Origin of the sequence: Tolypothrix sp. FACHB-123, from assembly GCF_014697075.1 — a bacterium.
In the GTDB taxonomy this organism is placed as follows: domain Bacteria; phylum Cyanobacteriota; class Cyanobacteriia; order Cyanobacteriales; family Nostocaceae; genus Aulosira.
The window spans coordinates 57,672-115,342 of record NZ_JACJRE010000006.1; the positions used below are offsets into that span (position 1 = coordinate 57,672).

43 protein-coding genes (2 of these 43 cut by a window edge) are annotated in these 57,671 nt (G+C 40.2%); 18 read left to right on the forward strand and 25 right to left on the reverse strand.

The features are described 5' to 3' along the window. The 3 genes from H6G41_RS06130 to H6G41_RS06140 form a co-directional block, all read right to left on the reverse strand. Positions 1 to 868, reverse strand: the 5' portion of a protein-coding gene (locus H6G41_RS06130; RefSeq protein ID WP_190744795.1) for an LptF/LptG family permease. Its footprint begins 248 nt before the window's first position; 868 of the gene's 1,116 nt are visible here — the first part of the coding sequence; its start codon is at positions 866 to 868; the stop codon falls past the left edge of the window. 208 nt (positions 869 to 1,076) lie between these two features. Further along, entirely contained in the window at positions 1,077 to 1,805 is a 729-nt protein-coding gene (gene lptB, locus H6G41_RS06135) for an LPS export ABC transporter ATP-binding protein (protein WP_190744596.1), read from the reverse strand. A gap of 28 nt (positions 1,806 to 1,833) precedes the next feature. Continuing rightward, a complete protein-coding gene (locus H6G41_RS06140; protein ID WP_190744598.1) occupies positions 1,834 to 2,331 on the reverse strand; it encodes an LptA/OstA family protein in 498 nt (165 codons plus the stop codon). A 1,011-nt stretch (positions 2,332 to 3,342) separates the two neighbouring features. On the opposite strand from H6G41_RS06140, the gene H6G41_RS06145 reads away from it, so the two are divergent. The 3 genes from H6G41_RS06145 to H6G41_RS06155 all read left to right on the forward strand — a co-directional run bounded on the left by H6G41_RS06145 (position 3,343) and on the right by H6G41_RS06155 (position 9,524). Beyond that, the gene (locus H6G41_RS06145; RefSeq protein ID WP_190744600.1) at positions 3,343 to 6,177 is read left to right on the forward strand and encodes a BPSL0067 family protein; all 2,835 of its coding nucleotides are present in this window, start codon (positions 3,343 to 3,345) and stop codon (positions 6,175 to 6,177) included. 372 nt (positions 6,178 to 6,549) lie between these two features. Beyond that, positions 6,550 to 8,244, forward strand: coding sequence for an adenylate/guanylate cyclase domain-containing protein (locus H6G41_RS06150; RefSeq protein WP_190744602.1), 1,695 nt, complete (start codon positions 6,550 to 6,552; stop codon positions 8,242 to 8,244). Positions 8,245 to 8,273: 29 nt separating this feature from the next. After that, entirely contained in the window at positions 8,274 to 9,524 is a 1,251-nt protein-coding gene (locus H6G41_RS06155) for a serine hydrolase (protein ID WP_190744604.1), read from the forward strand. Positions 9,525 to 9,527: 3 nt separating this feature from the next. On the opposite strand, the gene H6G41_RS06160 is transcribed toward H6G41_RS06155, so the two are convergent. The 4 genes from H6G41_RS06160 to H6G41_RS06175 form a co-directional block, all read right to left on the reverse strand. Continuing rightward, positions 9,528 to 10,445: a hypothetical protein gene (locus tag H6G41_RS06160; protein WP_190744606.1), complete on the reverse strand. Its 918-nt coding sequence runs from the start codon at positions 10,443 to 10,445 to the stop codon at positions 9,528 to 9,530. Positions 10,446 to 10,475: 30 nt separating this feature from the next. Next, the gene (locus H6G41_RS06165; protein WP_190744608.1) at positions 10,476 to 11,414 is read right to left on the reverse strand and encodes a nuclease A inhibitor family protein; all 939 of its coding nucleotides are present in this window, start codon (positions 11,412 to 11,414) and stop codon (positions 10,476 to 10,478) included. A 120-nt stretch (positions 11,415 to 11,534) separates the two neighbouring features. Then, entirely contained in the window at positions 11,535 to 12,866 is a 1,332-nt protein-coding gene (locus tag H6G41_RS06170; RefSeq protein ID WP_190744609.1) for a hypothetical protein, read from the reverse strand. 6 nt (positions 12,867 to 12,872) lie between these two features. After that, positions 12,873 to 15,539 carry a HEAT repeat domain-containing protein gene (locus H6G41_RS06175; RefSeq protein ID WP_206756940.1) on the reverse strand — a complete coding sequence of 889 codons (2,667 nt, stop codon included), beginning with the start codon at positions 15,537 to 15,539 and terminating at the stop codon, positions 12,873 to 12,875. Between the two features lie 241 nt (positions 15,540 to 15,780). Here H6G41_RS06175 and ptsP point away from each other — a divergent pair, with 241 nt between their 5' ends. Together ptsP and H6G41_RS06185 are read left to right on the forward strand one after the other, a co-directional pair. Beyond that, positions 15,781 to 18,261, forward strand: coding sequence for a phosphoenolpyruvate--protein phosphotransferase (gene ptsP / locus H6G41_RS06180; protein ID WP_190744612.1), 2,481 nt, complete (start codon positions 15,781 to 15,783; stop codon positions 18,259 to 18,261). A gap of 392 nt (positions 18,262 to 18,653) precedes the next feature. Further along, positions 18,654 to 20,579, forward strand: a complete 1,926-nt coding sequence (locus tag H6G41_RS06185) for a transglycosylase domain-containing protein (RefSeq protein WP_190744613.1) — start codon at positions 18,654 to 18,656, stop codon at positions 20,577 to 20,579. A 2-nt stretch (positions 20,580 to 20,581) separates the two neighbouring features. Here H6G41_RS06185 and H6G41_RS06190 read toward each other — a convergent pair whose 3' ends face one another. Together H6G41_RS06190 and H6G41_RS06195 are read right to left on the reverse strand one after the other, a co-directional pair. Continuing rightward, positions 20,582 to 20,725 (reverse strand): hypothetical protein, encoded by a 144-nt coding sequence (locus tag H6G41_RS06190; RefSeq protein WP_190744614.1) that lies wholly within the window; start codon positions 20,723 to 20,725, stop codon positions 20,582 to 20,584. 28 nt (positions 20,726 to 20,753) lie between these two features. Further along, positions 20,754 to 21,398, reverse strand: coding sequence for a DnaJ domain-containing protein (locus tag H6G41_RS06195; RefSeq protein WP_190744615.1), 645 nt, complete (start codon positions 21,396 to 21,398; stop codon positions 20,754 to 20,756). Positions 21,399 to 21,581: 183 nt separating this feature from the next. On the opposite strand from H6G41_RS06195, the gene H6G41_RS06200 reads away from it, so the two are divergent. Continuing rightward, complete coding sequence (locus tag H6G41_RS06200) at positions 21,582 to 22,658, forward strand: DUF3365 domain-containing protein (protein ID WP_242037818.1); 1,077 nt, start codon at positions 21,582 to 21,584, stop codon at positions 22,656 to 22,658. Between the two features lie 49 nt (positions 22,659 to 22,707). Further along, the gene (locus tag H6G41_RS06205) at positions 22,708 to 23,529 is read left to right on the forward strand and encodes a MinD/ParA family protein (protein ID WP_190744617.1); all 822 of its coding nucleotides are present in this window, start codon (positions 22,708 to 22,710) and stop codon (positions 23,527 to 23,529) included. Positions 23,530 to 23,688: 159 nt separating this feature from the next. Here H6G41_RS06205 and H6G41_RS06210 read toward each other — a convergent pair whose 3' ends face one another. From H6G41_RS06210 to H6G41_RS06225, 4 genes are all read right to left on the reverse strand, one after another. Next, positions 23,689 to 25,023 (reverse strand): NF038122 family metalloprotease, encoded by a 1,335-nt coding sequence (locus tag H6G41_RS06210; RefSeq protein WP_190744619.1) that lies wholly within the window; start codon positions 25,021 to 25,023, stop codon positions 23,689 to 23,691. A 341-nt stretch (positions 25,024 to 25,364) separates the two neighbouring features. Then, complete coding sequence (locus H6G41_RS06215; protein WP_190744620.1) at positions 25,365 to 26,837, reverse strand: NF038122 family metalloprotease; 1,473 nt, start codon at positions 26,835 to 26,837, stop codon at positions 25,365 to 25,367. Between the two features lie 403 nt (positions 26,838 to 27,240). Then, a complete protein-coding gene (locus H6G41_RS06220; protein ID WP_190744621.1) occupies positions 27,241 to 30,285 on the reverse strand; it encodes a filamentous hemagglutinin N-terminal domain-containing protein in 3,045 nt (1,014 codons plus the stop codon). A 186-nt stretch (positions 30,286 to 30,471) separates the two neighbouring features. Beyond that, entirely contained in the window at positions 30,472 to 31,368 is an 897-nt protein-coding gene (locus H6G41_RS06225) for a hypothetical protein (RefSeq protein ID WP_190744622.1), read from the reverse strand. Between the two features lie 436 nt (positions 31,369 to 31,804). On the opposite strand from H6G41_RS06225, the gene H6G41_RS06230 reads away from it, so the two are divergent. Further along, positions 31,805 to 33,553: a peroxidase family protein gene (locus H6G41_RS06230; protein WP_190744623.1), complete on the forward strand. Its 1,749-nt coding sequence runs from the start codon at positions 31,805 to 31,807 to the stop codon at positions 33,551 to 33,553. Between the two features lie 223 nt (positions 33,554 to 33,776). On the opposite strand, the gene H6G41_RS06235 is transcribed toward H6G41_RS06230, so the two are convergent. Continuing rightward, a complete protein-coding gene (locus tag H6G41_RS06235; RefSeq protein ID WP_190744624.1) occupies positions 33,777 to 34,835 on the reverse strand; it encodes an ABC transporter substrate-binding protein in 1,059 nt (352 codons plus the stop codon). Positions 34,836 to 34,868: 33 nt separating this feature from the next. Further along, entirely contained in the window at positions 34,869 to 35,339 is a 471-nt protein-coding gene (locus tag H6G41_RS06240; RefSeq protein ID WP_190744626.1) for a tetratricopeptide repeat protein, read from the reverse strand. Positions 35,340 to 35,614: 275 nt separating this feature from the next. On the opposite strand from H6G41_RS06240, the gene H6G41_RS06245 reads away from it, so the two are divergent. The 3 genes from H6G41_RS06245 (at position 35,615) to upp (ending at position 38,980) form a co-directional block, all read left to right on the forward strand. Further along, positions 35,615 to 36,874: a GTP cyclohydrolase II gene (locus H6G41_RS06245; RefSeq protein WP_190744628.1), complete on the forward strand. Its 1,260-nt coding sequence runs from the start codon at positions 35,615 to 35,617 to the stop codon at positions 36,872 to 36,874. A 58-nt stretch (positions 36,875 to 36,932) separates the two neighbouring features. Then, complete coding sequence (locus H6G41_RS06250; RefSeq protein ID WP_190744799.1) at positions 36,933 to 38,174, forward strand: URC4/urg3 family protein; 1,242 nt, start codon at positions 36,933 to 36,935, stop codon at positions 38,172 to 38,174. Positions 38,175 to 38,344: 170 nt separating this feature from the next. Beyond that, positions 38,345 to 38,980, forward strand: coding sequence for a uracil phosphoribosyltransferase (upp, locus tag H6G41_RS06255; RefSeq protein ID WP_190744630.1), 636 nt, complete (start codon positions 38,345 to 38,347; stop codon positions 38,978 to 38,980). Positions 38,981 to 39,022: 42 nt separating this feature from the next. Here the strand turns inward: upp and H6G41_RS06260 are convergent, their stop codons facing one another. From H6G41_RS06260 to H6G41_RS06280, 5 genes are all read right to left on the reverse strand, one after another. After that, on the reverse strand, positions 39,023 to 39,940 hold the full coding sequence (locus tag H6G41_RS06260; protein ID WP_190744632.1) for an ABC transporter permease: 918 nt from the start codon (positions 39,938 to 39,940) through the stop codon (positions 39,023 to 39,025). A gap of 83 nt (positions 39,941 to 40,023) precedes the next feature. Further along, entirely contained in the window at positions 40,024 to 41,064 is a 1,041-nt protein-coding gene (locus tag H6G41_RS06265; RefSeq protein WP_190744634.1) for an ABC transporter permease, read from the reverse strand. Positions 41,065 to 41,081: 17 nt separating this feature from the next. Beyond that, on the reverse strand, positions 41,082 to 41,288 hold the full coding sequence (locus H6G41_RS06270; protein ID WP_190744636.1) for a hypothetical protein: 207 nt from the start codon (positions 41,286 to 41,288) through the stop codon (positions 41,082 to 41,084). After that, complete coding sequence (locus H6G41_RS06275; RefSeq protein WP_190744638.1) at positions 41,281 to 42,798, reverse strand: ABC transporter ATP-binding protein; 1,518 nt, start codon at positions 42,796 to 42,798, stop codon at positions 41,281 to 41,283. Before H6G41_RS06275 ends, H6G41_RS06270 begins: the two co-directional genes overlap by 8 nt. Before the next feature lie 78 nt (positions 42,799 to 42,876). After that, entirely contained in the window at positions 42,877 to 43,944 is a 1,068-nt protein-coding gene (locus tag H6G41_RS06280) for a BMP family protein (protein ID WP_190744640.1), read from the reverse strand. Positions 43,945 to 44,110: 166 nt separating this feature from the next. On the opposite strand from H6G41_RS06280, the gene H6G41_RS06285 reads away from it, so the two are divergent. From H6G41_RS06285 to H6G41_RS06300, 4 genes are all read left to right on the forward strand, one after another. Then, positions 44,111 to 44,551, forward strand: a complete 441-nt coding sequence (locus tag H6G41_RS06285) for a DoxX family protein (RefSeq protein ID WP_190744642.1) — start codon at positions 44,111 to 44,113, stop codon at positions 44,549 to 44,551. A 14-nt stretch (positions 44,552 to 44,565) separates the two neighbouring features. Further along, complete coding sequence (locus H6G41_RS06290; RefSeq protein WP_190744644.1) at positions 44,566 to 45,060, forward strand: ureidoglycolate lyase; 495 nt, start codon at positions 44,566 to 44,568, stop codon at positions 45,058 to 45,060. 351 nt (positions 45,061 to 45,411) lie between these two features. Further along, positions 45,412 to 46,749: a triacylglycerol lipase gene (locus H6G41_RS06295; RefSeq protein WP_190744646.1), complete on the forward strand. Its 1,338-nt coding sequence runs from the start codon at positions 45,412 to 45,414 to the stop codon at positions 46,747 to 46,749. A 183-nt stretch (positions 46,750 to 46,932) separates the two neighbouring features. Further along, complete coding sequence (locus H6G41_RS06300; protein ID WP_190744648.1) at positions 46,933 to 47,322, forward strand: VOC family protein; 390 nt, start codon at positions 46,933 to 46,935, stop codon at positions 47,320 to 47,322. 205 nt (positions 47,323 to 47,527) lie between these two features. On the opposite strand, the gene H6G41_RS06305 is transcribed toward H6G41_RS06300, so the two are convergent. The 5 genes from H6G41_RS06305 to H6G41_RS06325 all read right to left on the reverse strand — a co-directional run bounded on the left by H6G41_RS06305 (position 47,528) and on the right by H6G41_RS06325 (position 54,551). Then, complete coding sequence (locus H6G41_RS06305) at positions 47,528 to 48,739, reverse strand: S8 family serine peptidase (protein WP_190744650.1); 1,212 nt, start codon at positions 48,737 to 48,739, stop codon at positions 47,528 to 47,530. 240 nt (positions 48,740 to 48,979) lie between these two features. Continuing rightward, the gene (locus H6G41_RS06310) at positions 48,980 to 51,562 is read right to left on the reverse strand and encodes a polynucleotide kinase-phosphatase (RefSeq protein WP_190744652.1); all 2,583 of its coding nucleotides are present in this window, start codon (positions 51,560 to 51,562) and stop codon (positions 48,980 to 48,982) included. A 171-nt stretch (positions 51,563 to 51,733) separates the two neighbouring features. Beyond that, on the reverse strand, positions 51,734 to 52,489 hold the full coding sequence (locus H6G41_RS06315; RefSeq protein WP_190744654.1) for a tRNA(His) guanylyltransferase Thg1 family protein: 756 nt from the start codon (positions 52,487 to 52,489) through the stop codon (positions 51,734 to 51,736). Beyond that, positions 52,479 to 52,928, reverse strand: coding sequence for an ATP-binding protein (locus tag H6G41_RS06320; RefSeq protein ID WP_190744656.1), 450 nt, complete (start codon positions 52,926 to 52,928; stop codon positions 52,479 to 52,481). The genes H6G41_RS06315 and H6G41_RS06320 overlap by 11 nt, the downstream gene beginning before the upstream one ends. A gap of 240 nt (positions 52,929 to 53,168) precedes the next feature. Beyond that, positions 53,169 to 54,551 (reverse strand): 3' terminal RNA ribose 2'-O-methyltransferase Hen1, encoded by a 1,383-nt coding sequence (locus tag H6G41_RS06325; RefSeq protein ID WP_190744658.1) that lies wholly within the window; start codon positions 54,549 to 54,551, stop codon positions 53,169 to 53,171. 393 nt (positions 54,552 to 54,944) lie between these two features. Between H6G41_RS06325 and H6G41_RS06330 the strand changes: the two genes are divergently transcribed. From H6G41_RS06330 to H6G41_RS06340, 3 genes are all read left to right on the forward strand, one after another. Next, positions 54,945 to 55,385, forward strand: a complete 441-nt coding sequence (locus H6G41_RS06330) for a hypothetical protein (protein WP_190744660.1) — start codon at positions 54,945 to 54,947, stop codon at positions 55,383 to 55,385. 244 nt (positions 55,386 to 55,629) lie between these two features. After that, a complete protein-coding gene (locus H6G41_RS06335; protein WP_190744662.1) occupies positions 55,630 to 56,421 on the forward strand; it encodes an endonuclease/exonuclease/phosphatase family protein in 792 nt (263 codons plus the stop codon). 609 nt (positions 56,422 to 57,030) lie between these two features. Further along, positions 57,031 to 57,671 carry the 5' portion of a DUF4336 domain-containing protein gene (locus H6G41_RS06340; RefSeq protein WP_190744664.1) on the forward strand. The gene runs 559 nt beyond the window's last position, so only the first 641 of its 1,200 coding nucleotides appear in the window; its start codon is at positions 57,031 to 57,033; its stop codon lies off the right edge, out of view.

The window sequence follows — 57,671 nt, forward strand, 5'->3', positions numbered from 1 at the left end:
CAATTTTTTGTTGAATTCTGACTTCGAGTTTGCGAATTTTTTGGCGATCGCCACCTAAGCGTTCTACAGCTAGTTGTTCTAAGGCTTCGGAAATGTTCATTTCGCCGTAGTCGCGGCTTTTTTCTGCCAAACTTAATGCTGTGCGCGGAAGGCGTAGTTGTTGTTTGTCAAATCGGAGAATGTTGCGATAAGAGCGATCGGGAGATACTAAATAGATAGTGCCGTTATAAAAATCCCAAACATTTTGTGATGCGTTCCATTCCCCTGATTCGGCAACAACAATTTGATTGAGATTTTCTTCGGAGCGATCGATAATTGTCAAACCTGTCATACGCTTACCATCGAATTGGTCAGCGTAAAACAAGCGTGTTAATATTCTATTCGTCGTTCCATCTTTACCCTTGACATCTCGATATTCGGGATAGAAAATATTCTGCTGTTTTAAAATTGGCTTGTCAGATTTTAGGGCGTTATTCAAAGTTGTATTTGCTTGATAGCTGGCTGCTGGTGCTATATGTTCGTTAAATACAAATGTCAGCCCGGTAACAACTAGACTTAACATCACAGCAGTCATCACCATGCGATAAACACTTACCCCACAGCCCCGCAGGGCGATAAGTTCACTTTCGCTAGAAAGACGACTATAAGTCATCAAAGTAGCTAACAAAGTGGACATAGGGAAGGCTAAAACAATAAACGTTGGCAGTTTTAAAATAAAAACTTGCAGAGCGATATCTATGGGTAGCCCAGATTCTACGATTTTTCTGACTAAGTCAAATACGGCATCAATTGTGACGCCAATTGATGAAAAAGCTCCCACCCCAAATAAAAATGGTGGTAGCAATTCGCTGGTGAGGTAGCGATCCATGATCGTAAAAGGCATCAGCGAATTGATGGTGTAATAAGATGTGAGCTTTTTGGAAATCATACGCCAATTGATTAATTAAATATTTAGAACCCAGACACAGCCAAAGATTTATAATAAATACAAAGCGCGAAAACCAAATCCCAGGCGCTGAAAAAAATGAACTCTCTGGATTAAAACTTAAGAATAAAGACTCAACAATCTCCTGGTTTTAGACTTGGAAATTATCGCCTAAATAATATTGGCGCACGAGCGGGTTATTATAAAGTTCATTAGCATTACCAAAAGCGAGAATTTGCCCCTCGCGCATGATATAGGCGCGATCGGTAATAGCCAAAGTTTCGCGGACATTGTGATCTGTTATTAAGATACCCATACCGCGATCGCGAAGTCGCGCTACAATCTGTTGAATCTCGGAAACCGCTATGGGATCGACTCCAGCAAATGGTTCATCCAAAAGCAAAAATTTTGGCCCTTCTCTACCAGCAGCTAAAGCCCTGGCTAATTCTGTGCGGCGACGTTCACCACCAGAAAGTTGAATTCCTTTACTGTTAGCTACTTTTTCCAAACGAAACTCTCGCAGTAAATTGTTGATCCGCCCTGACCATTCCCAGTGTGGTACATTGGTTTGCTCTAGTACTAAGAGTATGTTATCGCGTACCGAAAGCTGGCGAAAAACGCTTGCTTCCTGCGCCAGATAGCCAATACCTAACCTTGCCCGCTTGTGCATTGGCATTGAGGTAATATCGAGATTATCTAACCAAACTTTTCCCTGATTGGGTTTTTCTAACCCTGTAGCAATATAAAAGGTTGTTGTTTTACCTGCGCCATTCGGCCCTAATAAACCAACAACTTCTCCTTGGGCAACAGAAAGGTTAACACGATTGACAATCTGTCGCTTACCGTAGGATTTATGGATATTCTCCAAATTAATTTTCACTTTTTCAGATGCCCTTTCTCCGGAAAAACTAATTAGAACCTTTGAGATCTGGTGTCTTCGGCGCAGGTTTTGCAGATTGTCCGCCCATTTCGGAGTCCTGTACCATGTAAATAGACTCTACCTGACGGTTAGATTGGGGCAAAGCCACAAATCTTCCTTCATCTATCAGATAAGTCACTCTCTCAGCGCGGATACTATTGCCACCCTGTTGCAAAATATAGACATTGCCACTAAAGTCAATCCGGCGTTCCTTGCTAAAATATTGTGCTTGTGTTGCTGTGGCTTGTATTTGCCTTGCAGGATATAACATTTGCACGTTCCCGCGAGCTGTTACTACTTGGCTTTTAGCATCATATTCTTGAACATCAGAGCGAATTGTTAAAGGGCGATTTCCCTCAGATGTTTGTGCAGTCACGGTTTGCATTTGGGGAGGAATCACCATTGCACCCAAGAGTGTAGCGGGTAAAACTAAGTTTAAAGCCAAGCGACGGATTTGTGCTCTGGGCAATTGATAGGAGGGCATCATAACAATTTACAATTTAAAATTTCAGCTTGTATTTTAATTATCTCAACAACTTCATCCAAAGGTAAAAAATCCCATCGGGACTAATTTCAGATAAATGCTAACGCTATAGACGCTTAGCCCAAGCTTAAGGTTTCGTGTCAATTCACGCTTAGCACTAGATTTGGTGACAATAAAAGCAAGCTTTGTACTGAATAGGAAACTACCCTGCATAATTACATCCAGTCACATAGCCTTGTAATGTAATATTTTACTCTAAAATTATCTAAGTATTTATTATTTTTACTAAACACTAGTATAAATACGTAATATGTAGTGCGAGAATGCGATCGCCTCCCTTCCACCTATATCAGTCCACTATGCGATCGCCAATAACTAACAATCACCAATAATCACCAACAATCACCCTAATTTCCCACACATCATTGTTTTGTGCCGCTTTCTACTGTATCAAACTGAGATTAAATTTAGCCGCATCAGCAGAATTTACGTGATCGCGCGATAGTCACACTTCAACTTCATTTGTCATCATGTAGTGAATAAATATTCAAGTAACTTGAATTACATATTAAGCTTAGCCAACTCATGCTTTAATCCATCAGTACATTTGCGGGATGAAGGATGAAATTACTCAGTCATAGACTAAGTTCGGCAGATTTAATGGGTAATTTAGCTTACATAAATAATTGGTGATTTGATGATGATTTTACTTTGTAATTGGCTCCGCGATCCAGTGCTAAAAATTTCTCAGGTATAGTGCAATTAATTTTGAATTGAAAGCGACCAATAAGGTAATTGGCGTAGATATTTTATTTTTTTTGGATGTTTTGATTTATGTACCCATTGATGTGCATGAATCAAAACAACTGAAACTTGGCGTGCATACCGCATTTATCAATATAATTGGCTGATTTTTTAAATTTTTCGGTTTTTTTATCCCGAACGTCTTACACCAAAACAATTTTTCAATTAATAACTAATGCTTGAGTTTCCTATCTGGAAACCAATTTGACTATGTTTAACAATACACAAATACACATTGATTCTCCTATGGGAGAGTTAAATCATGCTGGGAATTTTTTAGATAACTATGATCTAAATTCTTTACCAGCAGATTCCCAAATATCTACATCACAGCAACTTTTGGCATTAGCTGGTGAAACTCTTATCCAAGCATGGCAACATCAAATTAATCCAGACAAAGCATTAGTTTATGCGGCTGGCAGTATTTTTAAAAGTAACTTTACGGCTAATGCTGAAATTGCTTTTGGAGAATCTTTTGATATTCATAAAGCACAAGCATTAGGTGCGGACATTTTAGGTGGAAATTATGGTGTATTACCAGAGCTAAAATTCCTCTCTCGTGAAGAAATGAATGGTGCATTAGGTGCCTATAGTCAAAGTACAAATACCATTTATATTAATAGAGATTTTCTCATCCAAAATCTAGATAATCCAATCGCTATTGGTAAAGTTTTGGTTGAAGAAGAAACACACTTTATCGATGCTTATGTTAGTCATATTGACTCGCCTGGTGATGAAGGCGAAATATTAACAGAATTGATTTTTGGTAATCCACTGACTGTAGAACGGATGAATCAGCTTCGTGCTGAAGATGATACCACTACCATTTTTTTTGATGGTCAATCCCTTAAAGTTGAACAACGAGTCAATAAAGATGACTTCAACGGTGATGAGATCTCAGATATTTTATTCCGCAATGGGACGAGTATTGATACCTGGTTAGTTAATGGTAATGCTCAAGTGACAGCCGCAATTAGGATGGGAAATGCTGCTGTTGATTGGCAAATTCAAGGTGTAGCTGATTTCAACGGTGATGGGATATCAGATATTTTATTTCGGAACGGGACAAGTATCGATGTCTGGTTAGTTAACGGTAATGCTCAGGTGACAGCAGCAATCAGGATGGGAAATGTTCCTGTTGATTGGCAAATTCAAGGTGTAGCTGATTTTAACGGTAATGATGTCCCAGATATTTTGTTCCGCAATGGGACGAATATCAATGTCTGCTTAGTCAATAGTGATGTTCAACTGACAACAGCAATCAGGATGGGAAATGTTGCTGTTGATTGGCAAATTCAAGGTATTGCTGATTTTAACGGTAATGGCGTATCAGATATTTTGTTCCGCAATGGGACGAATATCGATGTCTGCTTAGTCAATAGCGATTTTCAACTGACAGCACCAATCAGGATGGGAAATGCTGCTGTTGATTGGCAAATTCAAGGTATTGCTGATTTTAACGGTAATGGCGTATCAGATATTTTGTTCCGCAATGGGACGAATATCGATGTCTGCTTAGTCAATAGCGATTTTCAACTGACAGCACCAATCAGGATGGGAAATGCTGCTGTTGATTGGCAAATTCAAGGTATTGCTGATTTTAACGGTAATGGCGTATCAGATATTTTGTTCCGCAATGGGACGAATATCGATGTCTGCTTAGTCAATAGCGATGTTCAACTGACAGCACCAATCAGGATGGGAAATGCTGCTGTTGATTGGCAAATTCAAGGTGTAGTTGATTTCAACGGTAATGCTGTATCAAATATTTTGTTCCGCAATGGGACGAATATCGATGTCTACTTAGTGAATAGTGATGTTCAAGTTACAGCAGTAAAGAGGGTGGGAAATGCTGCTGTTGATTGGCAAATTCAAGGTGTAGCCGATTTCAACGGTAATGGCTTATCAGATATTCTGTTCCGCAATGATACTAATATCGATGTTTGGTTAGTTAATGGTAATGCTCAACTAACAGCAGCAATTAGGATGGGAAATGTTCCTGTTGATTGGCAAATTCAAGGTGTAGCTGATTTTAACGGTAATGGCGTATCAGATATTTTGTTCCGCAATGGGACGAATATCGATGTCTACTTAGTCAATAGCTATGTTCAACTGACAGCACCAATCAGGATGGGAAATGCTCCTGTTGATTGGCAAATTCAAGGTGTAGCTGATTTTAATGGCGATGGGATATCAGATATTTTGTTCCGTCATGGGACTAATCTCGATGTTTGGTTAGTTAATGGTAATGCTCAAGTTGCAGCAGTAAAGAGGGTGGGAAATGCTGCTATTGATTGGCAAATTCAAGGTGTAGCTGATTTCAACGGTGATGGGATATCAGATATTGTGTTCCGCAATGATACTAATATCGATGTCTGGTTAGTTAATGGTAATACTCAAGTTACTGCTGTAAAGAGGGTGAGAAATGCTGCTGTTGATTGGCAAATTCAAGGTGTAGCTGATTTCAACGGCGATGGGATCTCAGATATTTTGTTGCGTAATGATACTAACTTAGATGTCTGGTTAGTTAATGATAATGTTCAAGCGACAGCACCAGTGAGCGCCGGAAATGCGCCTGTTGATTGGCAAATTCAACTAAGTCCCGTGAGTCTGACAGCACCTCTAGGTTTGATGACTACTTCTCAGAAGCTAACAACATTGATTAATGGACAGTTGAATGGTCTATCTTTTGATATGGATGGCTATTATGGCGCTCAATGTTGGGATTTAGTTGCTTACGCAACTGGTAACACTACGTCAACCTATAATTGGAAACGAGGCGCTAATGTGATGGAAAATGGCAATGTGGCTGTGGGTACCGCCATTGCAACTTTCCTCGGCCCAAATAATACTTATGACACCCCTCCAGATTATAGTCGCCAGCACACTGCAATCTTTGCGGGCTATGGAGTTGAGTATGGAGTATCTGGTTTCTATGTATGGGATCAGAATTGGAATTGGAAGCAATATGTCCAGAAACACTTTATTCGCACTAATAGCTCAGGAACTAACGATGCAGATAATTATTATATTGTTCAAGTTTAAAAATATATAGCTATGTATTGAAGTTAAGCGATCGCTTGGGGAATTGGGTATCATTGGTAGCTTCTTCCCCATGCCAAAAATAAAGATATCTGTTTAGATTACGAAATTTATGTTTAGGATTGTGAATCTTATATGATAGCAATCCTATTTGCCTTTGCTCCTGGGTCAATAGTCGTTTTTTCTGAGTATTTACTGATAGTATGTGCTTGGAGAGACTACTTATTTAGTTATTTACGTAGATATGCTAACGATCGGTAATTATCCGGACTTGCGATCGCAAATCATGTGGGAAGGTTATATCTATGGCATAAAAGTTTATTCTTTAAGTCAGCAAAGCAATTTTCCAGCAAGGTGGAAATGTGAGGGCGGAATATGTTCTATTTAATCTATGCTCCCAACACTAATCAAGAAAAAGCTCATCAGTTGATGTTTGGAGTCAACACGATCGGACGTTCTACCGATAATACGCTCGCGATCGCAGATGAGAGCCTATCCCGTTACCACGCCGAGATTACAGTCACCAATGAGCGAATCGTCATTAAGGATCTGCAAAGTCTTAACCACACTTTCGTGAATAAGGTAAAAATCGATCAGTGCGAACTAAAAAATGGAGACTTGATTAATTGTGGAAATGTAGAGTTAAAGTTTGTTCAGAAAGTCAATAACACGCCCCAAACTACTAAGAATCCTAATTTACTGCCAGAACCGTTAGGTGAAGAAGATTATGAAGTAACTCCTATCTCAGAAACCATTATCAAGCAATTCTCTACTGAACCAAGTAGCTTTAAAATTCAGGACTTACTAGATAATCCAGGCAGAAGTGATTCACTGCTGAGATTACCACAAAGGGCTAGTAATCAACGAACAGTAGACAAGTTAAAAATTCTTTTAGAGGTAAGTAAACAGCTTTCATCTCCTGAAGAACCCGATCGATTGTTAGCAAAAATTCTCGATCTATTATTCGAGATTATGAATGTAGACCGAGCAGTTATCTTAATGGTAAATGAAACTACCAAAAAACTTGATGCCCGCGCCGTTAAATTAGGTGTAGGAATTCCTCAGGATAATCAATTTTATAGTAAAAATATTACCAATTATGTTTATAAAAATGGCCAAGCAATTTTAACTACTGATGCTTGCTTGGATAATCGGTTTCATGATTCGGAATCTATATTTGTCCAAACTATTCGGGCTTCAATTTGTATTCCTCTCAAACCCAGAGAAGAGGTGATTGGAGTATTGTACGTCGATAATTTGTCCATGTGTGATGTTTATTCGGATGAAGATGTAGAGTTTGTCACTGCTTTAGCGAACCAAGCGGCGATCGCTATTGACAACGCTAATCTCTACAATAAAATGCAAGCCGAAGCAGTAATACGGAATAAATTAGAGCGTTTCTTTCCCGAAGCTGTGAGAAAAAAGCTCAGAGAAGAAGGAAACCTGGGTATTGTCGATACAGAAGTCACAGCTTTATTTGCTGATATTAGTAATTTTACAAAAATGTCTTCTACTATGCAACCGCGTCAAGTGATTGCAATGCTTAATGAGTACTTTGAAGTGATGGTGGAGGAGATTGTTTTTCGCTATGAAGGTACTTTAGAAAAGTATATTGGCGATGCTTTATTTGCAATTTGGGGTGCGCCTTATCGCAAGCTAGACGATCCAGAAAGAGCCATACAAGCAGCTATTGATATGCAGTGGGCTGTGCTGCGACTCAATCAAAAGTGGGTGCAGCAAGGTAAACAACCGATTCAAATTCATATTGGATTGAATACAGGAAAGGTTGCTGCTGGTAATATTGGTTCAGAAAAATTAATTCAATACGCTACTATTGGGGACACAACAAATGTCACTAGTAGAATCTGTAATGTTGCCCAAGCTGGTGAAATAGTCATATCTCAAACTACATTCGAGCGACTCCGGGCGCTAAATTTACCTTTAGAAAAAATGCCATTAGTACAAGTTAAAGGACAAGATAAGCCTTTACAACTTTATCGGCTAATGTGGAATTTACTGCCATCAAAATTATCTCAAGTAGAAGATTTAGAAAAATCAGTACTTTTATAGAAAAATCTATCGTCAGTTTCCCAAACTAAATGCTAAAGATTGTAAGCATAAATGTAGTTATATCGTCTGCGGTAGTGGCTTTAAATAGTAATTGGGGTAATTTTGAAACAAAATTTAATTTGCAAAAACAACAGTCACTACCAGTTTCCCAAATTCAATTACTACAAAAATCTATGATGCCGAAAGCTGCTTTAGAAAGATTATTAACTACTGAACCAGTACAAGCTGATTGGTTTAGTTCTGAGTTTTTAGCTCATGTGCCTATCTCTCAGATTGAGCAAATTATCTCTAGTTTAAAACAAGGATTAGGCGATTATCAAAAAGTAGAAGAACAAGGTAAAAATTACAGAGTTGTGTTTGCGCGTGGTTATGTACCGACGCAAATCTCTCTCGATAGCAATGGTAAAATTGCCATGCTATTTTTTCAACCGCCCGTAGCTAAATCCCAAGATTTAAAAGCAGCGATCGCCGAATTGAAAACTTTACCGGGTAAGGTGAGTTTTCTGGTTCTGGAAGGGAGAACAGAACGAGCTGCGTTAAATGCTGATACCCCTTTGGCTGTGGGTTCGGCGTTTAAGTTGGCAGTTCTGCAAACGCTGAAATCACAAATTGCTGCCAAAGAGCGATCGTGGGGGGATGTTGTAGAGTTAAAATCAGAATGGAAAACTCTACCTTCTGGGATTTTACAAACCTGGCCGGATGGTTCGCTGTTAACTTTGCAGACATTATCAGCTTTGATGATTTCTCAAAGTGATAACACCGCCACGGATGCTTTAATTAATATTATTGGACGACCGATAATAGAAAAGATTACACCCCGCAACGTTCCCTTCTTAACTACCCGTGAATTGTTTATCCTCAAAAGTGCGAAGAACCAAGAGTTACTAAAACGCTATCGTAATAGTAATTTAGAACAAAAACGCGAAATTTTACAATCCCTGAATCAACAGTCCTTACCTGATGTCAGTGAATTTACTGGAAACCCAGTAGCTTTAGATATTGAGTGGTTTTTTACGGCGCGAGAACTTTGTAGTTTGATAGAGCAAGTTGCTGATTTACCGTTAATGAGTATCAATCCTGGGGTAGCGAATGCGGGAGATTGGGAACGAGTGGCTTTTAAAGGTGGTTCGGAATCAGGGGTGCTAAATTTGACAACTTGGCTCAAAGCGAAGAATGGCAAACAATATTGTGTTGTGGGAACCTGGAATCATGACGCACCTTTAGAACAATCTCGGTTTATGACAATATATAGTAGTGCGATCGCGGGTTTAAAAAACTAACTGCTAAGGATTATATTCAAATTCACTGGTGGAACGAACGCCAATCCAATCACCGGGTGGGGTTTTTCCGACTTCGTAGGTGTAACCCATATCCCAAAAACTGATATTGTAGAGAGTGCGATGTTTTAAACACTGGTTCATAAATTGGCTGAGTTTGCGGCTATTGTAGGCATCACTAGCATACTCAACTGTTGGCTTTTCTATTACTACCATTGCTGCGGCTTGCAATGCAAGTTCAATGGCAGATATTTTAGTTTTAGCGTATGCACCTACAAGGTGATGTTCATAAGTATAGTTATATCCGCCGTGATAGTAGCCGTAAATGGTAATTGGCGTGAGATGATCGAGAAATGATTGAATTTCGGTTATTAAACTTTCATCGGCTAAAGTTACTGATTTTTCACGGAAAATTTTCGTTGTGGGTGGGTTTGTTTTACGGCGATTATAGCTGACTTGATCGGGAACAGTAGGCGCAAGACATAACCAGTTATTATTTTTAGTTTCAGCTACTAATATTGATACAGAAAAATCAGGGTGTCTCCATTCAAAACTTTGATGGGTTGATTTGGGGATAGATAAACTATAAGCTTGCAAATTTTGACAATTTTTAGTCAGGATATGCTGAATTTTTTGATAATATTCTTGGCGTTCAGCAGCAATAGTTTCATTCCAGTTATTGTTTTTGCGTTCGGAACGAGTAGGAGCATACTCACCATATTCTTTTTGATTTGTAGGCGTTCCCCATTCCTCAATATTTTGCCAATGTTCAAAAGCTAGTTCTATGTCTGTTAGGCTGACAAATCTTTGAGAAATCATCAAATTCCATAGGTTAAATTCTCCTTGGTAGATAGTTTCCCAAATAAAAGCATTAGAACAGAGGATTTCTAATGTACCGAGCAATTTTTCTGTTTCAGCGTTCATAGTGATTTGGCGTAATTGTAATATTCAAAACTATGGATTATACACAAATTCGCTTTCTATGTATAAACCAGCCCAATCGCCTCCTGAAGTTTCGCCAATAATATAGATATTCTCCTGAGTCCAAAAGCTAAATCTGTACATCATTACTTCTGCAAAAGTATGATGCAAAAATTTGTTTAATTTATCGTATTTTGCATATTTTGCCTCTAAATTGTTAGCCCACCTTGGCAAGTATTCTTTCTCAGAAAAAAACTTATGAAATATGCCAATTTCTAACATTTCCGAAGCTTGTAGAGCCTGTGCCATTGCTGCTTCTTTTGTCTCAGCCGCACCATAGACGATTTGATAATCGTAATTATAGTAATATCCACCACCAATATCTCCTGCTAAATGAATGGTTCCTAGTTCTGATGTGATGGCTTGAAGTTGTGAGACTATATTGAGTGTATTATCTCCTAATGCTTGAGGAGAGATATGATGAATCATGGGAGAACGAGAAAGTTCTTCTTGTGGAATTTTAGTTTCTTTGTAAAGGGTATGAAAAACAGCAATCCAGTTTCCATCTGTAGTTTTACCAACAATCAAACCAACTAAATTATTCTCTGGGAAGTACGAGGAAGTCTTAACATTAAAAGATTGTAAGTCTTGTAAATTCTGAATTAGTAATTGAGATAATATTTCTATTTTATTAGCCCAGGCAGTTTTCTCAATTGAATTTAAAGAAAAACTATTAAAATTACTTGCATAATCCATTGTCTGCCAATTTTTAATTGTGGCATCAATATCTGTAAGTTTTAACCAGCCTTTCTCAAGGCTGAGATTAAGTATATTAAATTCACCATTTTGGGATAACTCCCAAACAAAAGGAGAAATATCTCCACCAGCTTCATGTCCAGGTAACGTAAAGCCTGATTGAGGCTCGATGATAACTTGTAGTGTTGCTAGAATTTGCTCTGTTTTTGGTTGCATAATTTCAGAGATTAGATGAATAAATTACGCTTTTCATCAATTACAAGTTGAAAAGCTTCTCGAACTTTAGCAAGTGTAAAATCACTGTATGGCATCTGCAACATCCTTAATTATTCACAACTAAACTTTAGCTGCTACACGAACAATGCGATTACTATCTTGCGCAAGTTGTTGGCGTAATTCTGCTGGAGTTGCGGGGTTATCTGCAACTGCGTAGCGTTCTAGCCAAGATTGAGATTGTGCTGCTTGTGTTAATATTTCTGGGGGAGTTAGGGGATGGAGTAAGGTTACTAAGCGAACAAAGGCGTTTTCGGAATTCGCATATTCTGCAAGTATGGTTGTAATGTCGTCGCTGCTGGGGTTGTAAATGCGGCTGATTCCGCGTAAGGTAGTGCTGACACTTTGTTGATTGTTGGGTTGAATCACAAAATCGCGCAGTGTTTGTTTGATAGCCGCAGGGGTATGAGGATGAAGTGCAACAGCACGCCGAATTTCGATTTTTTCATCAACTGCTAGTTGTGTCAGGATTGTGTCTGGTGAATTTGGATTATTAGCAATGACTACGCGAACAAATGCTTCTTCATCTTGTGCTAATTGTTCTAAAATCTGTACAGGTAAATTGCGATGATTCGCAACATTTGCACGGACAACTTGATCTATATCGCTGGCTAATATTTCCAGAATATTCACAGGAGTATTTGAGTTAGCAGCAACTAACTGACGTACTTTAACTTCTGCATGGTTAGCAAGCTGTAGCCAAATTTCTGGTGTAATGTGGGGATGATTGGCGATCGCACTACAAACATTAGGATGAGAATTTTGCGCCAGTCGAGTTAAAAATTCAGCGCTAAGGCTGTGATTGCACGCTAGGTTAGTTAACACAGACTCATTTGACATCGCCATGAGTCGTTCAACAATTGTTGGTGGGAGATTTGCTTGCGCTGCTATTCGCAGATAAACCTGTTGTAGGTTACTTTCCATCAAGAATTCTAACAGGTTGGGGGGAATTTCCCGGCGATCGCAAATTGCATAACAAATTTGTTCGTAGTCTTGATTTTTTGTATCTGTAAACCTTAATAGCAGTCTTTCGAGGAATTGGGGGGGAGTGTCAGCACGACGCGCGATCGCCCACAAAACGGGGCTATAATCATCATTAATTAAGGGTTCTAAGGCAAAAATCGGGGTATTAGGATGAGCCGCTACAGCCGAACGAATCCATGAAGTTTGGTAGTTAGCTAATTTTACCAATATTTCCGCAGGCATTTCGGAATTTCGCGGCTTGAGTAGTTCTTGCAAAGCTTTATCTCGAAATCGGAAGTCCATTTTTAAAGTATTTTCTACAGCTTTTGCTAAAGCTTTAGCAGGTGTTTTCCCATTCCAAGGATTAACAACGCCTTTCTCTACCCCCAAAAATTCTAAAATATCCACAGGTGTATTCGGGTTACGCGCCAATGCTTCTCAAACTTCTTTATTAGAGTCATTAGCCAGATTTCTCAATAATTCCTCTGGGGTGTCAGTATTAGCAGCAACCTGCGCTCTAATTTGTGCTGATTCATCATTAGCTAAACGTTGGAGTACTTCTACAGAAGTTTGTTTATGCAGTCGCTTCCTGGCTAAACCTGCGCGAACATTTAAACTAGAGTCTTGTGTCAACTCTAATAAATTGCTAAGTGGTAAATTAGCATTTTCTGCTACTACAGAACGCACAGTTTCATCTGCGTCTTTGGCGAGTTGCTGTAATACTTGAATTGGAGTTTTATGGCTACGTGCGGCGGTAATTTTCGCATTGCGATCGCCTTTTTCTAACACCTGCGCTAAAGCATAAGGACTATCAGCACGACGCGCCATTAATTGATGCGCTTCCGTAATTTCTTGTTCTTCCTCCATTGCTAATAATATCCGATGGCGTTCTCTTGCAGGCAAATGAGGATTTTTGATGACATTCTCTCGAATATTGGCAACATTATTATTTGTCTTTTCTAGAGGTTGTTTAACAAGTTGCAGTAAAATATTAATCGGCGTACCAGGATTTTCAGCTACCCAATTTCGTGTAGCATTATTAGTATCTTGAGCTAATTCTGCTAATGCACTAGCAGGTGCATGAGGATTGCGAGAAACTGCTTGACGACCGACACCAGGACGAGTCATTAATTGGTTTATAATTTCTGGTGGAGTATTGGGATTTCTGGCAATTGTTTCTGGAATATCGTTCCAATTTGTTGAGAGAAGTTGCTGAAAATACTCTTTGCGTTCGGCTTCGGGAACTTGCAGATTATAAGCTAAAGCCATCCGCATATCGCAATCATTTTCGTAAGAATTTAACTTTTCGAGAGGACGAGTGAGTTGCTTTTGCAATTTTTCTCGTAAAGGTACTGGTAGACTAGGATTACCCACTAAGGCTACAGCAACAGTGCGATCGTCTTTTACCACATCTACCAGCGTGTCAGGAATTTCTAAGATATTAGTGATAATTTTTTGTCGTTCTGACTCTGATATAGTTGGCAGAAATTGTTTCCATTCCTCGTTTACCTGTTCGTAAAAACTTTTATCTTGGCGGTATCTTCCCTTTAAATCGCCAACATAAGTATAATTTTCTAGTAATGTTGTCCATTGATAACTTTCAATTAAATTAAACCATTCCTCAACATCAATTGATATTTGATATGGAGTCAGAATTTTTCTGATTGCATCCATACAGAAATCAGCCACAGATTCTCTGTTATCTGCTTCTGGATTTCTAGTTAAAAGGCGGCGGAGTTTGAAGCGGAATTTATTTTGAGGTGATTCCTGTTCAACTATCTGTTCTAAAATCGCCACAGGTGTTTGCGCATCTGCGGCGATTAACTTGAGAACATCCCTTTCTCCGGCTTTGACTAACTCCTCTAGTAACTCAATTTTTTTCGCTGGATCAATCAGAGAATTTTGGGCAATTGCTAGCTTAATATATGGATGGGGATATTGAATTAAATGTTCTAAAATTTCCACCGAAACTTGGGGATGTTTGGCAACATCAACCAAAAACCTAATATCATCTCTAATCCATTTCTCAAAAACTTCTGGTAATGGTAGATGCGTATGCTTTGCTCGTTTCGCTACGATTAAAGCCTCTAAATCAACATTCGCTAATTCAGCTAAAATCCATGTAGGTGTATGCGGTTGTCGCAAAAATAAATAATTATCTCTTACCCCTTCATTAAATAATCTTTCTAAAATACTAGTTGGTAAATTTTCTCGTCTTTTTAAAAGCTGCTGCTGAGTGGTAAATAATTGATGTAATATCTCTTCCGTTGCATTGAGATGTTCTGTTACAGTTGCTTGGATTGTTTGATTTTGATGTTGCGCTAGTACAGCTAACACAGGTGCGGGTGTTTCTGGATTCTTCGCCACTGCTAACTGAATTTTATATACACTATCTCCAGCCAACTGCATGAAAGTTTCTGCTGTCGCACAAGGATTTTGCGCCACCGCCAAGCGAATCCAAGCCCAACGGCTTTGTGCTAACATTGCTAATTGTTCTGCATCGGTATTCCAGTCAGATGCAACGGTATATTGTCCTTCCACTAGTTCAATTAATGATGGTGGACAACTGGGGTTAAACTTTACTGCTAACCTAATAGGTAATTCTAAATCCCCTGCTAACTGCTCTAATACTGCTAAGGGTGTTTCTGGTGATTCTGCAACTTGTAAGCGTGGTTCTAAAGTTGGTTCCTGCGCCAAGCGTTCGAGTAATTGTAAGCGATATTTTAAGGGTATATGGGGATTACGCAACCCAGGAATGAGCTTTTCTGCGGGAACCCACTCGCTGAAAAAGCATGGCGGTACAGTTCCCAATTTGAGCAATTCTACAGCCAATCGGTCATTTTGCCCTAGTTCCTGTTGTTGCAGTATTGCATCTACCGCTTTTTGCCAATTGTCTGTGATTTCTCCCGCATAATTTACGTGTAAACTGGCGGCTTGTGATACTTGACTGTCAGTGCTATTAACTAAGACTTCTAAAAGCGATCGCGGTGTTTCAATGTAGTTTGCAACAGCTAATTGCAATTCTGTTGGCTGCTGTAATAACTGTTCTGGTGTATCCAAAAATGCTTGTAAATCGGCGGCGCTAACTGGCTGAAGAGGTTGCATCACCATAAAACCTAATAACTTAGTACATTTGTATCATAAAAATAACTGTAGGTAAACTATACTTACAGTTTTTATGCCTATCTTCATAATTCCCAGAACTGTCACATCAACGACAGAATTCGACTTTGACATATTAAAGTTGCGATTTGAAAATCAACGCTGATTTTCTCAGGAGAAAATGGAAGAATGTAAAGGTTAACTGGCTCAGGAAACGTCTCTCAAGAGAGTTGATGGTGTTGTTGTGATTGGAATAGTCATTGTTTCTCACAGTAAACAACTCGCGCTTGGTGTACAGGAACTAGCAGCGCAAATGGTTCAGGGTAAAGTCCCGTTAGCGATCGCAGCTGGAATTGACGATCCAGAAAATCCTTTGGGTACAGATCCCATGCAAGTTTATCAGGCGATCGCTTCTATCTTCAACGATGATGGTGTTTTAGTGTTAATGGATTTGGGTAGCGCTGTGATGAGTGCAGAAATGGCGCTAGATTTCCTTAACCCGCAACAACGCCAAAAAGTCCATTTATGTGCAGCACCACTGGTTGAAGGTGCGATCGCAGCTGTAGTTGCCGCCGCCGCAGGTCATAATATTCAGCAAGTGATAACTGAAACAGAGTCAGCTTTAGTAGCAAAACATACTTTGCTCGGCATAGACAGCAGCCCTGCATCGGTTATTTCTACATCTGACGCAGAATCGCCTAGCAAAGAAATTCGCCTCACAGTTAACAATCGCTTGGGTTTACACGCCCGCCCAGCCGCGCAATTTGTCACCACCGCCGCCCAATTTCAAGCGCAAATTAAAGTAAGGAATGTTACTAGAGGTACAGATGCCGTTAGAGGTGACAGTATCAACCAAGTCGCCACTTTAGGAGTGCGTCAAGGACATGAATTAGTAATTACGGCTACTGGTATCGATGCTGATGCTGCCTTAGCTGCTTTGGAAGTATTAATTAATAATAACTTTGGTGAAGATGATAGTACATTTACGCCGCCAATTGTTGAGTCAATAGAAGTTAGCCCCGCTTCTGCTGGCGAACTATCGGGAATTCCGGCTTCACCGGGAGTTGCGATCGCGCCTGTCGTCCATTATCAACTACCTGCCATCACTGCTACACAATATCACGTAGAAGATACAGAATCAGAGTGGCAAAGGTTACAAATAGCTATCGCCACCGCCCAACAGCAAATTCAGACATTGTTTTCCCACGCTTCCTTGCAAATTGGTGATACAGAAGCGGCGATTTTTGTCGCCCATCTATTGTTTTTAGAAGATCCGGTACTTTTAGAAGCAGTGCGATCGCGCATTTATGACCATCATCTCAACGCCGAAGCCGCTTGGCAAGCTGTTGTTGATGAAGTCGCTTCTAGCTACCATCAATTAGAAGATGCTTATTTACAAGAACGAGTCGAAGATGTGGTTGATGTCGGACAAAGGGTACTGCGCTTACTCACCGGCGCATCAGCCAGTGCTTTAGAATTGACAGAACCAGCGATATTAGTCGCCAGCGATTTAACACCCTCAGATACCATTGGCTTAGATCCCAGCAAAGTATTAGGAATTTGTACCACATCAGGTAGCGCCACATCTCACAGTGCAATTATCGCCCGCACATTAGGTATTCCGGCGGTTTTGGGCGTAGATGCAGGTATATTGTATCTGGAAGATGGCACAATTATGGCGCTTGATGGCGGCAGTGGTAAAGCGTGGGTAGAGCCAGAAGCAGATATTTTGAGTATATTAGAAGCGAAGCGAGAAGCTTGGCAAACTGCACAACAGGAAGCGCTAGCCAAAGCACATCAACCAGCAATTACGCGCGATGGTAAGCAAGTCAGTGTCTTTGCTAACATCGGTAGCATAGCTGATGTTCAAGTGGCTTTAGCTAGCGGTGCTGAAGGAGTAGGACTACTGCGTACAGAGTTCCTGTATTTAGGTAGGACAAGTGCTCCCACGGAAGAGGAGCAATTAGCAGTATACCAAGCGATCGCCCAAGTTTTAGATCAAAAGCCATTAATTATCCGGACTTTAGATGTTGGCGGGGATAAACCGCTACCTTATATTCAAGGCGTACCGGAGACAAACCCCTTTTTAGGTTGTCGGGGAATTCGCTTCTGTTTGGAACATCCCGACATATTTACAACTCAATTGCGGGCGATTTTACGGGCTAGTACGGGACACAATATTAAAATTATGCTGCCGATGATTGCCAGTATCACCGAAGTTAGGGCAGCTAAGGACATTTTAAATGAAGTGCAACGGGAACTCAGACAAGCAGAGATTCCCTTTGATGGCAATATTAAACTAGGTATCATGATTGAAGTACCAGCAGCCGTGGCGATCGCGGATCAATTAGCAGCTGAGGTAGACTTTTTTAGTATCGGCACCAACGACTTAAGTCAGTATGTCATGGCAGGCGATCGCAATAACCCCCGCGTTGCTAATTTAACCGATGCATTACACCCTGCGGTACTGCGGATGATTCAGCGCACAGTGAAAGTCGCTCATGAGGCAGGAATTTGGGTAGGATTATGTGGTGAACTTGCAGCCGAACCCGCCGCCACAGCGATTTTATTGGGATTAGGATTAGATGAATTGAGCGTCAATCCCCAAGCCATCCCCATTTTAAAACAAGCGATCGCGCAATCAAGTATGAGCCAAAATCAGGCGATCGCTGCTTCCGCATTACAATTAGATTCTGCCGAACAAGTCAGACAACTTACGGCTTAATTGTTGATGGTTGACTGTTGACTGCGCTGCGCCTGTCGTTCGCAAAGCGTCTCGAAGAGAAGTATTGACGGTTGACTGAGATAATTCTGTCTTTAAGCAGAAGATTTTTCATTACATCTCCGCTACAGTCTACACAAAGATAGATTTTACCAATTTAAAAAAATAATGAGACAGCTTAATCTGTAAGGGTGGGGTTTCCTCGCCCTTAACTTAACGAAAATCTATAATCTCACACTCATTAATTAAATCGGTATTATTTGAATATAGACTGACAATTGATTTGCCCTAGCAACTAGCACAAACATAGTTGCTAATATTTAATGCTTAAGTTTTCGTAAAAATTTCATTGCCTAAAATTTGACTTTATTTATAAGTACGGGGGTACAAATTTCGTGTCTTCGTCAAATACTGTTTTAGACAAACAACCACCAACTCAAACTTCGCCTAATATTGAGTTTTTAAAAGAAGTAGGTCAAGTAGCTGGTGTAACTCTTTTATCAATAACAATGCTAGCTAGTTCGGTAATGGCTGGCGGATTAGTCGGTTTAGCTGTAAGTTTTCGCAATTTACCAGATGTACGACAACTCAGAAGTTTCGCACCAGCAGAAACAACTTATATTTATGACATTAAAGGCAAACTATTAACAGCTATACATGGAGAAGCTAACAGAAAAATTGTCCCACTAAATCAAATTTCGCCGAATTTAAAACGCGCAGTCTTAGCTAGTGAAGACAGTCATTTCTATCATCATCATGGTGTTAATCCGGCTGCGGTTGGGCGTGCAGCAATAGTTAACTTGACAGCCGGCGGTGTGCGCGAAGGTGGTTCGACAATCACCATGCAATTGGTGAAGAATATATTCCTTACTAAAAAACGCGCCTTTACTCGCAAAATTGCTGAAGCAGTATTAGCAGTTCGCCTAGAGCAAATTATTAGTAAAGACCAAATTTTAGAAATGTACCTCAATCAAGTTTATTGGGGACATAATAACTACGGCGTACAAACCGCAGCCCGGACTTATTTTAATAAATCAGCAGCCAATTTGACTCTAGGCGAATCCGCAATGATGGCGGGTTTAATTCAAGCGCCGGAAGAATTCAGCCCCTTTGTCAATATGAAATTGGCGAAACAAAAACAAAAAGAAGTTCTGGGGCGAATGTTAGATCTGAAATGGATTAGCCAGCAAGAATATAATGCAGCTCTCCAAGAACAAATTAAACTTGGTCAAATCCGTTCATTTCAAGGTAGTGCTTTGCCTTATGTCACTAATACCGTAGCCCAGGAAATTATTAGAAAATTTGGGCGCGAGGCATTAATTAAAGGCGGAATGCGGGTACAAACTACAATAGATGCTAACTTCCAATTAATGGCTGAAGCAACTATTAAAAAATGGCATAAAACTCTTTTAGGAAGAGGATTATATAAAAATCAAATGGCTTTAGTTGCCATCGATCCGCGCACCCATTTTATTAAAGCATTAGTTGGGGGAGTAGATTCTAAAGCTGGGGAATTTAACCGCGCTACCCAAGCGTTACGTCAACCTGGTTCTGCTTTTAAACCATTTGTTTACTACACCGCCTTTGCTAGCGGGAAATTTACACCTAATAGTACAGTAATTGATTCTCCTGTCAGCTATCGCGATGGTGATGGGTGGTACTATCCCCGCAACTATGATGGCGGATTTATGGGCGCAATGCCAATTCGTACCGCTTTAGCATTATCTCGCAATGTGCCGGCGATTAAAATTGGTAAAGCTGTAGGGATGAATAGAGTTATTGACACCTGCCATACTTTAGGAATTAATAGTCCAATGGTAGCGGTGAGTTCTTTACCATTAGGCGCGATTGGTGTCACACCGCTAGAAATGGCTAGTGCTTATGCCACATTTGCTAATTATGGTTGGCGATCGCCTGCAACGGCAATCATGAGAATTACTGATAGTAGCGGTAATGTATTGTTAGATAATACACCTAAACCCCAGCAAGTGCTTGACCCTTGGGCATCAGCCGCGATGTTAGATGTTATGCAATCAGCAGTAACTGAAGGAACAGGTAAAGGTGCTGCAATCGGTAGGCCTGTTGCAGGTAAAACAGGTACCACTTCCGCAGAAAAAGATATATGGTTTATTGGTACTGTACCCCAATTAACAACTGCAATTTGGGTAGGTAGAGATGATAACAAACAATTAGCCAGTGGTGCCACAGGTGGGGGAATGGTGACTCCTGTTTGGCGCGATTTTATGGAACAGGCGCTGAAGGATGTACCAGTGATGAAATTTAAACCGCCTTCAGAATTTCCGCGACCTAAGGCAAATTAATATCAATTCACCCGAATTAACGCCCGCAGGAACCAGTAGCCTGGGGCTAACATTACCAAGCCCACCTCTGTGGGCTTTGTGTAATTAGCCGCACTCTTTGAGGGTGACGGCGGTATTACGGTATAAGCCAATACCGTAATGCTCAAGATTTCATCCACAAGGGGATGGAGTTTTTCATCTCCAAGATAAATTAAGGTAGAACCAAGTTTTAATTTTCTGGCACCATCTTTTGACTAGAGGTTGGGAAGTGGATGCAGTTCGTGATGATGTTGACCACTTTGCAGATGAGTATGTAAAGGAAGTTTTGCCACCGTTGAAATCTTGTTCTAACTGTGCAGCTTTATTTAAATCTGAGGTAGCTCGATGTTCGTATCCTAGTTGAGAGCAAACTAACCCGCGGTATTTGTAGGCATCAATATAGCGAGGATTAAGGCGAATTGCTCTAGTAAAATCCGCGATCGCATCTTGATATCTCCCTTGACTAGCGTTTTGTACTCCCAAGTTGTAAAAAGTCTCTGCGTTCCAGGTATTTACAGATACTTTGGGGGGATTTTTCGCTGAAGATGGCGATCGCGGTTGAGGATTTGTGGGTAGCTGTTGAGACTTAAGATGGTTATAAGCTACGTTGATTTTTTTGATTTTTTCCTCGGCTATCTGTTTTTCCTCTGGATCGCCAAAGCGATCGGGATGCCAAGTTTTAATCAAATTACGATAGGCTTGCTTGACCTGCGCCTGCGATGCTCCAGGTTTCAGCCCCAGAATTGCATAAGAATCATTAATATTTAGTTGGAAACGCGATCGCGGCTGGTCGTTAGACATATCGCCAAATGAAGAAATCACTAACTTTCTATATCTATGCTAACGATTCCGCATTTATAATTCGTAATTCGTAATTAATACCGTCAACTGCCAACCGTCAACCGCCAACCGTCAACCGTCAACCGTCAACCGTCATCTGATCGAGTTCATATCCTCCAGATATATAGGTAAAAAACACTGTTGATGGAATCTGCCAAAATGCTTGCTCGTTTAAAACTGGCTTCTCAATTTACGCTACTGCTGTCGCTAATTTTCATTACGGGAATCGGACTAGGCGGTTTTGCACTATCGAAGGCGCTGGAACATAAGGCGCTGACAGAGATGAATGCAAGGGGACAAATGGCAATGCACATGATTAACTCAGTTAGCAGTTATACCAGTAATGATATTGCCCCATTAATTACCCAACTTGCAGATCCCGAAACTACCTTTATTCCCGAAACTATCCGTAGCATTGCAGCTAGAAGGGTATTTGAAAATTTTCAAGGTAATTGGCAATACAAAGACTTGATGTACAAACAAGCGACGCTCAACCCAACAAATCCCGACGATCAAGCCGACAGATTTGAAGCCAAAATCATTGAAAGGTTTGATAGCGATCGCACTTTAACCACGCTGTCTGATTTTCGCTTAGAGGCTGGAGAGCAATTATTTTACACCGCTCAACCATTAACTGTGAATAGTTCTAGCTGTTTGCTATGTCATGGTAACCCCAATCAAGCCCCCAAAAGCCACGTTAAAACCTACGGTACCCAAAACGGTTACGGCTGGAAGCTAAATCAAGTTATCGGGACTCAGATTATTTATATTCCCGCCAGAGAAGTTTTTGCCAACGCCCGCAAAGCACTTTTTTTATTTATCAGCATATTCATGGGCATTTTTGCATTAGTTATCCTCTCTATTAACTACTTACTCAAATGGAGAGTAATTCAACCGTTAAAACCAATGGCTCAACTTGCGCAAACAATTAGTAGAGATACCGTTAGCACTCACGAAATCCGAGAATTAGAACGTCAAGGACTAAGCAAAATTGCTCACCGCACCGATGAATTAGGGCAACTGGGGAGGGTATTTCAGAAAATGGTACGAGAAGTTTGCGATCGCGAACAACAATTATCTGCCCAGTTACAACAATTGCGTGTAGAAATCGACCAAACAAAACGTATACACGAAGTTGAAGAAATTGCCGAAAGCGATTATTTCCAAAAATTGCAGCAAACAGCCAAAGAAATTAGGCAGGGGAATCAGGGAGATAAATAATAACATCTCCATGCCCAATGCCCAATGCCCAATACCCAACAAATAACAAATGACAAAAATAATTTCAATTCATTCTTTTCGCGGTGGAACTGGTAAATCTAACGTCACTGCAAACTTGGCAACCTTAATTGCGCGTACTGGTTTACGAGTGGGAATTGTTGATACAGATATTCAATCTCCAGGAATTCATGTGCCCTTTGGTTTAGATGAAACTAAAATTAAATACACTTTGAATGATTATTTATGGGGACGCTGTGCTATTGAAGCTGCTACTTATGATGTTAGTTCTATTTTTGCAACCAAAAAAGGTTGGTTTAGTAATAATCGCGGCAAAATTTATCTAATTCCCTCCAGTATTAAAACAGGAGAAATTTCTCGTATTCTGAGGGAAGGATATGATGCACGTTTACTCAATGATGGTTTTCGCCATTTGATGCAACGTCTCCAGTTAGATTATTTATTCATTGATACTCACCCAGGAATTAATGAAGAAACTCTGCTTTCCGTAATTATTTCTGATATTCTGTTGGTCATTTTGCGTCCTGATAAACAAGACTATCAAGGAACAGCAGTGACAATCGATGTAGCGCGAAAATTAGAAGTTCCCAAAATGCTATTAGTAGTCAATAAAGTATTACCTAGTTTAAATACTCCATCTTTAAAACAACAAATTCAAGAAAGTTATAAAGTTCCTGTTGCGGGGGTTTTACCTGTTTGCGAAGAAATGTTTCATTTAGCCAGCAGTGATATTTTCTCTCTGCGCTATCCAGAGCATCCTTGGACAAAAACTATCAGTGCGATCGCTCAATGTCTAACTGATAATCCTAAACCTGCAAATCCGGGATTTAATTTTAGCAGAATTGCCAGATAATTCAAAACTAAAAATTAATTATCTTCAATAAAAGGGTTTAAGACCCCTACGTCTATACGTAGTATCATTTTCAGTCGGAGTTTAAATCTCCGTCTGAAAATGTCTTTAATTTTGAATTTTGAATTTTGAATTGTTAATTCATAAATCTGAGATTGCTTACTAGTTGTGTAAATTTTGATGTGTTTTCTGTTTGCGCGATCGCAAACCAAATAAACCTAAACTCAATAACCCCACTACAGCAGAAGATTCAGGAACTTGTTGTGGTTCTTCATCATAGCTGTCCCACATAGTACCACTATTCACTTGAAATAGTCCTTCTTGAGCTAAATAGTCAGTTAAATCTTGACCTTGATTCAGGCTTGTTGTAGTACTACCACCACCCCAGCGATTTTGCTTCAACATTTTGTTAATGTTAGTTACAGATGTACTATTTCCCTTAGTATTAGCAGTTGTTTGTGCTTGGTTTTTTAGTGTGGATAATTGTAAAGATGATAGAGGGTTAAATGTACTAGCAGCTCGGTTATAACCAATTACATCTAGTGCTTGTAAATCAAGATTAGTCACACCTCTTCTAGTGTTTGTGGGTAAAGATGGATCCATAATCCCCAAAGCAAAGCCATTACTACTGCGCTTCCAGTGGCTCCCTTGATAACCATCTGGTTGATAGTTATTCCAGAAGAAGCTTGATGTTAAACCTTCATTTTCGCCGGTAGATAAATTCGCTATAGCTGTGTCTCCTCCGTCGATAGAAAAGAAAGGAGTTGAACTACCAGTTCCCCCATAAGCCATATTTACTTCGCGATCGCTCGTGAGGGATGATTTACGAAATAGGTCAAATGAAGTAATATATTTGAGCCGCTCAGTTGCATTAGAGTAATTACTATTATTAACAGCGTCTATGCCACTGACAAAACCTAAAATATGTCCGATTTCATGGATTAAGACACTAGTAAAATCGAATTTATTAGTACCAACACCACTACTAAGATAATCATTTTGCCAACTGAAGCCAGTATTCATCAAATTGCTAAACACAATCACCCCATCTAAATCATTACTGTTTGTGTCCAGCAAATTTAAGGCTTTAGCATTAGCTCTAGTGAGATTAAGGGTATTAAAGGACTTATTCGTTAAACCTTCCATCTCAGCAGATATACTGCTCCACAGCGACGGTGTTTCTAAATTCGCAACAGCAAGTTCATCATTTGTATAAGTGAAAATATTATTGTCGATTGTGCGATCGCTTTTTAAGGCTGTGTAAAAATTGCTGTAACTCACATTGCTCATAAAAGCTGGGATAGCACCAGCCAGAATTCCCGAAGGTAATTGGCTCGCACCACCCTTCTTCAGGTGAATATTGATAGTTGCATTGTCTGTAAGATATTGTTCCCAAATACTTCCAGCTAATTCGGCAGCTACTTTTTCCTCCGTTGTAACTTCTGTATCGTAAGAGAAGTTCAATTTCAGTGCTTGTGCTGGTTGGTTAATAACCATCAAAGCGGATATTGTTGCAATTAAACAAAAATGAGTGCTGTTTGTACGCATATAAATTGATATAATACCTACTGTTTTATAATTGCTTTTAACTTAGCAGCTTCAAATCATAAAGTTGATGAACTAGTAATGAAATATTATTCGTTTTTATAAAAATTTTTATGCTAGCACCAAAAATAAATTCTGTATAAATACCGGGAATATTGCACCACATAAATAATCACCCCGATTTACTGTCATAGTCGGGGTGATTGGTAACTCTTAATTTGCATAATTTATGCAAAAATGGCGTGCAAGCCATGATTTAGCATTGCTTCATTTCATAACTCTGAGATTTCCTACTATTGGTGTAAGTTTGTATGTGTTTTCTGTTTCCCCAACCTTAAACCGAATAAACCCAAACCCAATAATCCCAAAGCAGCAGAGGGTTCGGGTACAGAAACTGGATCGTCTTTCTCTTCTTCTCCCAAAACTGACCAAAAACCACCCATTTGGAAAACCCCAAGTTGTTTAAAATGGTCTGCTAAATCATTCACCTGACTTAAAGTCGTAGTGCTACTACTACCACCCCAACGATTTTGGTTATACATATTAGCGGCTTCTGTGTTGCGATTCACATTTCCTTTGGAAGCAGCAGCAGTTTTGGCTTGTGATTCTAATGTAGCGAAGGATGTAGTTGAGTTTTTCCGTTGCCAACCAATTACATCCATCACCCTTAAATCTAAGTCAGACATTTCCCGTCTGTGACCTGTAGACAAGGCTGGAGCCATCACACCCAAACCACGATTGACGTTGCTCAGATTAAAAGGGTTTTTATAAGTCTTACTATTATCTTGCTTCCAATGACTACCTTGATAACCATCCCCTTTAAATCCTGCGATTGTAGTATTGTAACTATCAGATACGTCTACTCCAGTAGATAAAAGACCTATACTAGTTGCTCCATTATCAAGGGAAAAGTAAGTTTGCGCTCCATGAGCTAAATCAGCACCTGCGTTTCCTAGAGTTGCACGTCTATCAGAACTGCGGAATAAATCGAAGGTTGTGATGGCTTGTTCTCGATAAGCCATATCCCAGTAAGAAGTGGAATCTGTAGCTGCTTCTAAGCTACTAACAAAACCCAGAATATGACCGATTTCGTGGACAGCAACGGTTGTTAGGTCAAATTGGGTACTGGAGTTACTAGCTGAACGTTGATAACCACTGTTGTACCATCCATATTGCTTACCATTAATCAGGCTATCCAGGCTATTAACCAGGATTACTCCATCCAAAGATGTGTTATTTTTATCAAGCAACCCTATGGCTTTAGCGTTAGCACGGGTAATACTCATTGTTGTGGATGAAAATCCTGCTTCATGGTTTACGTCATATGGACTAAGAAAGTTAGTCCATAGGAGTCCATTGGGATTTGGTGAAGTAGCACTACCTATTCCTATGGTTTTATAGTTATTGTTATTGATGGCAGTAATATCGTCACCAGATAGGTTGACATCATTCATCATTCCACCCCAGACATCATTAACAGTAGGATTGAGGAAATAAGGAATGGCTCCAGCTAGTGCAGTTTGAGTGACTCCATTGACCTGACGAGACATTTTGCTATTAGCTGCAAAGTCAATGTGTAGATTAATTGTGGCATCATCACTCAGGTATTCTGACCAGTAGCGACCAGCAAATTCAAAAGCCTCTTTTTGTTGGGTAGTAACTCCAGTGTCGTAGGTGAAGTTAAAGCTCACAGCTTGTGCTGGAATACTACTACCAATTACCCCAGAAACAGCAGCTATGAAATACAAATATCGATGTATTTTCATGGATTTCTTAATACAATTTAAGAGAAGAATGGTATTTAATTTAATACATAAACATATCCAAATTTATGAATTACGAATGAAAGAGTATTTACTAGTGATAAAATATTTAATGCTATTCTAAATTTTTTTTAAGTGTAAATACTGAAAATATCAGTCATTCAATTTTGGATTTACGATTTTTGATTAACCTCTCCTTATAAAGAAGAGGCTTAAATATTGAAAAATTTTTGTTTTTCTTCTGGGTTAAGCCAGAGGCTTGAGACCAAGTATTTTAGATTTCAAATTTTCATTTAATCCAAAATCCAAAATCTAAAATCTAAAATCGCTTCCGTCAATTTTTCTCTTACCCTGGCATGACTTTTTTTGCAACCCCTAATTAATTCAATTGTCCCATTGCTATTAACTATCCACAACCCCTAACTAATTCAACTGTCCCATTGCTATTAACTATCCACTCTTGCGCTTCAATGATTTGTGTTTGGTTATTATCAGTTTGGGGAAGATTTGCTTTGGTCGTTTCTCTAGTATTCTCAGACAAATTACGTAAATCATTCCAGGTATTTTGACTTGAGAGAATGTGAGTAGGATTTTGTGGTAATCCATCTCTCCCAGAAATCACAAATTGATTGTCTCGATTCTTTTTACAACTAGCAACAACTTGCTGGGAAGCATCTATGACATCTTGTGGTAGTTCTGCGTTATTGATTTTGTTGGCTGCATCTGGGTTAGTTATAGTCACAGCTCCATCAACTCCAAATTGTGAACTAGCATCAATTTCACTATCGGTAGGTAAAAATATCCCATTAGTGGAGATGAAGATATTACCACCAGGGCCAAAAACAGCATTAGCACGGATATCACTATTATTTACCCCGACAACAAAATCGGAATTAATTAAAATATTACCACCGCCACCTGTACTGTCGGTAACGCTACTACTAATCAAGCTATTGTTGCGTAAAAATAGTAAATTACTATTTAAATTGATTGTACCTCCCCCTGATTGGGTAGATGTAGCGATGATTTCACCTTGATTAGTGCGAATTAGATTAGCTTCAATGAAGATATCACCAGCTAACCCTAAACCAGTGCTGCTAGTACTAATAGATGCACCACTATTTAATTCCAACAAATTGGTTGTTGCCCGAATTGTACCGCCATTAGCAGTACCTTTGGTTTCGGCAGTAATTTTACTATCATTATTGGCAATTATTGATTCTTGAATATTAAGTTGGATATTTCCTCCACCACCTTTCCAAGTCGATGCATTAATACTACTGGGTATTTCCGAGTTATTATTAAACATTTCTAAGAAGCGAGCATTAATTAAAATATCACCCGCCGCACCTTCTCCTGGAGTAATACTTTGATCGCGACTAGAAAAGTTACTTGCAGCAATAGTCGCACCATTTTGAATAGTTAACTTATCAGTATCTATGGTTAATTTACCACCATTTCCTTGACTGCGAAACTGATTTCTAACGCCCTCAGTCTCATTACTAGCATTACTAAATACACCACTACTACCACCAGAAATAAAACCACTTAAATTGATATCTTTTGCCTGTATACTTAATTCTCCAGCGTTGCCATTACCAAAAGTACTAGTGGCAATTTGCCCGCCATCCATTAAGCTAAGAGTTTCAGTGATAATATTTAATTTACCTCCTGCACCTGTAGCATTCCACTGAACATTAGCAGCAATAGTAGTTGGAAGAAAATTACCTTCTTTGCCCTGAATTTCTAAATTTGTTGCATCAATTTCTATCTGTCCAGCATTTCCTGAACCTGCCGTTTTCGCAATTATTACCGCTCCATCAAATATGCTTAAGTTATCGGTTTTTATTTTTAATAAACCACCATTACCTGTTGCACCTCGTTCGACATTACTAAAAAAACCACTAGCAATTGTCCCAACCGTACCACTTAATTCTATATTCTTGGCTTCAATTTCTAACTTCCCAGCATTCCCAGTACCCAAGGTACTATTTTGGATTTGTGCCCCATTTTTGACTTCTAAAATATCAGTTTTGAGGAAAATATTACCACCATCACCATTTGATTGAGTACTAGCTAACAATCCACTGGGAAATTCATCAAATGCAGCACCGATAAATTGAGATTTTTTTGCAGTAATATTAATATCCCCACTATTACCTTCACCAAACCAACTATTAGTTGATATTTGTGCCCCATCAGTAACTAGTAAATTCTCTGTTTCAATATTAATTTTTCCTGCATTTCCGCCACCAGAATCAGTGCTAGCAAATATCCCACTAGGCCCCAAAGCTCCACCAAAAACTAGTTCTATATTTTCAGCTTTAATATTAACTGTACCGCCACTTCCTAGACCAAAAGTCGTACTACTAATTTGTCCCCCATCTGTAGCAATTAATTTCTGAGTTACAATATTAATAATGCCACCTTGACCCTTTGCCTTTGGAGATACATCGGTAGATATTACAGTAGAGAGACCAGAATCATTATTAAAGCCACTGACTTGCAGAGATTCTGTAGCTTTAATATTGATAACACCTCCAGTTAAACCGCCTTCAGTATTAGCCAATATTGCCGAACCATCAGTGAGATTCAAATTTTTACCAATAATTTGAACGTTCCCACTACCATCACCACTCACATCTATAGAAGCAGCTGCATTGAGATTGATATCGGCAAAATTATTGACTCCATCGTAACTTAAAGATAAATTAGAATTGCTGAAATTAATTGTAACTAAACTATCTTTAACAGCACCAATTTCTACTCTACCTTGTGCGGCGGTTACATTACCGCCTATTAAGGAAACTTCACCACCAACTAATCCTAAGGTTTTACCAGATTGTACTTGTAGTCCTACAGGTCTATTTTCTCGAGAAGTGGCAAAAAATTCATTCACAAATAGTTGATTACCCTGTCCATTGACGGTAATCTTTCCCGGATTTGCACCATACTGTAAACCAATAGGGAGGTTAATAGTTAATAAAGGTGGTTCTTGGGGATTGACTGCACTATACAGATTCCCATCAGTAAATTTAATACTATCAGCAGTGCTGCTAACAAAAGAGCCGCCAATATTTAAAGCAGCATTAGCGCCAAAAATAATTCCGTTAGGATTAATTAAGAATAAATTTGCAGTTCCATTTGCTCGAATTAACCCATTAATTTCTGATATAGAACTACCCGTGACCCGACCGATTATATTAGTAATATCTAAATCATTTTTAAACCAAGCTGTCGTATCTTTCAGGACTGAAAATTGTTCAAAACTATGAAATAGATTACCACCGGCTCTAGTTCCACCAGTAATTTCTGTGACATTTTCTGAAGTAGAAGTTGCTGATGGTGAAGATAGTGTATTGTCAGGAATAATTTGGGCAAAAGTTACTGTTGGAGTGATAAAAACTGAGGATAAAATACCAAATAAACAAATATTTGCGTGATTATACATAATTTTCACCATTCAATCTATCCCCAGAAAAGATACTTATATAGTTCCCCTAAGCTCCCCTTAACTAACATCTTCAGCAAAAAGCATCCCTTTGATGATGTTAAAACCCCGACTTTTCCAAAAAGTCGGGGTTAACAGTCAACAGCCAAAACCGATATTTGTCACAACTGAAATAGGATTGCTATATTATGCGCTTTGTTTCAATTCTTGCTGTAAATCAGCCATAAATTGCAAGAAAAAATCTTTAAACACGCACTCTCTTTCAGAACTACCAGTACTAAAAGTAAAAGATAAATCTTGAATTTCAGCCGCAGCTTTACCAATCATAAATAACAGTACGGTTTTTCGGGGAGTTGTAGGCGATCGCAACATCCCTTCAAAAGTTGATGATTTAATGGCTATTCTGGGAACTTGTGGTGTGGGCGCATGGGTAGTAAATATGCGTTCAATTGGCTGATCGAGGTTATCTTTTAATTTTCTCAAAGATAAGGCTGAGGCTTGAACAACCTCACCAATATTATGCCCGACATCAAGAATATGCACGCCTTGGGGTAGGCTATGTTCGCAGTAAGCCATAATTTTTTGCTGCGCTTTTTTACCACGCATATATTTCCAAGGTAATATCGCTTCACTTAATTTTTGAACTGTATCTTTAGCCTCACGGGTAATTTCTAAAGGAATATCTGTGTCGAAAAACCTGCGATTGACAACTTGCACCATTGCATGTGCTAGGACTTCATCGCTAGCATTTATTCTTAATAATTCTGCAATTTGTTGCACATCTTCTTGACTATAACTAAGGGCAACTTTCTCTTCAAGATATGCTCGTCTAGAATAATAAGTAGAGTTATTGGTTGATTCAAACGGACAAAACCACAAATCCCGCTGATTATCGTGAAACTTAGTTGAGGGGAAATAAAACTTTACCCACCAAGGTAAAGTTTTGGTATCGTAACTATGCAACCGATCTACAGTCCCTGATTTCTCAATAAGTCTGATTTGCACTGGGTCAGAAACAATGATTATATCTAGTAAAAAGGGAATTTTGATACGCAACGGTTTGAGCCTAGATTGATTGAACATCTGTATAGCTCCATTAGCAGGGTAAACGATTAAACAGACAATGTTGTGTTAATTTTTGTGATAACAAGCGTAATTAATGCTGACAAGCTTGTCTTTATTTATTGTCAATTATTATGCATCATTACATATTACCCTTAGGGGTACTATTCTTTGTTTACAAAAACCAGTAAATAAAATGATGTAAATAAATATAAATATATTGCGAAATATTGCGAAACAGACATTGACCAAAAACACTCTTCCTTTATAGCCTCTGTGCGGTCGGTGAGTGCAGGCGAATTGTACCCTGTATTCTTGTTTAAATGATAAATATTTACGCCGATATCCTACCTAAAAAAATCATGATGGCTTCAGGAATTTGCAGAATTTAGGTGTAAATAATAATAACGAAAAAACCAGAATTAGACTCTAAAAATAATCTAAAGGAATTTATCAAATGTTTGGAATTCCCTGGCATCGTCTACCTACACTATTAGCATTGTTAAAATTATCTGGATTTCGCAAAGAACTGAGAAAGAAAAATCTCCACGATACCTCTCAATTACCAAACACAGACAAGCTTCCCGACCCCCAGCCTAGCCCTGATGGTCGTCATTTGTTAGCGCGTACCGCTGATGGTAGTTTTAACGATCTCAAGAACCCAGCAATGGGGATGGTTGGGACTCGTTTAGGGCGCAATGTTCCGTTGACAAAGGCCCAAGTAGATCGGCAAAATCTCCTAAACCCCAATCCGCGTGAGATCAGCCAGAGGTTGATGACGCGAGATGAATTTATTCCCGCCACATCTTTGAATATTTTGGCAGCTGCTTGGATTCAGTTTCAAAACCATGACTGGTTTTCTCATGGTGACAACCAACCAGATAAAAAAATTATTATTCCCTTAGCCGAGGATGATAACTGGCCGCAAGAACATCGACCGATGGCGATTCACGAAACTTTAGTAGATGAAAGCCGTCCTGAAGGAGAGACAGCAGAACCGCCAACATTTATTAACAAAGTGACTCATTGGTGGGATGGTTCGCAAATTTATGGTAATAATGCTGCACAGGTCGATCAACTGCGATCGCATATTGATGGCAAATTAATTATTGGTGATGATGGTTTGTTACCTGTTGATGCCAATGGTATCGATCGCACTGGTTTTAATGATAACTGGTGGATTGGCTTAAGTTTGCTGCATACTCTGTTTGTCAGAGAACATAACACGATCTGCGATCGCCTTAAACAACAATACCCAGATTGGACAGATGACGACCTTTTTGACCATGCGCGATTAATTAACGCTGCATTGATGGCGAAAATCCATACCGTCGAATGGACTCCGGGTATTCTCTCCCATCCAGCTTTGCAAATTGCCATGAATGCTAACTGGTGGGGGTTACTCGGTCAAAATTTCAAACGGATTTTTGGACGGATTGGTGATGGCGAGACAATTAGCGGAATTATTGGTTCACCCACAGACCACCATACAGCGCCTTACTACATTACAGAAGAATTCGTCAGCGTTTACCGCTTACATCCCCTAATTCCTGATGAATTTGAGTTTTATTCCCATAAAAACGGTAAATTGCTGCGCACAGGTGACTTTTTTGAAGTCGCAGGTAAAAGGGCTAGGGGGGTAGTAGAAGAAATTGGCTTAGCAGATTTATTTTATTCTTTAGGTATCACTCATCCAGGGGCGATTACCTTACACAATTATCCCAAAGCTTTACAGCAACTAATTCGCGACAACGGCGAAGTTTTCGATTTAGCGGCTATTGATATCCTCCGCGATCGCGAACGCGGCGTACCCCGTTATAATGATTTTCGCGAAATTATTGGTCGCGATCGCGTGAAATCCTTTGAAGAGATTACCAGTAATCAAACCTGGGCAAAAGAACTGCGCGAAGTCTACAACAACGAGATCAACAGCGTTGATTTAATGGTGGGGATGTTTGCCGAAGATTTACCCAAAGGCTTTGGTTTTAGCGATACAGCCTTTCGTGTATTTATTTTAATGGCTTCTCGCCGCTTAAAGAGCGATCGCTTTTTTACCAAAGATTACCGTGCAGAAATTTATACCCAATTTGGTCTCGACTGGATTGATAACAATGGGTTATTAACTGTCCTGCAACGTCACTTACCTAGCTTGGCTCCTGCCCTATCTGGAGTCAAGAATGGTTTTGCCCCTTGGCGACGGGTATAAGGTATTGGGCATGGGGCATGGGGCATGGGGCATGGGGCATGGGGCATTGGGCATTGGGCAATTCAATTTTGGATTTTGGATTTGCGATAGCGCAGCGTTAGCGAGTCCGCGAGCGTCTTTTGGATTGGGTTTGAATCTAAAATCTAAAATCTAAAATTCCTTGTCCCCCTGCTCCCTGCTCCCTTGCCTCTTCCTCCTGCCCTCTTGCCAAAAAAGTGAATGACTAACTGTAATAATTTCTACCTTTATTCACAAATTGCAAATTAAATGCATCTTCATAGTTAATATTGGGCTGAGACAGTCCGGTTTTTACCATGTTATCAAATAGTAATTGCCACTTTGCTGCTGTCATTGCACCAATTCCTTGAGTTTCTGCTTCCCCAGATAATATCACTCCATATTCGTTGAGTTTTTGAATCCCATAAGCAATTTGCTCATCTGTCATTTCTGGATTCTCTTTTTTAATTAATTCATTACCTGGTTGGGGATTTTCTAAGTAACTATACCAACCTTTAATAGAAGCATCAACAAATCGCTGCACTAAGTCCGGATTTTTTTCGACTAATTCTTTCTTAGTTTCAATAGTAGTGGCGTATGTTTGGTAACCATAATCTGCTAGTAAAAACACTAACGGCTTAAATCCACCTTGCTTTTCAATAGCGAAAGGTTCGGATGTGATGTAGCCTTGTTGTGCTGAATTTTTGTCAGCCAAAAATGGGGCAGGATTAAAGTTATAAGGGCGTTTTTGATCGTCTGTAAAACCGTACTTAGCTTTGAGCATCGGCCAATAATTGAGGTTAGCAGCAGCTGAGACATAAATTGGTTTGCCTTTGAGGTCGGCAAGAGTTTTAATTGCTGGGTTGGGATGGGAAATGATACATTGGGGGTCTTTTTGAAAAATTGCCGCTACCGTAATTTTGGGAATTCCTTGAGCTAAGCCGTTTATGGCATCAATGCCATAACCCATGAAAAAATCTACTGCTCCTCCCATCAATAACTGAGTCCCACTTGGTACTTGGGGGCCACCCATTTTAATTGTGACATCTAGACCGTGGTTTTTGTAGATTCCAGTTGCGATCGCCTGGTAAAATCCGCCGTGTTCTGCTTGCGCAAGCCAATTTGTACCAAACGTAACTTTATCTAACCCTGAAGTGCTTGATGCTGGGTTGCTATTAGCACAAGCTGCAAGAAAACTGCTACTTATACCAATGCAACTGTACTGAATAAACTGACGGCGACTAAGACGATAAATTGCAGTTGATGAGAATGGAGGCTGATTCATGGAACAGGATAACGCTCCTTAGGCTGTGGTATTTTAACTGATTCTGAATGTACATTCTAAAATCAGTTTTTGGTTTACCACAGAATAAGGCTGAATTGTGAGCGCGTTTTGAAAAGCTTGGATAGCTTCACGATATTTTCCTAATGCCGCATAACACAAACCCATACCATGAAGTGCACCAAAATGTACGGGATTGAGATTAATCACCATTTGGCAATCTGCTAAGGATCTTTGATAATCACCGATACTGTAGTAAAGAAAAGCACGACGATTCCATGCTTCAGCAAAATCGGGTTGTTCTTCTATTAGTTGGGTTAGAACTTTTTCAGCTTCCGTAGTTTCACCAGCATCCAGCAACTTTTGACTGTTATCAATTTTCTCTAAGCCATAAATTCCCTTTTGCTGAAACCAGATTCGCCATAGTTTTTTAGTGGCCTGTTCCCGAACTGTGGCATCAGAATTTTTCAAATCTTCAAGCAAAGATCTGATCGATAAAGAATCCATAAATGTGATCTAGGTAATCGTATTTATATATCAACTTTCGCACAAAATTCTCTACTTAGGCATATTTAAAGTTAACTTTAAATTCTCTTATTACAGTTGTGAATTACGCATTTTCCGTGTTGTAATTTAACTGTATTCAGTAATACTATTAATACGGATTTAAACAAATAAATTCATAAAAAATTAGTCATTAGGACATCATATATTTACCAATAGTTGACAAAACCCTATTGACTAATACTTGATAAAAACAGCACAAAAAAAATTAATTAATTATGCCAAAGCAAAATAGCGGTTCCCGGCATATTGTTCTCACATCCCATCCCAATAATGGTGGTACTAAGCCCATTCCGATTCACTGGGGGGCGAGTAATCCTCTGGAACGGGGGCCGATTATTGCAACTTTAACAAAGCAAGCACATCGAAATGTCATTGGGACTCACTCTGGTAGTTATGCGGTGTATCGCGCTTTAGCGGTAGCTAGCGGTGCTTTACAATCAGATCATCGAGCTGATTTAACGAATACAGCGCCAGTAACTCACATTGGCCCCCATCCGAGTTGGTTCGATGCTGATAAAATTGTTTCACTTGACCCCTTTGGGGCGGTAGCGAGTGAGGTATTTAGCTCTTATTACGCCCAAGGCTATGACATCCGCCCGACGATTGCTATTACCCAAGCGCATATTAATATGCCAGAACTGCAAGATGCGGTGGATAAAGGGCGCTTGCAGGTGGATGGCAAAATTATGAAGCCTGGTGGGGATTTGGTAGTGACAAAGGCAGCGATTGAGCCTGTGTGGTATTTACCAGGAATTGCCAAGCGGTTTGGGATTAAGGAAGCTGATTTACGCCGTGCTTTATTTGAACAAACTGGGGGAATGTTCCCGGAATTGGTGACACGTTCTGATTTAGAGGTGTTTTTGCCACCAATTGGCGGCGTAACTGTATATATTGTCGGTGATATTAATGCGATCGCCGATCCGAATAAACCTTTAGCGGTGCGGGTACATGATGAATGTAACGGTTCTGATGTGTTTGGTTCTGATATCTGTACCTGTCGTCCTTATTTAGTGCATGGAATTGAGGTTTGCGTCCAAACCGCCCAAGAGGGGGGTGTAGGCGTAATTGTCTATTGTCGTAAAGAAGGACGCGCTTTGGGAGAGGTGACCAAATTCCTAGTTTACAATGCCAGGAAGCGTCAAGAAGGAGGCGATCGCGCTGATGCCTATTTTGCCCGAACAGAATGCGTCGCCGGCGTGCAAGACATGCGCTTTCAAGAATTAATGCCCGATGTATTGCATTGGTTGGGAATTACCAGAATTGACCGCATGGTATCCATGAGTAATATGAAATACAATGCCATCACCCAAGCGGGGATTGAAATTGTTGAAAGAGTACCTATCCCAGAGGATTTGATTCCCCAGGATGCACGGGTAGAAATTGAGGCAAAAAAAGCGGCTGGATACTATACCACAGGCGAGGTATTAGATACAGAAAGTTTGGGAGAAGTCAAAGGACGAGATTTGGAAAGTTAAAACAAATTGTAGAGACGCGATTCATCGCGTCTCCTGGATTAGGAGGTGAAAAGTGGAAATGGGAACCGCCAAGACGCCAAGTACGCCAAGAGAGGAAGAAAGGTTAGTTGCATATCTTCGTTCGCCGGAGGCGATTCGGGAACGTTGTGGAGAATTGTTTTCCTGGGTGTGTGAGGGGAAGTCAGAGAATTTTCTGTGCGATTTGACGCAGTTGGGAAGGGTAGCGGATTATGTGATGGAGGTGATACGGGGGGAATACCCGAATTTGGATGTTCCGTTTCACAGTCGCTGGCGACATTTTGAAGTTGGGGGTGTGGGACGATTAGCTAAGTTAGATAAGCTCTTGGCGCAGTTATCGCCAGAGGAAAAAGCGGCGGCGAAGTTTGATTTGGCGATTATTAGCGTGCTTTTAGATGCTGGTGCTGGGGATAGATGGCATTATGATGAGCAAGAAACTAATTTAAGGTTGGGGCGTTCGGAAGGGTTAGCGGTGGCGAGTTTCCAGATGTTTTGTCAAGGGAATTTTGCTAGTGATGGTTTACCCCAGGCTAATGCTTTTCGGTTACAACAGTTAACTGAGGCGGAATTAGCAGCAGGATTCCAGGTAACTGCTGATAATCCTTTGGTGGGGATTGGGGGAAGGTTGAATTTATTGCAAAAGCTAGGACAAGTTTTACTGGCTTCGCCCCATCTGTTTGGCGATACAAATCCTCGTCCGGGGAATTTGGTTAAATATCTTTTGGGTAAGTCGGAGAATGGGAAGTTAGCCGCGACAACTGTATTGAGTGCAGTGTTAGAAGGGCTGAGTGATATTTGGCCGGGTAGATTAGAGATAGCTGGGGTGAATTTGGGCGATGTCTGGGAACATCCAGCGATTAGTGATGATGGTTTAGTGCCTTTCCATAAATTATCTCAGTGGTTAACATATTCTTTGTTAGAACCATTGCAAGAACTTGGGTTAACAATTACTGGTTTGGATCGACTCACTGGTTTACCAGAATATCGTAATGGGGGCTTATGTCTGGATTTGGGACTGATAAACGTGAAAAATCCAGAAATTTTACACACATCTCACTCAGTAGCATCAGCAGTTATAGTTGAATGGCGGGCTTTGACTGTGATTCTTTTAGATAGAATTGCGGCGACAGTCCTGGAAAAATTAGGTATGAGTCCTGAGGAACTACCTTTAGTCAAAATCCTCCAAGGGGGAACTTGGACAGCTGGGCGCAAAATCGCCGCCGAACTCAGAACAGGTGGGATACCCCCCATACAAATAGAGAGTGATGGGACGGTATTCTAGCTTCAGGGCATTGGGCATTGGGCATTGGGAAAACAGATTTTCATACTTAGTTGTGAGATTTTCTCGTGATTGACTGATGGGGAAGAGGGGAAGAGAAGAGACGGAGGACAAGGGAGACAAATGACAAATGACAATTGTGCAGACGCGATTAATCGCGTCTCTAATGACAAATGACTAATCAAGTAACACTTATTGAACATCCATTAATTCAGCATAAGTTAACGCTGATGCGGCGGGTGGAAACTAGTACAACAAAATTTCGGAATCTGGTGAAAGAAATTAGTTTGTTGTTGGCTTATGAGGTAACTAGGGATTTACCTCTGAAATACGAGGAAATTAAAACGCCACTTGCACCAATGAATGCGCCTGTGCTTGCACCTGATAAAAAGTTGGTGTTAGTTTCGATTATGCGGGCGGGACAGGGTATTTTAGATGGGATGCTGGAGTTAATGCCATCTGCTAGGGTGGGACATGTGGGTTTATATCGTGACCCGAAAACCTTGATTCCCATCGAATATTATTTTAAAGTCCCCCATGATGTGGAACATCGAGACATGATTGTAGTCGATCCGATGTTAGCAACGGGGAATTCGGCTGTAGCGGCGGTAGAACGTTTAAAATCAACTAATCCTTTATCAATCAAGTTCGTCTGCTTACTTGCTGCACCGGAAGGAATTGAGCATTTTTGTGCGGTGCATCCAGATGTACCTTTATACACAGCCGCAATTGACGACCATTTAGACGAACATGGTTATATTATCCCCGGCTTGGGTGATGCAGGCGATCGCTTATTTGGCACTAAGTAAGCACAAATACTCAATGCCCAATGCCCAATGCCCAATGCCCAATTATTTGTATGGATTACCTAAAGCTTTGGGTGGTGTAGATTTGCCTGCTAATCCGACTAATGCCAATAAAGCGATCGCATACGGTAACATTACTAAAAATTGGTAGGGGATATTTGCACCTAAGGCTTGAATTCGCAGTTGCAAGGCTTCTGTAGCACCAAATAGCATACAAGCTAAGGCACTATATATAGGATGCCATCTGCCAAATATTAAAGCTGCGATCGCAATAAATCCTTTACCTGCACTCATCCCCTCGGCAAAAAATCTGACTTGGACTAAAGTTAAATAAGCACCGCCTAAACTCGCTAAACAGCCGCTAATTATTACGGCGATATAACGGACATTTTCTACTGATATTCCGGACGTATCTGCTGCTTTGGGCGATTCGCCTACAGCCCGCAATGTTAAGCCAAAGCTGGTTTGATATAAAATATAAGTAGTTGTAATTACTAAAAATATTAGTAAATATACTAATATATCTTGCTGAAATAACAGCGAACCTAGCACGGGAATATTTGCTAAACCAGGAATGATAATTGCGGGAATTCCTGGTAATTGCTGTGTACTGCTACCGCTAAATACTAACCTGCCTAAAAATGATGTTAACCCAGCAGCGACGAGATTAATTGCTAGTCCAGAGACTAATTGGTCAATGCGCAAAGTTATACATAAAATAGCATGGAGTAATCCCACCAAGGCACCAGCTAATAAGGCAGCTAGGATACCAAGCCAAGGATTACTAGTGTAGAAAGTAGCAGCAGCGCTGGTAAAAGCACCTGTGAGTAACATTCCTTCTAGGGCGATGTTTAATACTCCTGAGCGTTCGGAGTATAATCCGCCTAGAGCAGCGAATCCTAAAGGGATGCTGAGGCGTAAGGTTGCTATGAGGTAATCAGAGAAGAAGTTGAGATTATTCATATCTGTTTTTAAAGACTCTGTTTAGTCTGCATTTTGTTTCATTTATTTAACCGCAGAGGCGCAGAGAACACAGAGATAAGAGATTAAAGATTCTTCAATTTTGAATTTTGAATTTTTATCTGTCTTTCTACTGCCAGACTGATAGCTATAAACAATACTGTTAATCCTTGAATCGCGTAAACTACTGTCACCGGCACGCCTGCACTACGCTGCATGACGTTCGCACCACTGCGCAGGGCGGCAAAAAATAAGGATGTGAGGATGACACCGAAGATGCTACCACGACTTAAAAAAGCGATCGCAATGGCGTCAAATCCATAACCTGGGGAAATTTGTTCAAATAAGCGGAATTTTAATCCCATTACTTCACAACTTCCAGCTAATCCTGCTAATCCTCCGGCTAATGCCATCACTAACATAATTGTTCGTTCTACGGAGATGTGAGCATAACGGGCGGCTATTGGGTTTTGTCCAATGGCGGTGATTTGGTAACCTAAGGGCGATCGCTCTAACAATACCCACAATATCCCGGCGGTAAGTAATGATAATAAAATTCCTGCATGAGCTAGGCTTTGTGGTAATATAATCGCTAGGCGGGCGGTGTTGGCAATTAGCGGCGAATAAGGGCTAGGCGCACCAGGAGCCATTAAAGGATTTTGCACGAGATAGCTAACTAAATTCACTGCAATATAGTTGAGTAATAAGGTGGTAATTACTTCGTTTACTCCCCGTATGGCTTTAAGATAACCGGGAATCCAACCCCAAACTGCACCAAACAGAAATCCGGCGAACAGTGCTAAGGGAATATGAATGAAAGCAGGTAATCCGGTTACATATAAACCAATTAAAGTACTGCCTAATGCACCTAAATAAATTTGTCCTTCGCCACCAATATTAAATTGTCCAGCCCGCAGTGCTACTAATACTCCTAAGCTGGTGAATAATAGCGGTGTCATTTTCGTGAGAGTGTTACCAAATCCAAAATAGCTAGAGAGGGATTCTTGAAATAAAGCTGTGTATGCGGTAAGGGGATTTGCCCCAGCCATGAGGATCAGGATAGCACCGACAAACAAAGCAGATGCGATCGCTATTAGCGGTGATAGGATTGGTAACAGGAATTTCATGCAATTAATTGCGATTTTTAGCTTTGGAGAGAGGATGTTTTATCCATTTCATTAACTTGAATTGCTGAAATCTCATCAGCAGTTAAAGTCACTACCTTACCATCCTTCATAACTCTAATTGATTGTCCAAGCTGGCGATGTCTTTCAATCGCGGCTGTAATTGCTGCTTTGACTCCAATATCAATTTTGCTAGATAGAAATTCTAATTCTCGATCATTAGTCATTTGTTATTTTTCCTTGTCCCCCTTGTCTTCCTTGTCCTCCTTGTCCCCTTCCTTCCCCAGCCATCAATAAACCAATCTCTGCTACTGTCGCTGTAGCTGCATCTAAAATAGCGACAAACTCACCTCTATAGATTACGGCAAGGCGATCGCTCATTGCCATGACTTCTTCTAACTCGGTGGAAATATACAAAATTGCGGCACCGCGATCGCGTTCTGCTAAGATGCGACTATGTACGGCTGCTGTTGCGCCAACATCTAAGCCGCGTGTGGGTTGCATCGCGATAATTAACCCTGGTTCTCTCGCTAATTCTCGCGCTAATACTACTTTTTGCTGATTTCCTCCCGATAGCTGACTGACTTTGATATCTTTATCTGTAGCGCGGATATCAAATTCTTGCATTGCAGCTTGGGCATGATGCGCGATCGCTTTTTGTTGTAACAGAAATCCGCGACAAAAGGGCAAATATTTAAAAGATTTTAAAATTAAGTTTTGGGCAATGCTAAATTGCATAATTAATCCCATTGTTTGTCTATCTTCTGGGATGTAACCCACTATGCAAGGTTGATGTGTAAACTTTATGTTACCTTGCTTTACTTTTCGTAACCCTGCTAACGCATCAGCTAATTCTCTTTGTCCATTTCCATCGACACCAGCAACGCCCAAAATTTCACCTTTGCGCAGTTCAAACGAGATGTTATTTATAGTTGTAATTCCTCTATCATCTGCAACTTGTAAGTTTTGTACTGCGAGGATAACTTCTTCTGGAGATGTGGAAAGTTTATTTAATTGTAAATCTACTTCTTTTCCTACCATTAATGCTGCTAATTTTTGGGGTGTGGTAGATTTAGTTGCTGTTGTCGCTACTACTTTTCCCTGACGCAAAACTGTGACTATATCGCAGAGGTTCATTACCTCTTCTAATTTGTGACTGATAAAAATAATTGTATTACCTGCGGCTGCGAGTTGACGCAAGATAGCAATTAATGATTTTACTTCTGGTGGTGTTAATACTGCTGTTGGTTCATCGAGAATTAATAACTTAGCTTGGCGGTAAAGTACTTTGAGAATTTCTACTCGTTGTTGTATTCCTACGGGTAAATTCTCTACCTTCGCTGTCGGATCTATTTCTAATCCGTAAGCTTGAGATAATGCAGCGATTTCTTGGTGTTTCTGGTGCAAATTTAATCGCCAGCTTGGTTTTGTACCTAAGATAATATTTTCTGTAACAGTTAACTGCGGTACTAGCATGAAATGTTGATGAATCGTACCAATACCTAATTTAATTGCTTGATGAGGCGAAGTGATTTTGATTGCTTGTTCTGCAAGATAAATTTGTCCTGCATCTGGTTGGTAAAGTCCGCTAATGATATTCATTAAGGTACTCTTACCTGCACCATTTTCCCCTAGAATGGCATGAATACCGCCAGATTTAACATTGAGGCTAATCGCGTCATTAGCAATAAATGAACCGAAGCGTTTAGTAATATTTTCTAAGCGTAAATAGTTCATACAAATAAAAATTATCCGTATATTGTAGGGTGTGTTGTCGCGTAGCGCAACGCACCAACACAATATTAGTTAGTAAATTTATTCTGCTACTTTCTTGACGCAGCGTGTATCTTTACCAGCTTCCTGACAATCTGTAAAAATAATTTTCTTCTCAACAATATCGTCTTTAGCATTTAATACTTGTTGCTGTACTACTTCTGGTACAATCTCTCCGAATTTGCCTAAAAATAGAATATCTGCTCTTTCTAAACCAATTGTATATATTTGCCCTTTGATTTGTTTTTTATGAGATAAGTCTGCCAAATAAGCTATGGCTAAATTTAAGCGTTTGACTGCACTAGTTAACACGGCTTTGGGTGCTATATCTAATTGATCGTTGGTATTGCCAAAAGCATATACGCCCTTTTCACTAGCAGTTTGTAAGACAACAGCCGAGGCATTATCTAACCATTGATAGATGACATCAGCGCCGGAAGAAATAATTGCTAAAGTCGCTTCTTTCGCTTTGGCGACATCATTCCAATCACCTGTGAAAGTAGAGGTAACTTGAATATTTGGTTTCACAGATTTTGCGCCTAATTCAAATCCTCTCAATTCTCCTTCGGTTGCTGGAAATTTTTCACCTGCAATATAAGCTAGTTTATTCGATTTAGTCATAGAAGCGCCGATAATTCCACATAAATAACTGGCTTGCAAATGATCTATTCTTAATGAGGCAATATTTTCAGCTTTGAGATTACCATTTACCCCCACAAAAAAAGTTTGGGGAAATTGTGGGGCGATTTGTTCAATTGCAGCGTCAAATTGTCCGCCATGTGCAAAGATAAGATTGTAGCCTTTACGGGCAAAATCGGTGAGAACTTCTGTTTGATCGGCTTGCGCTACCTTTTCCACATAGGCGATTTCTGCATTTAGCTTTTGCTTGGCGAGGGTGACTCCTTCATAGCCAGATTGATTCCAAGCTTTATCGGTAATAATTCCCGGAAGTGCGATCGCTATTTTAAACCCTGAAGTACCACCCGCAGCAGTTGTTGTTGTCGCGGTTGGTGTTGTTTGGTTACTACTACAAGCTTTCAGCATTAAGCTAGTACCTAACGCTGCTGAACCAAACCAGATAAATTGACGCCGATTCAAGTTCTTTGTCATAACTCGCTTTTTGCTAGATACAAATTTTAATTACCTCAACACTCTAAAGTCGTAAGTAAGATTTTGGAAGCAGTGTTGCAAATTTTCTCACTGGAGAGTGAAGACAGAATTAGTTTAGCCAACAAAACTAAAGAAATGTCTGTCAATCGAGAATTAGGCGAATCCTATGTACAAAAATAAGGAACTTTGGCGCGTCATCCTCGCAGTATCAATAATTATCGTCGGCGTGACGCATTTTGTTTTCCCTCAACCTTTCGTCAAAATTATGCCGCCACAACTGCCATATCCCTTAGGATTAGTTTATCTCAGCGGCTTTTATGAAATTTTAGGCGGTATCGGCTTATTAGTTCCCCCTGTAAGTCAGGCTGCTGCTTGGGGATTAATTTTGCTATTTATTGCGGTTTTTCCGGCGAATATCAATATGGCAGTCAATCATATTAAGATTGAAACCATACCTTATTCAGATTCACCTTGGTTACAAGCAATTCGCCTTCCCTTCCAAGCAGTTTTTATCGCTTGGGCTTGGTGGTATACCAAACCTTCAGATAAAGAAAAACAAGCGTCGATAATTCCTAAATCTCTGATTCCTCAAGAATTAGATTGGTAATTTTTCTAAAAATTATGAGTACATCACAAACAATACAGCAATTGCAGGCGAAATTAATTACACCGGAAAACTTTCAACCTTACGGACAAGTGATTTTTCCTAGTGATGATGGTAAGGCTTTTGATGCGGAAGATGCGCAATTAAATCTGCAAAATGGTACGCCGCGATTTTATATTATGCGCTTGCATCGTAACGGGCGCAAGTTTCATAAAATTACGCGCCACGTACAATGTACTCAATGTTTAGGTTCTTTAGCTGGGAAAGATTGGTTTATGGGGGTTTGTCCACCTCATAATGAATTAGATGTACCTGTGTTAGCAGAAATTGCTGCTTTTCGTATTCCTGGCAATTGTTTTATTAAATTAAATGTAGGTACTTGGCACGCTGGCCCTTATTTTGACCATGAGTTTGTTGATTTTTATAATTTAGAATTGAGCGATACCAATGTGGTAGATCATTTTACTCATGATTTTTTTCAGAGTCATCAGTTAAAGTTTGAGATGGTTTAGTATCAAAATTCATCCTGATGTTGATTTCCTGCTATCGAGTGTTATGGCTGGCGATGAATGATGAATTGAATTATTAATAGATCCGCGCTATGCAGGGTTTAGCAGTGCTAAATCCCTGTGGTAGATGTGTTTTTACCATGTGATGCAAAACATTGCGATCGCAATCTGATACCAATCAGAAACAAGAATCAGCCAAACATACAGCCAGAAATCCTTATGCTATCTGGCTTTTTTAATTTTGCATGGGTAGACTAAGTTTTTCAAAGTTTGCGGTAGGTTGCAAATTAAACCTGAGATAATATGCTTTTGCGTATTGTTGCTGTGAAATATTGCAGATATCTCAGAAAGTATATGTTCAATAGTACCAAAAGAAACCCTATTGTCTTAATTCACGGTTACTCAGCTTCCGGCGAATCTTTTAAAGTCTGGGAACAAAGATTATCCGCGCGGGGTTATGATGTTTCCACTATCCATATTTGTAGTTATGTAACGCTAACTAACGAAGTTACAATTAAAGATATTGCTGAAGGTTTTGATCGCGCATTATCTGTAGATGGACGTTTAAAGGAAGATGAAGAATTTGATGCGATCGTACATTCAACGGGGATGCTAGTTATTCGTGCTTGGTTAACAGCATATTCCAATCAGCGCAAGAATCGCCTCAAACATTTAATTGGACTCGCACCTGCAACTTTTGGATCTCCCTTAGCCCATAAAGGACGCAGTTGGCTAGGCGCAATGTTTAAGGGAAATAAAGAATTCGGCCCTGATTTTCTTGAAGCAGGAGATTTGGTACTCGATGGTTTGGAATTGGGTAGTAGGTTTACCTGGGATTTAGCCCATAAGGATTTATTGGGTAGTGAAACTTACTATGGCACCAAAACTGACACGCCTTATGCATTTACATTTTGTGGTACCAATCCCTATAGCGGATTAGCAAGATTTGTTAGCGATCCTGGTACTGATGGTACTGTACGCTGGGCAGGTTGTGCTTTAAATACGCGCAAGATTGTTTTGGATTTAACCAAGCAACCACACCAAGGACAACGCATCGATTTTGATGGTTCGAGTAATGGCGGGATTGCACCTACAGTATTGGTGAAGGGATTAAATCACAACACAATTATGAGTAATCCTAGCACCGAACTAGTCGATGCAGTTTGTGAGGCGCTGCAATTCTCGGAAACAGATAATATTTGGGAATGGTACGCCAAAACTAGCGAGAAACTCACACCTAAGGATATTACTCCTTGGCAGCAATTTGTGGTGCGTGTAGTTGATGAACGCGACGATCCCATTCCTGACTACCATATTCAGATATATACCCAAGGTAGCGATGATTTTCAAGCGATTGAAAGTTTTGGGGTAAACGTACATACGTATAGTGGCGATAAGAGTCTGCGCTGTTTCTATGTCAATCTCAATGGGATTTTAAATCCTGACAATTTGCAGCAAACAATGTTGCCAAATTTAATTATCCGCGTCATTGCTTCCTCTGGATCGCAATTAATAGATTATCTAGGCGTGAATAATTCGGGACAGTGGGATGCGCAAATGAATATCTCATCTTTGCTGCGCGATTCTAAAATTAAGCTGTTTTGGCCTTTTACTACGACTTTGATTGAGCTAAAACTAAATCGGGAACCGCGCCCAGAAGTAGCTAAGTTTTTGCAACGAATGGCGAAGTAACTAGGTAAGGAAAGGGTTGTATGTTGCTCCCATGCACAGGATGGGAGCGAATATATAGAAGGTGAGAGAAAGAATGCGATCGCACGCTAAGTAAATTTTGATGTACTCATACTGATTTTATAGTACAAATATACTAAAATAGACGCGACGTTGTCTATAGCCTGCCTTGAGCAGTTTAAAACTATGACTAATGTATTTCAACAGCATGGTGCTTTTAGTTGGTGTGAGTTATTGACTAATAACACCACAGCTGCAAAAGAATTTTATAGCCAACTCTTTGGCTGGACAATGAAAGACCAACCTATACCTGAAGGTGTTTATACAGTTCTTAAAGCAGCTCATCAAGAAGTAGGTGGGATGATGAAAATGCCAGAGGACAAGTCTGATATCGCACCTTACTGGGGTGTATATGTGACAGTCAATGATGTGGATGCTACTGCCAAACAAGTGGAAGAATTGGGAGGAAAAGTTTGCTTTGCGCCGATGGATATACCTGATGTAGGCAGGTTTGCAATGATTCAAGACCCTCAAGGCGCTATACTGTCAGTGATTAGTTATAACGCAGTGATGTAACTAATTAGACAGATTTATTGCTAACTCTAAAGATGCGATCGCATTAGATAGACGCCTAAGCCAGAAAGGAAAGTGACTTCTTGGCTTAGACATCCAACTAACTAATTAGTTAGCAAAATGATACCAATCAAAATACTGTAGAGGTCACGGTCATGCCATACTCTGATAATCTCTCGCCTTCTTGTTTCAAATTGGTATAACTCTATTAAAGCGGTGCTTGCACCAAACCAGCACCGACATCTAAGGGGTCAAAACCAGCGGCTAATCTATCAACTTTGGCTTCACCAATTAATTTTGCAGTCAGTTGAATCACATCAATCCGATCTGTTGAGCTTAACAGTCTTTCTGCCCAAAGAGCTGCAATACCTGCAACATGAGGAGTTGCCATACTTGTACCGTTAAGATTTCTATAGCCACCACCTGGCCAAGCTGAATAGATAGCAACACCAGGAGCGCTAACATTAGGCCCGCTATTGGAAAAATCAGCTACTGTCAAAGCATTATTGGGTTCGCCGGCAGTTTTCAGCGCCCCTACAGAAACAATTCCATCAGCTGCGGCTGGGGGTGCAACATTTAATTCGTAATTCTTATTGATATTACGCTTACTCTCATTCCCGGCAGCAGCGACGATTACAGTTCCTTGAAAGATGGAATTACGCGCACTTGTCAGTGCAGCCAGCTTATCAAACAGGCGTACATTTGCTCTGTAACCTTCTAGGGCAACAGATGTAGCCAAATCTGCTGGATAATTTAACTCTTTGATGTAGTATTCCACTAATCCGGGGAAATCTAAACCAAGGGACATAGAAACAACATTTGCACCTTGGTCTAATGCCCATAATATTGCGCGATAAATTTGCTCAGTCGAGCCACTACCTTGGGAATCCAGCACTTTACCAATTAATGCACGTTGGATACCCGGTGCCACACTGAAGCGGAAACCATTAGTTACCTGACCAAAAATTGTACCTGCACAATGAGTTCCATGACCGTTAGCGTCTCCATTACCTTCACCGGTAAAATCTTGCTGTATGAGTTCAACGCCTCTGAAAGCTTCATGGCTAGAATCTATACCACTATCGAGAACTGCTACAGTTACACCTTTGCCTGTATAAGGACTGCGATCTGCATTGGTAACCTTAACGCCCCATGTGACTCCAGTTTGATTAGTCGCTTCTACTTGCTCGCTGTTTGTTGGCTTAATGAGCTTAACTGGCATAGGCGGTGCGATACTCACAACTTGTGGATCGCGTCGCAATTCCCCTAAATCGCCCTTGTCAAGGGATTCGATATCAATTCGCGGCACTGAAGTTGCTAAATTGCGGCGAGACTCCAGTAATAGCGATCGCCCAGAGAATGGCTCGCTTAAGTCTACGCGGCTAGTATCACGAAGAATGATATATTGACCTGGTTTCATAGTTTTTATGCAAAAAATAAGTCCTCTTCTTTAAAAGTCTTCAGCTCGTTTTGAATGATTTCCGCACTAAAAACCTGATAAAAGTCTATTTTCAGTATTTAATCTTTACTTAATGTCTTGATAGTTGCAATTAGGCAGAATAGTAAAGAAATTCTTATTTTGGGCAACAGAAAACTTTGAGATCTCTACCTAATCAAAAATATTGATAGTTAGATAACATTGTCAGCCGATGCGATCGCATTATAATCGCGGATCTACGGGTTCGCTTTCTAATGCTAAAATCCCGAAAACGCATTCATGGACGCGGCGCAAAGGATTATGATTGACAAATCGCTCTAATGCTTCTAAACCAAGGGCAAATTCGCGCATGGCTAGGGAACGTTTGAGAGATAATCCCCGTTGACGTAGGCGTTGCAGATTCTCTGGGCTGGTGTATTCTGCACCGTAGATAATGCGCAGATATTCCTGTCCCCGGCATTTTACTGCTGGTTGGACAATTCCGCGATCGCCTTTAATCATAAATTGCATTGGTTTAATTACCATCCCTTCACCGCCAGCTTGGGTAAGTTCTTCCCACCAATGAATCCCTTCGGCTTGGCTGCTAGGATCTGTTAAATCGATGATTTTATAAGCTGTGGCTAAGAGTAAGGCGGAATCTGCTTGGCAAATTTTAGCAATTTGTTCTATATGCCAGCGATGGTCTTTATCTGTATGTACAGCGCCTTCGGTTGCTAAGATATGGAAAGGCGCTAGCTTAAAGTCAGTAATATTGTTCACTGTCCAGCAGTAACGGCGATAAGCTTGGATATATTGCTGCGCCATCTCTGCACGTTGTTGGTAGTGGGTGAGGTGGTTGGTAACATCCACACCGCGATCGCTTGCTTGTTGTAACAAAGATACGGCATCATTAAGAGATACAAGGGATGCTACGCCCACAGGTGCATATTGCGATCGCAGTAATCCTTGCGCTTTCGCTGACCAAGGCATTAATTCACAATCTAAGCATACCCAGTCTGTATTAAATGTTTCCCAAAAATTACTTTGAGTAAGGGCGGTATTAACTCGCGCCAAAAGTTCTACTTCTACTGCTGAATCATCGAAAAATCTTCTTCCCGTGCGGGTATAGCAAATACCAATACCTTCATTTACTACCCCAAAGCGTTTTTCTGCCGCCGCTTCGTCACGACAAACAATGACAACTGCCCGCGAACCCATGTGTTTTTCTTCGCATATCACCTCAGTAATATCTTGGCTTTTGTAATAAGCAAAAGCTTCCTGGGGATGTTCTAACAAACCCGGTAATGCGGATGTCGCCACTGGGGACATGGTAGGGGGTAGATAAATCAGCCATTTAGGATTAGCCGCAAACCGACTCATCACTTCTAAGGCTGCGATCGCATTTTCTTCGCGAATGGTAATGTTAGATTGCAGTCGGGTATTAATGATCCGCTTTCCTAACACATCTTCGATATGCAAGACATCATCTAATTCTTGCTGAGATGTCCGCGTGAAAGTATTTTGTACTAAAGGTTTCACAGGTTCGCAGTAAGTTCGCGCCGCAGGTATGCTTACCAATTCTTTTTCGGGATAGCGCAAGGCTGTTAACTTACCGCCAAAAACGCAACCTGTATCAATATCAATGGTATGATTCAGCCATTCCGCTTCCGGGACTGGGGTATGTCCGTAAACTACCATTGCTTCACCGCGATACTCACCCGCCCAATTAAACCGCACAGGTAAGCCAAATTCATCAATTTCTCCTGTAGTTTCACCGTAAAGCGCAAACTCTCGCACCGCACCGGAACCCCTTCCTTGCATTTGTTGCTTCATCCCCGCATGGGCGACTACCAGCTTTCCATCATCAAGCAAATAGTGGCTAACTAGAGAATCTAAAAATTCCCGTAATTCTTGAATGAAAGGTTCCCGCACCGCATCAGGTAAAGCTTCTATTTCCTGCAAAGTTTGCTCTAACCCATGATTCACCCGGACATTCTTACCTCGTAGTTTCCGCAGTAGCTTGTGTTCGTGATTACCAGGAACGCAAATCCCCGTACCTGCTGACACCATATTCCGCACCAGCTTGACTGTATCTAATATGCGGGGGCCTCTATCTACTAAATCACCTAAAAATACTGCTTTGCGTCCTTGGGGGTGATGGTAGGTAGGAAAATTCCAAAGTGATGCAGATAATTCTTCGCCTGTGCGCTGTACATAACCTAACTGTTGTAATAACGTTTCGAGTTCATCGCCACAACCGTGAATGTCACCGATGATATCAAAGGGGCCGTGTTCGTGTTTGAGGTTATTCCACAGGCGTTGACGTTCAATTTCTACGGCGTCGATTTGTTCGAGAGAATTGAGGGTGTAAACGTAGCGAAAACCTTCCTTTTCTAAACTGCGTAGAGAACGGCGTAACATTTGGGTATGGCGACGCACGACATGGGAACCAAAAGAGCGATCAGTTCTTTGTTGGTTACGGGCATGGCATAATTCTTGTGGGACATCGAGAACGAGTGCGATCGCAAAACAATGGTACTCTCGTGCCATTTGTAACAATGGTTTGCGGTCTTCTGGTTGGACGTTGGTAGCATCGATTACAGTCAATTTACCTGCTGCTAATCGTTTGGCGGCGATAAAATGCAGCAGTTCAAAAGCGTCGCTAGTAGCAGCTTGATTATTTTCATCATTAGAAACCAACCCGCGACAAAAATCTGAAGATAATATTTCAAATGGTTGAAAATGTTTGCGGGCGAATGTTGATTTACCAGAACCAGAAGCGCCGATAAGTACAATTAAAGAAAGTTCAGGAATAGTAATTTTCATAATTTATTATTAGTCATTTGTCAGAGACGCGATGAATCGCGTCTGTACAATTATCCTCCTTGTCCTCCTTGTCCCCCTTCCCTTCCTTAGATACGCAACGATGGGATATTTTTAGATATTCGGTGCGTTGCGCTGCGCGACAACACACCCTACATTTATTTCTCAATAAAATTACGAGATTAATTCAGCGATAAATTGGCTGTATTCATCCTTCATTTTTAAATCTAAATCGCGCTTAATACGTCGTCTTGTCGCCGGAACAATTTCCGATGTAATTGGGTTAAATCCTTGCTTTTCGTAAGTTTCCCAATATAGCCCAATCCCGCGTTTATGCCAATTAGGAATTTGATTAAAATTAATTCCATGTTGAAATAATAATTCGTTTTTCTCAGCTACAGATAATCCTTTCATCATGCTGGTGGCTTGGGTGGCATTTTTGCCTTCTCCACGCAAACACCAATAGCAATGAGCATTCAAAGCGTTTCTGTGGGCGTCTTCATTCCGCCAGCGAAAATAATTGACTACTTCTGTGGGATTGGGAAGCTGAGAAATGCGACAATCAAAGCAGCCTAAAGAACCTAACATTAAGGAAAATTTGGCGCTAGCTTCACTGGCTAAAACTGAGTTGAGTTTTCTTAATTTTCGCCCGAAGGTATTTTCGTTGTAAGCAAATAACAAAGATATTTCATCACTTTGGGTATAACCATAAGTGATATCAATTCCGCAATTCATTAAATGTTCGACAGTTTCTAACATCAAATCGCGAAAGCGGATATCAAAAGGTGCTTCAAATTGATGTACTTCTTTTGTTAGTCTTGTAAAACCTCGACCATCTAATCTAGCTACAATATAAATTCCTGGCAACACACAATGATCGTGTGCTGTTTCAAATATCCGCATTCTACTATCAAGTTCATCAAATTTCATGCTGCCATTCCTCTACAATAAATGAAGAATTTAATTCTGGTTTCACCGTATAAATTGCATCAAACCCTTCTGTCCAAGTAGGTAAAACTAGCTTTTTATATGTTGCTAATAATCCGACTAAGGGAACAATTTGCTTAGGTTGTCTTTGATTATTTCGCTGTTTACAATCTTCTAATGCAGCCTGAAAATAGTAACCGACAATTTTAAAACCTTGGGCTTTGGCTGGAGTAATATAACGCTGTCTCTCTTCAATAGTAGGATTAGTATTATCTACCACAAAAGGTTGTTTACCTGCTAAACAAGCTTGGAGAAAAATTTGCTCTCGATGGCGGGTTTTGAGCATATCTAGGTTAATACGAATGTGGGTGTTAAAGAAGTTATTTCGATAAAAAGTAGATTTACCTACGCCTTGAATACCGATAAAAATTATTGCTTCCATTTATTTAAAAAGGCAGAGGGCAGAAGGCAGAGGGCAGAAGTAATAGAAGATATTTTTTGCACTTTGTTATGGAGGTGATTGAAGAAAGACAGAGGGTAGATGGCAAAGGGCAAGAATTTTACATCTCACCGCATTTAGAGGTAATAAATTTATTTATGGAAAAGAAAAAAGATATTTTACTAACTAAAAACCATGAACTTATTTATAAAGTTTACCTTCTGCTCTCTGCCTCCTGCCTTCTCAACAACTAAACACCGCCATTTGTGTAGGCGAACCTACATCTATATCTTCCACGCCCACGTTTTGAAATTGCACCGTATAACCAAATTTTTCCGCCGCATTATTTCCCCATGTTTGAAATTCTAAGCGCGTCCATTCAAAGCGGTGGTCTTTATGTCGCAATTTACCAGCAGGTAGGTTTGTGAATTTCACGTTATATTCAATATTTGGTGTGGTTAATACTATTGTTTTTGGACGAGCAAATTCAAATAAAACTCGCTCGAAGGCTGACAATCTTGGTAAATCTAAATGTTCAATTACTTCAATAACTGTGGCTGCATCATAATCTTTAAATCGTTTATCTTGATAGGTAAGTGCGCTTTGAATTAGCTGTAAACGTTCCCATTGATTGCGGAGAAGACGTAAACGATCTAATCTTTCTTGGGCAATTTCTAAGGAACGATGAGAAACATCTACGCCTGTAATTTTGGTAAAGAAGCTATCTTGAAGTAACATTTTTAAAAGGTTACCTTGACCACAGCCTAAATCAATTACTCGTTGAGCAGTGCTTTGTTTTAAAGCAGCAATTACCGCATTCATGCGCTGTTGATTTAAGCTAATGGGTTTTTCTATGATCGCTTCTTCTTCAGCATGGCTTTCTTCTACACTATCAGGATCGGGGTTATCTTCTTCTGCTAACTGTGCTAAAGCTTCGCGAGTTAAGCGATGTTGACGCTTGAGGTAACGTCTGGTAATCTGCGATCGCGCTGGATGTGTTGTTAACCAGCCTTCACCATGACGCAACAATTTCTCGATTTCATCATCGTTTACCCAGTAATGTTTATCGTCATCTAAGACGGGAATTAATACGTAAAGATGACTCAATAAATCGCTGAGAGTGATGGTATGCTGCAATTCCACCGTAAAATATTGGCTCTGTCCCCAATCAGGAAATTCCTCATCTAATGGGTAACTTTGGGCACTTACTGTATAACCCAAAGGTTCAAATAATAACCGCAGAAAACTTTCCCCACCGCGACAAGGTAAGACAGAAATCTTTGCTACTAAAGGTATGGGAGTTTGCGCTAGTTCTGGTTTATCCTTACAACGACCGGCTAAAGCGGTGCTAAATACCTGAGCGATCGCTACACTTAAAAATGAAGAAGCTACATAAGGGCGATCGCTCACATATTGTTCTAGCCTAGCACCCTTTCCCCGCACTAACTTCACCGGATCGACATCCAACAGCAACGCCGCAGTACAGCGTTCTGGCTGCGCTTCGGGGTAAAATACATACGCCTGTCCAAATGTCAAAGAAAAAGATTGACAGCGTTCTGGGTGCTTATGGAGTAAAAAACCTAACTCCGTTGCTGGGGTATGTGTGGTGGCGATCGTTAGTAGCATTCACTTATGTATAATTCTCAACAGTGGGCATAAGTTATTAATACTGTTTTAGATTCAGCGATTACGGAAAAAATAGTCTTGTTGTATCAAAATGTAAAGTTAGTAATTGTATTATTTTTTGGCAATATGTGACAAAAATATGTATTTACCAGGAAATAGGCATGACATATTTAGTATATGAATGTGTTATATCAAAAAGCAAAGGAAAATCTCTATAATCATCATATATTCATCTAACAAAGGGAAAGTTTATACTATTTTTAAAGCTAATTTGCTATAACTATACTGGTTACATTGCTTTTAATAAAACTGCGCCAACTTTCCTGAATTCTTTCCTTGGCGCACTTGGCGTTCTTGGCGGTTCAGTTTTCTTTATTTATTGAGAACGTAACAATGAAATTTTCCAGCTTATTCTTTTTAGTTATCATCAGTGCGATCGCCGGCACAAAAACAGCCTCTGCTCAACAACAAAATCTCTTTCTCACACCAGTAGAAAATCATCAAATTGGCGTCACAGAATTAACAATCCAAGACACTAATCAAGCAGCTAATTTAGCAACAGAAGCAGCCACCATTGATAGTAAGTGGCAAAACGTCATCATTCAACCCACTAATAGTTTGCTACCAAATAGCAATAAAATTTCCGTCATCCAGCAACAAGGATGTCAAAAAATGAATCCTTTAGAGTTTCTAGAAAATCCTGGGGCTGCATTTGAAAAATGTCAGGAGCTAAACAATAATCAAACCCCTCCCTCTAGAAGCAGCGAACCAATTGAATATTTAAAAGTACCGAAATTAGATTCCGGTATTAGCGTCACCGTCACCCAATTTTAAATGGAGGAAGGCAGAGGGCAGATGGCAGAAGGCAGAAGGTAAAATAAGAAATGGAAAAGCTGCAATTATTTATAGATAAAGTTGGGTCGCAATGAAGAATTGAACTTTACTGTCAACATTATTATCTAAAAATTACACAGCTAAAATTCTACCTTTTTGAGTATAGCCGCCTTCTGCCTCCTGCACACTGAGCGGAGTCGAAGTGTGCCCTCTGCCTTTCTTGCTAAATAGGAGCCTAATACCAATGGTTAAAGTTGTCACAATCAACATTTTATTTGAAATAGATTTATGGGAGCGACGACGACAATTATTAGTAGAAGGATTGAAAGCAGTTGAGGCAGATTTAATTGGATTACAAGAAGTTAATTTACAAGCAAATACAGCAGCTTGGCTAGCAGAACAGCTAGAAATGCCTTATGTATATTTAGTATCTTATCAAGAGCGAGTTGCTAAAATTGGCATTGAGTATGGAATTGCCATTCTCAGCCGCTATCCTTTTATACAGCAAGCCCAACTTGATTTAAAAAGTCAAGGAAGACTGGCGCAATATGTAGAAGTAAAAATAGGCGATCGCTCTATAATATTTTGCAACGGACATTATTATTGGCAACCTGGTTCCACACCAGAACGGATGAAGCAGATACAGTTATTAGTCGATTGGCTGGGTAAGCTACCACCAGAAATCCCCATTATCGCCGTCGGAGATTTTAACGCTACTCCCGACACCCCCGAAATTACATTCATCCGCGAAAAATTTACCTCAGCTTACGCCAGTTATCATGGCGAAGAACCAGAATATACTTGTCCTACGCCTTTGGTGAAACCCAACCGCAGCTTGTCGCGTAAAGTTGCACTGAGGTTACTGAATTTGTATGCTAATCGCACCTGGAAACCTTGGCGCGGTACTCTGGATTACATATTTATTAGCAATAATTTGACTGTGCGCGACTGTCAATTGATTCTTACTGAACCTGCGCCGGAGAATTCTAATATTTATCCTTCAGATCATTTTGGCATTGCGGCTGATTTAGGTTAATGTTTCGTTTTCCATCCCCGTGAGGGGTAATGCAATACGGTTCAGTTAAGGATAATTGTAGGTTGGGTTGAACGCAGTGAAACCCAACAAGCGACCGGAAATGTTGGGTTTCGTTCCTCAACCCAACCTACGCCATTTTAAGATTTTTGACGCTAACTGAACCGTATTGCACCCGGAGGTGACGGCGAAATGTTGGGATTTTGAGTATTCTCAAACTGGGGTTTGCTTTCTCATGACGCGATTTGTTTACTAATTACGCAAATTGTTTTCTCAAACTGGGGTTTGCTTTCTCATTTCAGTATATTTACCAAGCAAAAGTTAATATTGCTTTCTCAAACCGGAGTTTGTTTTCTCATTTCGGTATATTTAGCAAGCAAAAGTTAATATTGCTTTCTCAAACCGGAGTTTGCTTTCTCATTTCGGTATATTTAGCAAGCAAAAGTTAATATTGCTTTCTCAAACTGGAGTTTGCTTACTAATTTTCAGTATATTCAACACCTTTAATCTTTTGACCAGTCAACCGTCAACCGTCAACAGTCAACAGTCAACAATCAACCGTCAACCATTGGTGCTAGAAATTGAAAAGGAGCATGAAGGGGTAAAATAACTATGAATGCACAGGGGTCACAAGAACTAAAGACAAATCCGCGCGATTGGTCATGGCCTTTTTGGTTGGCTGTACCACTATACCCCTATAGCAAACGGCGAACAATTCGCACTGAAGTAGTTAAAGATACTATCTGGACTTTTGACCAACTGCACGGCATTCTCTACACTATCGTGCCAATTCGGATGACTGTAGTTAAGTTAGAAGCTGGGGGTTTATTTGTCTATGCACCTGTCGCTCCAACTGCTGAATGTATCCGGCTAATTAATGATTTGGTAGCAAAGCATGGTGATATTAAGTACATTATACTTCCTACTAGTTCGGGTTTAGAACACAAAGTATTTGTGGGGCCTTTTGCAAGACGCTTTCCCCAAGCACGGGTTTTTGTTGCGCCCCATCAGTGGAGTTTTCCGCTAAATTTACCGTTAAGTTGGCTGGGTTTTCCCCAAAAACGGACTCAGGAACTCCCAGAAGACAGTAGCCAAGTTCCTTTCGCAGATGAATTTGACTATGCGGTGTTAGATATTAATTTGGGAAGGGGTTCGTTTGGTGAAGTGGCAATTTTTCACAAGCGATCGCGCAGTCTATTACTTACTGATACCATAATCTCTGTATCTGAAGAACCACCTGCGATCGCTCAATT

Excerpts from the sequence above, each read along its gene's own strand:
- H6G41_RS06140 (WP_190744598.1), bottom strand. The coding sequence starts at position 2,331 with ATGATGCCCTCCTATCAATTGCCCAGAGCACAAATCCGTCGCTTGGCT.
- H6G41_RS06145 (WP_190744600.1), top strand. The coding sequence starts at position 3,343 with ATGTTTAACAATACACAAATACACATTGATTCTCCTATGGGAGAGTTA.
- H6G41_RS06150 (WP_190744602.1), top strand. The coding sequence starts at position 6,550 with ATGTTCTATTTAATCTATGCTCCCAACACTAATCAAGAAAAAGCTCAT.
- H6G41_RS06155 (WP_190744604.1), top strand. The coding sequence starts at position 8,274 with ATGCTAAAGATTGTAAGCATAAATGTAGTTATATCGTCTGCGGTAGTG.
- H6G41_RS06160 (WP_190744606.1), bottom strand. The coding sequence starts at position 10,445 with ATGAACGCTGAAACAGAAAAATTGCTCGGTACATTAGAAATCCTCTGT.
- H6G41_RS06165 (WP_190744608.1), bottom strand. The coding sequence starts at position 11,414 with ATGCAACCAAAAACAGAGCAAATTCTAGCAACACTACAAGTTATCATC.
- H6G41_RS06175 (WP_206756940.1), bottom strand. The coding sequence starts at position 15,539 with ATGCAACCTCTTCAGCCAGTTAGCGCCGCCGATTTACAAGCATTTTTG.
- H6G41_RS06195 (WP_190744615.1), bottom strand. The coding sequence starts at position 21,398 with ATGTCTAACGACCAGCCGCGATCGCGTTTCCAACTAAATATTAATGAT.
- H6G41_RS06200 (WP_242037818.1), top strand. The coding sequence starts at position 21,582 with ATGGAATCTGCCAAAATGCTTGCTCGTTTAAAACTGGCTTCTCAATTT.
- H6G41_RS06205 (WP_190744617.1), top strand. The coding sequence starts at position 22,708 with ATGACAAAAATAATTTCAATTCATTCTTTTCGCGGTGGAACTGGTAAA.
- H6G41_RS06210 (WP_190744619.1), bottom strand. The coding sequence starts at position 25,023 with ATGGTTATTAACCAACCAGCACAAGCACTGAAATTGAACTTCTCTTAC.
- H6G41_RS06215 (WP_190744620.1), bottom strand. The coding sequence starts at position 26,837 with ATGAAAATACATCGATATTTGTATTTCATAGCTGCTGTTTCTGGGGTA.
- H6G41_RS06220 (WP_190744621.1), bottom strand. The coding sequence starts at position 30,285 with ATGTATAATCACGCAAATATTTGTTTATTTGGTATTTTATCCTCAGTT.
- H6G41_RS06225 (WP_190744622.1), bottom strand. The coding sequence starts at position 31,368 with ATGTTCAATCAATCTAGGCTCAAACCGTTGCGTATCAAAATTCCCTTT.
- H6G41_RS06230 (WP_190744623.1), top strand. The coding sequence starts at position 31,805 with ATGTTTGGAATTCCCTGGCATCGTCTACCTACACTATTAGCATTGTTA.
- H6G41_RS06235 (WP_190744624.1), bottom strand. The coding sequence starts at position 34,835 with ATGAATCAGCCTCCATTCTCATCAACTGCAATTTATCGTCTTAGTCGC.
- H6G41_RS06240 (WP_190744626.1), bottom strand. The coding sequence starts at position 35,339 with ATGGATTCTTTATCGATCAGATCTTTGCTTGAAGATTTGAAAAATTCT.
- H6G41_RS06245 (WP_190744628.1), top strand. The coding sequence starts at position 35,615 with ATGCCAAAGCAAAATAGCGGTTCCCGGCATATTGTTCTCACATCCCAT.
- H6G41_RS06250 (WP_190744799.1), top strand. The coding sequence starts at position 36,933 with ATGGGAACCGCCAAGACGCCAAGTACGCCAAGAGAGGAAGAAAGGTTA.
- upp (WP_190744630.1), top strand. The coding sequence starts at position 38,345 with ATGACTAATCAAGTAACACTTATTGAACATCCATTAATTCAGCATAAG.
- H6G41_RS06260 (WP_190744632.1), bottom strand. The coding sequence starts at position 39,940 with ATGAATAATCTCAACTTCTTCTCTGATTACCTCATAGCAACCTTACGC.
- H6G41_RS06265 (WP_190744634.1), bottom strand. The coding sequence starts at position 41,064 with ATGAAATTCCTGTTACCAATCCTATCACCGCTAATAGCGATCGCATCT.
- H6G41_RS06270 (WP_190744636.1), bottom strand. The coding sequence starts at position 41,288 with ATGACTAATGATCGAGAATTAGAATTTCTATCTAGCAAAATTGATATT.
- H6G41_RS06275 (WP_190744638.1), bottom strand. The coding sequence starts at position 42,798 with ATGAACTATTTACGCTTAGAAAATATTACTAAACGCTTCGGTTCATTT.
- H6G41_RS06280 (WP_190744640.1), bottom strand. The coding sequence starts at position 43,944 with ATGACAAAGAACTTGAATCGGCGTCAATTTATCTGGTTTGGTTCAGCA.
- H6G41_RS06285 (WP_190744642.1), top strand. The coding sequence starts at position 44,111 with ATGTACAAAAATAAGGAACTTTGGCGCGTCATCCTCGCAGTATCAATA.
- H6G41_RS06290 (WP_190744644.1), top strand. The coding sequence starts at position 44,566 with ATGAGTACATCACAAACAATACAGCAATTGCAGGCGAAATTAATTACA.
- H6G41_RS06295 (WP_190744646.1), top strand. The coding sequence starts at position 45,412 with ATGTTCAATAGTACCAAAAGAAACCCTATTGTCTTAATTCACGGTTAC.
- H6G41_RS06300 (WP_190744648.1), top strand. The coding sequence starts at position 46,933 with ATGACTAATGTATTTCAACAGCATGGTGCTTTTAGTTGGTGTGAGTTA.
- H6G41_RS06305 (WP_190744650.1), bottom strand. The coding sequence starts at position 48,739 with ATGAAACCAGGTCAATATATCATTCTTCGTGATACTAGCCGCGTAGAC.
- H6G41_RS06310 (WP_190744652.1), bottom strand. The coding sequence starts at position 51,562 with ATGAAAATTACTATTCCTGAACTTTCTTTAATTGTACTTATCGGCGCT.
- H6G41_RS06315 (WP_190744654.1), bottom strand. The coding sequence starts at position 52,489 with ATGAAATTTGATGAACTTGATAGTAGAATGCGGATATTTGAAACAGCA.
- H6G41_RS06320 (WP_190744656.1), bottom strand. The coding sequence starts at position 52,928 with ATGGAAGCAATAATTTTTATCGGTATTCAAGGCGTAGGTAAATCTACT.
- H6G41_RS06325 (WP_190744658.1), bottom strand. The coding sequence starts at position 54,551 with ATGCTACTAACGATCGCCACCACACATACCCCAGCAACGGAGTTAGGT.
- H6G41_RS06330 (WP_190744660.1), top strand. The coding sequence starts at position 54,945 with ATGAAATTTTCCAGCTTATTCTTTTTAGTTATCATCAGTGCGATCGCC.
- H6G41_RS06335 (WP_190744662.1), top strand. The coding sequence starts at position 55,630 with ATGGTTAAAGTTGTCACAATCAACATTTTATTTGAAATAGATTTATGG.